The following is a 45597-nucleotide window of genomic DNA, read 5'->3' as shown; positions in this document are numbered from 1 at the left end:
GGTGGGAAGCTGCCTGGGAGAGTAGGACGTAGCCGCGTAATCTTTTTTATTTTACGGAAATTGTAGTGTGGTTGATACTTAGTTTGCGCTTGGGTCATAAAGCTGAGAAGATGCTTTAAATGACCACTTCGCTACAAACTAAATATCAACCACTTTTTATTGTGTAAAATAAAGAAGAATTACGCTTGTACGGTATTAGATAAAGGATAAGAAAAGAGGCTTTAAATGAACACTGCGTTGCAAACTAAATATCAACCACTTTTTGTTGTGTAAAATAAAAAAGAAGTGCTTTTGCACTTCTTTTTTTATACTTCTCTTCTTGGAATTTCCATTTCGATAGCTTCCTCTATTTCTTTTAGTGTATTGTGATCTTTAGGATCAACGAACATACAAGTGTAACCTTCTTCGCCAGCTCTTCCTGTTCTTCCTATTCTATGGATATATGTTTCAGCATTTTCGGGAATGTCATAATTGTATACATGAGATACGCCACTTATGTCCAGTCCCCTTGATGCAACATCTGTTGCTATTAGATATTGAATATCTGCATTTCTAAATGATTTCATTATTCGTTCTCTATGAGATTGTTTTATATCACTATGAAGTTTAGCACAGTTGTACTTTCTTCTGTGTAAGACCTCTTCAAGTTTATCAACTCTAGCTTTAGTTCTACAGAAAATTATTCCCATAAATGGATTATCAGAATCAAGTACAGAACATAGAGCATCTTGCTTTCCTCTATCTGTAGTTTCAACTACATTTTGCTTTATATTAGTAAGAGTTATCTCTTCCTTTTGAACACTAACTACAGAAGGATTATTCATATATTTATATGCTAATTTCTTAACAGCAGAATCCATTGTTGCAGAGAAACAAAGCATTTGACGATTTTTAGGAGTTTGTCTAAGTATTGTTTCAACTTCAATCCTAAATCCCATAAATAGCATTTGATCTGCTTCATCTAAAACTATTACTTTTAATTTACTAAGGTTAATAGTTTCTCTCTCTATATGGTCTAACAATCTACCAGGAGTAGCTATAACTAAGTGAATATTCTTTTTTAATTTTTTTAATTGCGCGCCTATATCTTTTCCACCATACATTGCTAATAAATTTATATCAGTATCTTCACAAAGTTTTTCTGCTTCTTTTGTTATTTGTATAGCAAGTTCTCTAGTAGGAGAAACGATTAAAGCTTGCACATGTTCAAGTTCAGGCGAAATATTTTCTAATATAGGTAGTAAAAATGCTAAAGTTTTACCAGTACCTGTTTGAGCTTCAGCGATTATGTCATTACCAGATTTTATAAGTCCAATACTTTCCTCTTGAATAGGAGTAGGGTTAGTTATTCCCATTATTTTTAATTTTTCTATCGTATTATCATTAATTCCTAATTCTTTAAAATTCATATTATTTACCTCTCAAAATATTGCTAATTTAATTTAAGACAACCTATTAATAATATCATAATAAGGTCATTAATTCTAACTATATTATAAATTATGGTCATAATTTTATGAATATATATGTAAAAGTGCAAATAAAAAAGTCCTAAAATTAAGAACTTTTTTAATAAAATGTTTTTTATTTGAAAACTTTTTTCTAAACACTTAAAAAATATTTAAAAAAACTAAAAAAAATATTAATATTACTTTAATACAAAATTAATCAATGTTACTTATGATGCATTCAAATAACAATAAAACTTCAGAGAAGAATGTATTAGGTGGATTTTTTAAATTTGGAAATTTTTCAAAGCCTTTTAAAATTATAGGAAAATCAGAAAGTTTAGCAAGCGTAGAATTTTCATTACCAACAAAACTAATTATTTTAATATCATTATTTTTAGCTGTTTGAACTACATCTAATATACTAGAGCTTTCACCTGAATTTGATATAGCTATTAGTAAAACATCTTTAGAGTTAGATTTATCTAAAAGTTGTAGATGAGTATTGGCTATACATTTAAATCCATTTATAACAAAACGCTCGCTCATATAATTTGCAATCATTTGAGAATATCCGACTCCTAGTAACATTATTAATTTATTTTTAGATTCTTTTAGTGTTTTAGATAAAGGAACTAAATTTAAGTTTAGTTGGTTATATGCATTTGAAAATATATCTACATTAGTATCTGTATCATTAGACTTGCTAGAGTAAGATATATTATAAATCATATCTGAGTAACCTTCAAAACCTAGTTTTTTACAAAGTTTATATATAATAGTTGTTGAAGTAAAGTTGTCCTGAGCAACTTTTCGTATACCTATTTTTTTCAAGTTATCAATATTATCATATAGATATTTTAAAATATTTTGTTCTATTTTAGATAGTTGGTACTTATCACGAAGATATTCAAAATTCATATTTAACCACCTCAAAGGCTATTATATATGAATTTAAAAAAAATATAAATAAAAATATATGGAGGTAGACATCATGGCTGAAAAATTTATAAAAGACCCGTGGGCAAGAATAAAAACTCGTAATGGGCTAAATGGAGATGAGGTAATATCATCACTTCAAAAATCAATAAGAAGAGGGTTAGAGGAGCAAGCTTGTGAGTTTGCATATGAAATGTACATAACATCACCTCAAATGGAAGAGAAACTTTGGAGAAGGTTATTAACTATAACTGTAGAGGATATAGGTATGGGAGATCCTATGGCTTGTACTATAGTCAATAATTTATATGAAATGAGAAAGCAGTTTTCTTATGCAGATGGGGATAGACCAATATACTTTATACATGCAATAAGATATTTATGTAAATGTCAAAAAGATCGTTCGAGTGATCTATTAAAAAACATAGTTATAAAGGGATTTGCAATGGGGAAAATACCTGAAATTCCAGATTATGCACTTGATAAGCATACTGTAAGAGGGGCAGAAATGGGAAGAGATTCATTCCATTTTTTAAATGAGGCTAGCAAAGTTATACCTCAAATGGAAGTAGATAATGATTATAAAGAGAGATATGGAAAGATATTAGAGATATATAAACCAGAAGATGCAGTAGAAAGTGCATTCCAATATAATCCTTGGCAAGAATAAAATCTAGAATTTATAAAAAGGGAGATTGTTTAAATGGGACAAAGTAAGCTTTTAGATAAATTAGATAAAATATTATCTCCTATTGGAGCTAAAATTGGGAGTCAAAGGCATTTAAATGCTATTTCAACAGGTATGATGATGACATTACCACTAATAGTAGTTGGATCGTTATTTTTAATAATAGCAAATCCTCCTATAAACCCTGAGTTGGTTGATCCTAATAACAGTAATGTATTCATACAGTTCTTATTATCATGGAAAGAATTTGCAGTTGAAAATTATTCGACTATAACGGCTCCATTTGATATGACGATGGGTCTTCTTGGATTAATGTCTGCATTTGCAATAGCGTATACGTTAGCTAGTAATTACAAGATGAATGCAGCTATGTCTGGTCTTATATCAACATCACTATTTTTTATGATTTGTGCACCTAGCAATGATGGAAATATACCAATGTCATTTTTAGGGGCAGATGGACTGTTTGTAGCTATTATAATAGGAATTGCGTCGGTTGAAATAAGTAGGGTAGTAGATAAAATGAATTGGAAGTTTAACTTGCCTAGTTCAGTTCCTTCTGCTGTTTCATCTTTTATAAACACATTAATACCTCTTTTATTAAACATAGTTGTATTATATGGTTTAAATGTAATTATAATAGCAAATACAGGAATGAGCTTACCTCAATCTATAATGAGCATACTTACTCCAGCTCTTAGTGTAGCTGATAATATATGGGGATATTTAATGCTTATTACCTTTGGTAATCTTTTATGGCTATTTGGAGTAAATGGGACATCTATAATATTTCCAATAGCATTTGCATTAGGCCTTAGTAATACAGGTCTAAATTCAGATTTAGTAGCAGCAGGACAAGATCCTAATGTTTTAATGAACTTACAAATGTTTAGAATAGCAATTTTAGGTGGAGCAGGAAATACATTGGGATTAGCTATTTTAATGGCTAAAAGTAAATCTACACACTTAAAATCATTAGGTAGACTATCTATTGTACCTGGTATATGTGGAATAAACGAACCTATAATATTTGGAGGACCTATAGTATTTAATCCTATACTTGCTATACCATTTATAATAACTCCGATTATATCAGTATCACTTACTTATTTTGCACAAAAGATAGGCTTTATAACTTGTGGGTATATAGTAGATCCATCATTTACACCATTCTTTGCACAAGCATACTTATCATCTATGGATATTAGAAATGTTATATTTGTATGTGCATTAGTATTAATAAGTATAGTTACATATTATCCGTTCTTTAAAGTATATGAAGGAAATATGATAAAGAAAGAATTAGAAGAAACTAATGAAGATGAAGATTTTAGTTTTGATGAAATAGATTTTGCATAAAAATAAAAAGAGAAGCACTATGCTTCTCTTTTTATATAAAACGAATGAATGCTAAAACAATAAGCATTAATCCAGAAAGCCAAGAAAGATTTAAATCTACTTTCTCTATAAATTTTTTACCTATACGAACGCCTATAAAAAGGCAGCAAGTTCCTATAACGAAAGATAGTATAACAACTTGTAAATGATTTATTGATACCAAACTACTACCGAATCCAACAGCTAAACTATCTAATGAAAGCGCGACAGCTAAATATACAGCTTCTTTAAGTGTAAGAGTTTTGGACTTGTCATAATCAGCCTTAGTTTCATTAGCATAAATCTCTAAAACAAATTTAAAGTCAAATACTTTAAAAGTCAAAGGTGCGCCTGCACTAGAAAATTTTCTAACATAGGTTTTAAAAAAAGATTCAAATAGTCTAAAAAAACCAAGTGATAGTAATAATGCAAAACTTAAAACACTTGCCGTATTTGGAGATAAAAAATCTTTTAAAAATCCACCAAGAGCTAAAGCTATCCCAAGAAACAAGGAACAAACTAAATTTATTACTAAATTAGAATAAAAAGGGATTTTTATTCTATCGGTCCCATAAGCTATACTAGCTACAAAAGTATCTATACATAAAGAAGAAACTAAAATTAACGACTCTATCAACTGAATTCACCCCTAATATATAAAATGATTAATAATATATTATTAAATTAGGGACAAATTAGTGCACAAATATTAAAGGCACCTATGACAGGTGCCTTTAATTAATATTCATAATTACTATTAAAATATCTTTTTATAAATGTTTCACAAGTATTATTTAAAGAGTTGATCTGAACATCTGAAGACTTACAAGCACCATTAAAGTTGTATGTACAATTAGAAGCACTACAAATTATATTTTTAGAAGAAGTTTCACTGTCACATACGGAACTTGTCATTTTAGAAAAATTATCTGCTTCAACAAATGTTTTACAGTAAGTCTCAGGTGTAACGTCAGCATCAAACCCTTCTATATGAATTACAGACGCAGAGCATACTCCGCTATTATTAAAAGTGCAGTTTGTAGATAAACACTTAATCAAAAAAACACCTCCCACTACAATATAAATATATTATTGAGTCAAGCTGGAAAAAATATACTGAAAATTTAAATAGAAATTAAAAAAACATATTGCAAATAGTTCTTAAATGATTTAGAATAGTAAGTCCTAAGATAAATAGATTAAACATTTAGTAGATATTTTGATTAAACTAACTCATTTGGAGTTAGTTTTTTTTTATTGATTTTAGAAAATACACTAGAAAAATATAAAAATTTATGATATTATTTTACTTTAAATTGGGTTATAGTTATATATGATATGAAATGGATACGTGAAAATTTAAGACTATAATCTATTTATATTATTTTTTTATTTATTTAATTTAATTTTAATTTATTTTTTGAAAAATATCTACTAAATTTACAATTTATCTAGGAGGAAGAACAATGAAAATAGGATTTGATCACAAAAAGTATTTAGAAGAGCAGTCTAAATATATCTTAGAGAGAGTTAATAACTATGATAAGTTATACTTAGAATTCGGTGGGAAGTTAATGTTTGATCTTCACGCTAAAAGAGTTTTACCAGGATTTGATGAAAATGCAAAAATAAAAGTATTACAAAACTTAAAAGATAAACTAGAAGTTGTGATATGTGTTTATGCAGGTGACATAGAAAGAAATAAAATAAGAGGAGACTTTGGTATCACTTATGATATGGAAGTTTTAAGATTAATAGATGATTTAAGAGCATATGAACTAGATGTTAACAGTGTTGTTATAACAAGATTTGAAGGACAACCTGCAACAACAGTTTTTATAAATAAATTAGAGCGTAGAGGTATAAAGGTATATAAACATGCTCCAACAAAAGGATACCCAAGTGATGTAGATACTATAGTTAGTGATGAAGGATATGGAGCTAACCCATATATAGAAACAACTAAACCTATAGTAGTAGTAACAGCACCGGGTCCAAATAGCGGAAAGTTAGGAACTTGTTTAAGTCAGTTATACCATGAAAACAAAAGAGGAAATGAAGTTGGATATTCTAAATTTGAAACATTCCCAGTTTGGAATGTGCCATTAAAACATCCTTTAAATATAGCATATGAAGCTGCAACAGTAGATTTAAAAGATGTTAACATGATAGATTCATTCCACCTTGAAAAATATGGACAAATGTCAGTTAACTATAATAGAGATTTAGAATTATTCCCTGTTTTAAAGAAAATAATAGAAAAAATAACAGGAAAAGAATCTGTTTACCAATCTCCAACAGATATGGGTGTTAACAGAGTAGGATATGGAATAGTTGATGATGAAGTAGTTCAAGAAGCTTCAAGACAAGAGATAATAAGAAGATACTTCAAAACAGCTTGTGAATATAAAAAAGGACAAGTTGATAAAGGTGCTTACGATAGAATTAAACTTATAATGGAAGAATTAAATTTAAAGCCAGAAGATAGAAAAGTTGTAATCCCAGCTAGAGAATATAGTGCTAAATTAAAGGAAGTTTCAAATACTCCTAACGATATATGTCCAGTAGTTGCATTAGAACTTAATGATGGAACTATACTTACAGGAAAAGCTTCAGAAACTATGAATGCAACAGCTGCAGCAGTTTTAAATGCTATAAAACATTTTGCAAATATAAATGATGATATGCACTTAATATCACCTGTAGTTTTAGAACCAATTATAAACTTAAAAGCGAATACTTTAGGTAATAGAAATGTTGCTTTAAGTTGTGAAGAAATTTTAACAGCATTAAGTATATGTGCAGTTACAAATCCAACAGCTCAAGCAGCTATGGAAAAATTAAGTATGTTAAAAGGTGCTCAAGCACATTCAACTACTATGTTAAGTTTAAATGATGAACAAACATTTAGAAAATTAGGAGTAGATACAACTTCTGATCCAGAATATCCATCAGCTAACTTATATCAAAATTAATTACAGATATATAACCGTATTGTAAAATTACAATGCGGTTTTTTTATGAATATTTCGGTAAGGAGGTGTTTTAGTGGATAGTGAAAGAAAAATAATTCATATAGATATGGATGCATTTTATGCATCTGTAGAGCAAAGAGATAATCCTAGGTTAAAGGGAAGACCTGTTATAGTAGGAGGAAGTCCGGAAGGAAGAGGAGTAGTTGCTACATGCTCATATGAGGCGAGAATATTTGGGATACACTCAGCTATGCCATCTAGTGTAGCTTATGTACGTTGTCCTCATGCAGTTTTTGTACCTCCAAGATTTGAAGTATATCAAAAAATATCGTATCAAATAAGAGAAATATTTAAAAGATATACAGATATAATAGAGCCTTTATCTTTAGATGAGGCATACTTAGATGTAAGTATAAATAAAAAAGAAATAAAATATGCTACTACAATTGCAAAACAAATAAAAGAAGATATAAAAAATGAAATAGGAATAACAGCTTCTGCAGGAGTATCTTATAATAAATTTTTAGCTAAAATTGCATCAGATTATAAAAAACCTAATGGACTTACAGTTATAACCCCAGATAAAGCTCAGGAATTTATAGATGATTTACCTATTAATAAATTTTTTGGAATTGGGAAGGTAACTTCTAAAACTTTAAAAATGATGGGTATAAAAAAAGGATATGATTTAAGGAATATGAGCTTACTTCAATTAGAACAGGTATTTAAGAAAAAAGGCTATGATATGTATAACTTTGCTAGAGGAATAGATAATAGGCCGGTTCAAATTAGTAGAGAGAGAAAATCTGTAGGAGCAGAAAGTACTTTTATTTCAAATGTATACTTTGACTCAGATGAATTAAATGAACATATAAAAGATGTTGTAAAAGATGTATGTAAGAGATTAAATTATATTAATAAATGTGGAAAGACTATAACTATTAAAATAAAATATGCAGATTTTAAACAGGTTACAAAAAGAAGAACATTAGAATCTCCAATATATACATATGACGATATATTCAAAAATACAAATATTTTAATTGAGAAAGTTAAAAATAAAGAAAAGCAAATTAGATTAATTGGTGTAACTATGTCTAATTTATTAGACTGTGAAAAAGAAAAATATCATAATATATCATTGTTTGATAAACTATAAAATAGGTATATATATACTTGGAAAATATTAACGTATAGTAAATATGTTAACAAACTTAAATATTTTAAAGTTAAATATTTAAGTTTGTTAATGAATATGATATTATATAAAATAATAAATTTAAAAATGGAGGTCGATTATGGGGAAACAAGCGACAGATTTAGGTAAAGGTAGTGTTGGAAAATTATTATTCCAATTAGCTTTACCTGCTATAATAGCTCAGCTAGTTAATGTTTTATACAATATAGTTGATAGAATTTTCATAGGTAGAATGCCTAATGGCGAGCTTGCAATGGCTGGTGTTGGAGTAGCATTTCCAATAATAATGATTGTATCAGCATTTAGTGCATTAGTAGGTATGGGGGGAGCTCCATTAGCTGCCATAAAAATGGGGGAAAAAGATAATGATGGTGCAGAAAAAATAATGACTAATAGTTTTTCTACACTAGTAATAATAGCAATTATATTAACGATATCTCTTTTAATTTTTAAAGAAAACATACTTTGGGCTTTTGGAGCTAGTAAAGATACAATAGGATATGCAAATGATTATATTGGTATATATCTTATAGGAACTTTATTTGTGCAAATTGGTTTAGGTCTGAATCCTTTTATAAATACACAAGGTTTTGCAAAAACAGGTATGATAACAGTATTAATCGGAGCAATAATAAATATAGTACTAGACCCGATTTTAATATTTGGATTTAACATGGGTGTTAAAGGGGCGGCATTAGCAACAATAAGTGCACAGTTTGTTTCTGCAGTATGGGTTTTATTATTCTTAGTTGGAAAGAAAAGTGTCCTTAAGATAAGAAAGAAATATATAGTTCCAAATTTAAAAGTTATTGGTCCTATTTTACTTTTAGGAATATCACCATTTATAATGCAAGCAACTGAAAGTTTAGTAATTATATCTATGAATAACAATCTTGCTAAATATGGTGGAGATTTAGCTATAGGAGCAATGACTATAATGAGTAGTGTTATGCAAATAATATTACTACCTATGATGGGATTAACGCAAGGTGCACAACCTATAATAAGTTTTAACTATGGAGCTGATAAATTAGATAGAGTTAGAAAAACATTTAAACTATTATTAGTAAGTTGTTTAGTTTACACAACTTTAATGTGGGGAGCTATAATGATATTCCCACAAGTATTTGTATCTATATTTAATAGTAATCCTCAACTTGTAGAAATAACTGTATGGAGTATGAGAATTTACTTTGCGGGAATACTACTATTTGGAGCACAAATCGCTTGTCAGCAGACATTCCTTGCTTTAGGTCAAGCAAAAATATCTATGATATTAGCTTTACTTAGAAAGATAATATTATTGATACCATTAATATTTATATTACCAATATTCTTTGAAAATAAATTACAAGGTGTATTAACAGCAGAGCCAGTTGCAGATATAACTGCAGCAATTGTAACAATAATATGCTTTAGTGTATTTTACAAAAAAACTTTATCTATAGATCATTCAATGCAACCAACAGTAGAAATTGCGAAAACTAAAGATGAGTAATTTAAAAAGCTATGGTAAATAAAATTTACCATAGCTTTAAATTTATATAAATTTATTATATACATATAACTAAAGGGTATATAATAATAAGAGATAGTTAAAACATAGGAGGATTAAATATGAATGCAATTATAGATTTACACTGCCATACTATTGCAAGCGGACATGCATATAGCACACTTAAAGAGAATATAGATGAAGCCAAATTAAAAGGGCTAAAGTATGTAGGTGTATCAGACCATGCTCCTAATATGCCTGGAAGTACACATCCTTTTTATTTTGGAAATTTAGGCGTTATAAAAGAAGAAATAAATGGAGTTAAAGTGTTAAAAGGAATAGAAGCTAATATAATGGATTTTGATGGTAATATAGATATTCCAAGTGATGTAGTTGGAAAATTAGATTATGTTATTGCTAGCTTCCATCCACCGTGCATAAATCCTGGAAACATACATGAAAATACAAAAGCAGTATTAAATGTAATGGAAAATAAAGAGGTAAAAATAATAGGACATTTAGACGATAGTAGATATCCTGTTGATTATGAAAAAGTTGTAGTAAAAGCTAAGGAAACTAATACTTTACTAGAGATAAACAACTCTTCATTAAGAACTAATAGCTTTAGGGTTGGAGCAATAGAAAATGCTAAAGTTTTATTAAATCTTTGCAAAAAACATGATGTTAAGGTTATTTTAGGTAGTGATGCACATATATACTATCAGGTTGGTAATTTTGAAAATTGTACAAAAATATTAGAAGAAGTAAATTTCCCGGGAAATTTAGTGGTGAATTTTAACGAAGAATATATAAAAGAATATTTTTTTGGAAAGTAAAAACAATTAATAATATCAAATAATATATCGTTAGTGATATAATAGTATATGATTAAATACAAAAATTATATAAACGTTTACATAGGAAGGGATGAAGTTTAATGGAGAACAATCAAACTATGCAAGAACTTTTAGAGCAACAAGAAAAAGAAATGAGTAGTATAAAAATAGGTCAAACAGTAAGCGGAAAAATAACTAAAGTATTATATGATGAATTACATTTAGAATTAAATTATGGATTTGAAGGAATTATATCTATATCTGAACTTATATTAGCTAAAGATGAAACAATAGAAGATAAGTATAGTGTTGGACAAGAAATAAGTGGAGAAATAACTAAGATAAATCGTAAAGATGGAACAATGTATTTATCAGCTAAAAAAGCTGTTATTGAAGCTACTAGAAAAGAGCTAAAAGAAGCTTTAGATAACCATACTATATTAACTGTTCATGTAGAAAGAAGCATTGAAAAAGGACTATTTGCAAGTTATAAAACAGAAACTGTATTTATACCGTTATCTCAAATAGATGTTACATTTGTAAACAATACAGCTGCATATGTAGGTCGTGATTTAGAAGTTTATATGATAGAAATGGATTTAAGAAGAAATAGAATAGTTGCATCTCATAGAGAAGTTGCTCATGAAAGAGTAGAAGTTGAAAAGGCAGCTAAAAGAGCAAAAATGAAGGCTGAGAGAGAAGCTGAAAGAGCAAGATTTAAGCAAGCTAAAGAGGATTTATTTAACTCTCTTGAAATAGGCCAAAAAAGAAGTGGTAAAGTAAGTAAAATAATGAACTATGGAGCATTCATAGATTTAGGTGGAATAGAAGGATTAGCACATATAAATGAATTAGCTTGGCATAGAGTAGAATCAGTTGAAGATGTAGTAAAAGAAGGACAAGAAGTAGATGTATATGTTATAAAAATAGACAAAGAAAATAAAAAAGTAGGACTAGCTATAAAAGATATAAACAATGATCCATGGAATTCTGTAAAAGAAGAAATGCAAGTTGGAGATATTGTTAATGTTAAAGTTTTAAAACTTATAGAAAGAGGAGCTTTTGTAGAAGTTAAGCTTGGAGTAGAAGCATTCTTACCAATATCTGAATTAAGTGAAGAAAGAGTTATGAAAGTATCTAATGTTGTTAATGTTGGAGACATAATAGATGTTATGATAATAGATATAAAAAATAAAGATAAGAGAATGGTTGTATCATTAAAAGAAGCTACAAAAGAGCCTGAAGAAGATTACTCTGAATTTTTAGAGGTAGAAGAGTCATTAGGATCATTAGGAGATTTATTTAAAGATAAGTTTAAAGATTTAAAATAAAATAGACGAGAAAAAATAGTATCTAGTATTAACTAGATACTATTTTTATTGTCATATTATAAAAGTATGCATAAAAATATAAGTATTAACTTTTTATTGAATATAAAAAAATACTATGATATACTCAACTTGTAAAAATGAATAAAAGGCTAGGGGAGCTATGATTGGATAGTTGAGAAGTAAAGCCGTAACTTTCAGACCCTAAAAACCTGATCAAGGTAATTCTTGCGTAGGGAAGCTTAATATAGTAAGTAAGCATTATTTTTGATGCATATGAAAGCGTTCTCTAAAAAGAGGACGTTTTTTTGCGCTTAAGGAGGAATATATGAAGGTAAATGGGAAAGAGATTTGTTTAAAACCTGGGACTACGATTTTAAACTTACTAGAGGAATTAAAACTTAAAGTTGATAATGTTGTTGTAGAAGTTAATCTAGATATCATTGAAAATCATCAATATAGCTCATATATATTAAAGTCAGATGATATCGTAGAAGTTATAAGGTTTGTGGGAGGGGGTTAAAGTGAAACTGTTTATAAATGAAACTTTAGAAATTTTGAATGAGAATGAAGTAAGCATTAATTTTATAAAAGACAGATTTAAAAAGAATGCAGATGTAGTTATATTAAATGGATATCCTATTTCAGAAAATAAACTTTTAAAAGATGGAGATAGAGTTACATTAATAAAAAAAGGAGAAATTCCTACATTTGAGGAGCTAGAAAGTTTAATGGTATCAAGGCATACTCCAAATATCCATGCTAGTTTGAAAAAAGGTAAAGTCGTTGTTTTAGGACTTGGAGGTCTTGGTTCTAATATCGCTATATCACTTGCAAGAATAGGAGTAGGACATCTAATATTAGCAGACTTTGATGTAGTTGAACCATCTAACTTAAATAGGCAACAATACTTTATAAGTGATATAGGTAAGTACAAAACCGATGCAATTAAAAATCATATAAAAAATATAAATCCATTTATAAAAATAGATACTGTAAATAAAATTATAGATTCATCAAATATAAATGAATTTGAGGATGTAGATATTATAATGGAGGCATTTGATAGTCCTAAATACAAAGCTGAAATTGCAAGTTTTGTATTAAAGAATATGAAAAATAAATACCTTATTTCATCATCTGGAATGGCAGGTTTTTATGATTCTAACATAATAAAAACAAGAAAGATAAAAGATAAATTTTTTATATGTGGAGATGAAGTAAGTGAAGCAAAAGAAGGGGATGGACTTATGGCACCTAGAGTATCTATTTGTGCAAACCATATGGCCAATCTAGCTACAAAGGTATTGATAGAATACATAAAATAGAGGGGGATAAAAATGGATAAATTAGTATTAGGGGGACATGAATTTAACAGCAGACTATTAATAGGAACGGGTAAATATGGCTCAAATGAGATTTTGCCAAAAGTTATAGAATCAAGTGAAAGTGAGATTATAACTGTAGCATTAAGAAGAGTTGATTTAGATAATAAAGATGAAAATATTATAAGTCATATTCCAAAAAAAATGACTATACTACCAAATACTTCAGGTGCAACAAATCATGTTGAAGCAGTTAGAATTGCTAGGATAGCTAGAAAAATGGGATGTGGAAATTTCATAAAAATAGAAGTGATAAGTGATTCTAAGTATTTATTACCAGACAACGAAGAAACTATAAAAGCTACTAAAATTTTGGCAGATGAAGGATTTATAGTATTACCGTATATGACACCAGATTTATATGCAGGAAAAAAACTTGTAGAAGCTGGAGCAGCAGCAGTTATGCCATTAGGAGCACCAATTGGATCTAATAGAGGACTTAAGATGAAAGAAATGATAAAAATTATGATTGATGAAATAGATATACCTATAATCGTTGATGCAGGAATAGGGAAGCCTTCACAAGCTATGGAAGCTATGGAAATGGGAGCAGCTGCGGTACTAGTGAATACTGCAATATCTAGTGCTCAAGATTCAATAAAAATGGCAAATGCATTTAAATTAGCTGTTGAAGGTGGAAGAGAAGCATATCTAGCTAAGGCTGGTAGAGTTACAAATTATGCAAATGCATCATCACCTTTAACAGGATTTTTAAGCGAGGTAGGTGTTTAGGATTGAGTTTTTATAAATTTATAGATTCATATAAAGATTTTAAAATAGAGTCTTATTTGAAAAATGTAAGCGATGAAGATGTTTTAAGAAGTCTACAAAAGGATAGTTTAGATGAATATGACTTATTAAATTTGCTATCAAAAACAGCAACTAAGTATCTTGAACTAATGGCCCAAAAGGCAAATGAAATAACCAATAGATACTTTGGAAAAACTATACTTTTATATACACCTATGTATATTTCAAATTTTTGTGTAAACAAATGCGTATACTGTGGTTACAATATAGATTCTGATATAAAGAGAAAAAAATTAAATGCAGATGAGATATACAATGAAGGACTAGCTATATCTAAAGATGGATTTAAACATTTATTACTCTTAACAGGAGAAAGTAAAATCCATTCAGATGTAAAATATATAGGAGATGCTGTTTCTGTTTTAAATGATATATTCCCATCTATAACAATAGAGGTTTATCCAATGGATGAGGATGAATATAGATACCTGTATGAAAAAGGGGTTGAAGGTATCACTGTATATCAAGAAACATACAATGAAAAAATATATAAAAATGTTCACTTAAAAGGACCTAAATCTAATTATAAATATAGATTAGATGCACCAGAGAGAGCTGCAAAATCTGGAATGAGAAGTATATCTATAGGAGCTTTATTAGGACTTAATGATTTTAGAGAAGAAACTTTTTTTACTTTGATGCATGGAAGATATATAAGAAATAAATATCCTCAAGTTGATGTGTCATACTCAATACCTAGGATAAGACCTTTTAAAGGTTGTTATGAAAATCTTATAGAAGTTAGTGATAAGGATTTAGTACAAGTTATGATAGTTATGAGATTATTTGATAATCAAGGAGGAATAAATTTATCTACTAGAGAAAGTTTAAGTCTAAGAAAAAATTTAATTCCTCTTGGGGTTACAAAACTAAGTGCGGGAGTATCTACTAATGTTGGCGGACATTCATCAGATGGAGAGGGAACAGAACAATTTGAAATAAGTGATGAAAGCAGCGTATTACAAATAAAAAAAATGCTTAATGATATAGGGTATCAACAAATATTTAAAGACTGGGAAAGATTTCAATGTACCTTATAACTAATAGACATTTATGTAATGAGAAAAGATATTTAGAAGTACTAGAAGAAGCATCTTTTAATGGTGTTGAAAATATTATATTAAGAGAAAAAGATTTGAAAAATGATGAGTTAGAAAACCTGTATTTTAAAACTAGAGAACGTGTAAATAAAAAAACTAAAATTATAATAAATGGTAATTATGAAATTTTCAATTCAGTAGATGCTGATGGTATACACATGTCGTTTGATATGTTTAATAAATTTAAAAATAAACTCGAATATAAAGAAAAGACTATTGGAGTATCTACACATAGTATAGAAGAGATTATTGAGGTGAAAAAATATTCAGTTTCTTATTTAATATTTTCACATATATATGAAACTAAGTGTAAAATTGATTTAAAGCCAAAAGGAATAAGTTTACTAAAGCAAGCTCAAAGTGAATTAAATGGATATGATATAAAGTTAATAGCACTAGGAGGAATTTTACCAAATAATGTGAAAGAAACTTTGAATTACTGTGATGATATCGCAGTTATGTCTAGTATTATGGAATCAGATAATGTAAAAGATACAATTAAAAGTTTTTTATAAATAGGCTATCCTAAAACCATTGAATAAATGGGTATAGGATAGTCTTTTTACGCTTAAAATTTACATGTAATAGATAGAATGAAAGCACATTATGAACTAATTTTGAATACTATTAATGAAGAGTTAATATAAATATTTTTAAATTTGTTTTTTAGGGGGAAAATAAATGTATAGAAAAGAAGTCAATTATAGACCTATGTTTGATGGAGTAGATTTAACCATAAAACTAGGAGATGGAGCATATGCAACACCTATATGCTTTGACAATGGAGCGACAACACCTCCTTTTAAATGTGTAGACAGAGAAATTTTTAAACATATGCAAATGTATGGATCTATAGGTAGAGGTAAGGGGCCAAAATCAGAGTATTCAAACAGAGTTTATGAAAAATGCAGAGATTATGTTAAGGAATATTTTAACTTAAAAGATGATGATCGATATACTGTAATATTTACTAAAAATACAACCGAAGGGATAAACTTGTTAGCAAATGCGTTGATAAATAGCAAATATGATAAAGTTATTACTACAAGAATGGAACATCATGCGAATGACCTACCATGGAGGTATAATGCAAATGTTATTTATATAGATGTAGATAATGAAGGAAAATTAAAAGTAGATGATATAGAAGAACAATTAATTAAAAATAGAGGTGAAGTTAAGTTTGTAAGTGTAACTGGAGCATCTAATGTAACAGGATACGTAAATCCAATACATCATATAGCTAAGGTAGCGCATAAGTATGGTGCAAAAATTATTGTTGATGCAGCTCAATTAGCTCCTCATAGAGAAATTAATATGAAAGGAACTGGAAATGATGATGCTATAGATTTTTTAGCATTATCTGCTCATAAAATGTATGCACCATATGGAACTGGAGTAGTTGTTGGACTTAAAGAAGATTTAGAAGATAAAGAACCATTTTTAAAAGGTGGAGGAGCTGTAGACTTAGTATTTGACTATGATATTTATTGGAGTGAATTACCATCAAAATTTGAAGCTGGAACTCCTAACTATTTAGGCGTTGTAGCTATGTATACAGCTATGAATAAACTAAAAGAAATCGGATTTGATAAAATTCAAGAACATGAAGAATTACTGAAAAATAGACTTATAAAAGGCCTTGAAGATATTGATAGGGTAGTACTTTATGGAGACTCAAATGACAAAGATAGATTAGGAGTTATTACTTTTAATGTAGACGGTATAAATTTTGATTCAGTAGCTGATAGATTATCATATATTAGAGGAATTGCTGTAAGACAAGGAGCGTTTTGTGCACACACTTATGTAAGAAGATTACTTGGAATAGATGACGCAGAAGCTCAAAAATTATTAAATAGAGATTGTAAAGCAGCTGGTATGGTTAGAGCTAGTTTAGGACTTTACAACACAACTGAAGAAGTTGATGAATTTTTAAATACTATGGAATTTATGATAAATAGATGTAGACACTTTGAAAATAATATATTTTAATTTATGTGAATAATATAAATCTTTGGTAGAAAACTAAGGATGAGGTGATAATTATGGATAAACATGATGAACTTATAAAAGAGCTAAATAAGTTTTTAAGAGGCGTTCATATGGGAGCAGATACATTTAGAGTTTATCAAGATAAAGCTGAAAATAAAGAATTAAAAAGTGAACTTACAAAAAGTATGGTAATATTTAGAGAGCAGGACGAAAAGGTAAGTTCATATATAAAGCAACTTGGCGGAGAGCCTACGACTTCATTAGGTGTAGCTGGAGAAATGGCAAGTATGTTTGAAAAATTAAAGGATATGTTTATAGATAATGACAAAGAATTAATTAAACATACTATAAATGCTATTGACATGGGAATAGAAGGTGGAAATAATTTGTTGCATTCATATAAAGATGAACACCTAGATAAAAGTATATTCCAACACTTAAATGAAATGGTAAGTCAATATAAGGTTATGAAAAATAAATTTGAAATAATGTACAAATCACTTTAATAAAAAGCTTGATTATATTTTATATAATCAAGCTTTTGTAATTTAAAAGAAAAAATAATATAGCAAAAAAATAAATTAATAGATATTATTATTATGTATAACTAAATGTCAGAAAATTCTTTAAGAAAAGAGGTGTATGGATGAAAGAAAGGATAGATTTAACAGAAGGTAAAATTACAGAAAAGCTAATAAAGTTAGCACTTCCTATAATGGGTACTTCTTTTATACAAATGGCGTACAATATGATAGATATGATTTGGGTAGGCAAGGCTGGAAGCAGTGCTGTTGCAGCAATAGGTACAGCAGGATTTTTTCCATGGTTAGGAATGGCACTTATAGCTATATCTAGAGTTGGAGGAGAAGTTCAAGTAGCTCAAAGTATGGGGAAAAATGATATTGAAAGCACTAAGTCGTATATAAAAGCAGCGATAGAAGTTAATATAATATTGGCTATTTTATATACTTTAATATTGCTTGTATTTAAGGATGGACTAATAGGATTTTTTAACCTTGGAGATGCAGACGTTATAAGGATGTCTAAAGAGTATCTTGTTATAGTAGCTATAGGAATGATATTTTATTTTATAAACCCAATATTTACAGCTATATTCAATGGAATGGGTAATAGTAAAACTCCATTTAGAATAAATACCATAGGACTTATAACTAATATTATATTAGATCCATTACTTATAATAGGTTTTGGACCAATACCTAAATTAGGGGTAGCAGGAGCTGCTATAGCTACAGTTTTCTCTCAAGTTGTAGTTACAATGTGTTTTATAGTAATGATTATAAAGCGAAACGACCAGTATTTTAAAATTATGTTTTTTAAGAATATTAACTTTGAATATTATAAGGCATTAGTTAAATTGGGTATGCCAGTAGCGATACAAAGTGGTATGTTTACTATATTTTCAATGCTACTTGGAGTAATTGTAGCATCGTGGGGACCAGTAGCTATTGCAGCTCAAAAGGTTGGTGCTCAGATAGAAGCTATTTCTTGGATGACTGCAGATGGGATAGCTGTGGCGTTTAGTAGCTTTTCGGGACAAAACTATGGAGCAAACAAATACGACCGAATAAATAAAGGGTTCAAGATAACTCTCATAATTGCTAGTTTACTAGGGATATTAAATACATTAATTTTAATATTTGGAGGAAAATCCATATTTACTATATTTATAAATGAAACTGAAACTATAGTTGAAGGAACAAAATATTTAAAAATATTAGGTTATTCTCAGTTATTTATGTGTGTAGAGATAATAACATCAGGAGCATTTAAGGGTATAGGAAGAACGTATATACCATCTATTGTAGTAACTGTATTAACTGGGGCAAGGGTCCCTATAGCATATTTTTTATCAAGTCCAGAAATTTTAGGTTTAAGTGGAGTTTGGTGGAGCATAACCATAACTAGCATAATAAAAGGAATACTTATGATAAGCGTATACTTATATTTATTGAAATCTAATAAACTGTACAGAGATAATAAACATGATATAAAAACTAAAACAATATTAAGATGATAAAGTTAAAAGTGCTAGTTAATATAATTAGCACTTTTTGTAAATTATATTAACTGGTAGAAAACCAATTTAACATAATTTTTGATGGAAATAAAAAATCATACAAATACTAGCTAAGTTAATGGTATAATAGAAACTTAGGAAGAAAATTTGATTCGAGTTAATAAAAGTAGTTAATAATAAATATAAATGACATATAAGTAGGTGATTAAATGACAAATAAATTTTTACCAATATGCAAACAAGATATGGTAGATAGAGGATGGGAACAGGTAGACTTCGTATTAGTAACAGGAGATGCTTACGTAGACCATCATAGTTTTGGTACAGCTATAATATCTAGAGTTTTAGAAAACGCAGGATTTAAAGTTGGAATAATAGCACAACCAGATTGGAAAACAACAGAAGACTTTATGAAATTAGGAGAGCCTAGACTAGGATTTTTAGTTAACTCTGGAAATATGGACTCTATGGTAAATCATTACTCAGTAAGTAAAAAACATAGAGATAAAGATATGTATTCTCCAGGAGCTAAAATGGGGCTTAGACCGGATAGAGCTGTTATAGTTTACTGTAATAAAATAAGAGAAGCATATAAAGATGCGAAAATAATAATAGGTGGAATTGAAGCTAGTTTAAGAAGATTTGCGCATTATGATTATTGGAGTGATAGAGTAAGAAAATCTATGCTTATAGATAGTCAAGCTGATTTGTTAGTTTACGGTATGAGTGAAAAACAAATCGTAGAAGTTGCAAATGCATTAAATGATGGTTTTGAACCAAAGTATATAAGACATGTAAATGGGACTTGTTATATAGCAGATAGCAAAGATGAAATATATGATGATTATGTAGAGATACCATCATTTAAAGATGTTTCTTCAAGTAAAGAAGAATATGCTAAAGCATTTAAAATTCAGTATGATGAACAAGACCCATATAGAGGTAAAGTTATAATACAAAGACATGGAGATAAGTATTTAGTTCAAAACAAACCTGAAAAACCATTAAATAGAGAAGAGCTAGATGCAGTTTATGCACTTCCTTATGCCAAGGATTATCATCCTATTTATAAAGCTATGGGTGGAATACCAGCGATAGAAGAAGTTAAATTTGGAATCGTAAGTTCTAGAGGATGCTTTGGGAGTTGTTCTTTCTGTGCTATAACATTCCATCAAGGAAGAGCCGTACAAAGTAGAAGCCATGAATCTATATTAGATGAAGCTAAATATATAACTGAACTAGATGATTTTAAAGGATATATACACGATGTTGGTGGACCAACAGCAAACTTTAGAGATGCAGCTTGTAAAAAGCAAATAACTAAAGGTGCTTGTAAAAATAAACAATGTCTACACCCAGAACCATGCAAAAACTTAAAGGTTGATCACACAGATTTCTTAGAACTTTTAAGAAAAGTAAGAAGTTTACCTAAAGTTAAAAAGGTGTTTGTACGTTCAGGAATAAGATATGACTATGTAATGGCAGATAAAAATGATAAGTTCTTTAAAGAACTTGTTGAACATCATGTAAGTGGACAATTAAAAGTTGCACCAGAGCATATAGCTGAAGAAGTTTTAGATCATATGCAAAAGCCAGCAGGTAACACTTATGATAAATTTAGAGATAAATTCTTTAGGTTAAGTGAAAAAGTTGGGAAAAAACAATATATTATACCGTATTTAATGTCTTCGCATCCAGGTTCTACTTTGAACTCAGCAATAGAATTAGCTGAATATTTAAGAGACACTAAATATCAACCAGAACAAGTTCAAGATTTTTATCCAACACCAGGAACTTTATCAACTACAATGTTCTATACAGGTATAGACCCGTTAACTATGAAACCTGTATATGTTCCAAAGTCTAAGCATGAAAAAGCTATGCAAAGAGCATTGCTTCAATATAGAGCTCCAAGAAACTATGAATTAGTTCATGCAGCATTAGTTGAAGCTGGAAGAGAAGATTTAATAGGATTTGGGCCAAGATGTTTAATAAAACCTAGAGGTGAACATCCTAGAAATTATAACAATAACAATAAAAGCAAAAATAAAAACTCTTCATCTAAATCTTCAGGAAGAGGAAATAAAAAAGACGATAGTCGAGGAAAACGCGGAAATAAAGACTCTAGAGAAAATAACTCTAGAAATAATAGAAATGAAAAAAACGAAAGAAACAGTAAAACTAATAAGATAAAAAGAAAGAAAAGATAAACATAAAAAAGCCCATTTTTTAAATGGGCTTTTTATTATAATTTAAATTGATGCAAATTGACATTTTTCGATAAAATATTTATAATAAAAGTTATGACAAAATTTAAAATATAAGGATTTAGCAAGTCTTGTGCTTATTAAAATTTAGAACAATACTTGCTTTAAATATTTATAAATTATCCAAAATAAAATAGAAAAGGAGGAGATATGTATGGGAAATAAGCTTACTATAAAAACTATAGTTGCTATAGGGATAGGGTCTGCAGTATTTATGATATTAGGACGTTTTGGATCTATACCAACAGGAATTCCAAATACTAATATAGAGACGGCATATGCATTTTTAGCATTAATGGCTCTTATGTATGGTCCACTTGCAGGATTTTTAATAGGTTTTATAGGGCACTGTTTAAAGGATTCTATATTTTATGGTTCACCGTGGTTTAGTTGGGTTATAGCATCAGCTGTAGTTGGTTTAGTAATTGGTCTTATATCTAAAAAAATTAATATAAGTGGCGGAGAGTTTAATAAAAAAGAAATAATAATTTTTAATATCACTCAGATAATAGCAAATGCCCTTGCATGGTTTGTAGTGGCTCCAACTCTAGATATATTTATTTATGCAGAACCTGCATCTAAAGTATATTTACAAGGTGTTTTAGGAGGAATAGGCAATATAATTACAGTAGCTGTTTTAGGAACTGCCATAATAAAAAGTTATGCTAAGACTAAGATACCAACGGGAAGTTTAGATAAAGAACTATAAAAGGAGATTCGTATGAAAAAGAAAATAATAGAATTTAAAGATTTTACTTTTAAATATAGAGTTCAAGCTAAACCTACTTTAAAAAATATCAATCTTACAATTTATGAAGGAGAGAAGGTATTAGTAGTAGGTCCGTCTGGTTCTGGAAAAAGTACTTTGGCTCATTGTATAAATGGTCTTACACCTTTTTATTATCAAGGAAATAGTACGGGTAGCTTGAAAATAATGGGGAAAGAAACTAAGGATATGGGGATATTTGAAATATCTAAAACAGTAGGAACTGTACTTCAAGATCCTGACAGCCAATTTATAGGATTAACAGTTGCAGAGGATATAGCATTTAAGTTAGAAAATGACTGTACTTCTCAAAGTAAAATGAAATCTATGGTTCAAAAAGTTTCAAAGTTAGTAGGAATAGACAAGCAACTTGATTCAGCTCCTTATAGCTTATCAGGAGGACAAAAACAGAGAGTTACATTAGCTGGAGTTACAGTAGATGATGTAGATATATTATTATTTGATGAACCTTTAGCTAGTTTAGACCCAGCTACAGGTAAAAGTGCAATAGAACTTATAGATAGAATAAAAAGTGAAACAAATAAAACAATTCTTATAATAGAGCACAGATTAGAAGATGTTCTTCATTGTGATGTTGATAGAATTATAGTTATGAGTGAAGGTGAAATAGTTGCAGATATGAATGCTGATGAGCTGATATCTTCAAATATTTTAATTGAAAACGGAATAAGAGAACCATTATATGTTACAGCTCTTAAATATGCAGGGGTAGATATAAATCCTGATATGAAACCTGGACATATAAATACTATAGATATAAACAAATGTAGCGATTGTTTAAAGAAATGGGATAGCAATAGTAATATACATGAAGAACAAATCAATGATGATGTATTACTTGAATTAAAAAATGTATCATTTAAATATGAAAAAAATAAGCCTATATTAAAAGATATATCATTTAAAATAAATAAAGGTGAAATGGTTAGTATAGTAGGAAAAAATGGGGCAGGAAAATCTACTATATCTAAATTAGTATGTGGCTTTTATAAACCAACAAGTGGACAAATACTTTTAAATAATAGAGATATAATAGATGATTCTATAAAAGAGCGTGCGGAAAAAATAGGAATTGTAATGCAAAATCCTAATCAAATGATTTCTAAGACTATGATCTTTGATGAAGTTGCATTAGGGCTTAGATTTAGAGGTATTGATGAAGAAATAATAAAGGAAAAAGTATATGAAACATTAAAAATTTGTGGATTATATGAGTATAGAAATTGGCCTATATCAGCACTTAGTTATGGACAGAAAAAACGTGTAACTATAGCTTCTATATTAGTTTTAAATCCAGAAATAATAATTTTAGATGAGCCTACAGCAGGACAAGATTTTAAACATTATAATGAGATAATGGAATTTTTAGCAGATTTAAATAGAAAAGGTGTAACTATAATAATGATAACTCATGATATGCATTTAATGCTTGAATATACAAATAGAGCGATAGTTATAGCAGATGGTATTAAACTAGATGACGATACAGCAGCTAATGTTTTAACTAATAGTGAAGTTATAAATCATGCAAACCTAAAAGAAACATCTGTTTATGAGTTAGCTGTAAAATGTGGGGTAAGTGACCCAAGAAAATTTGTTAATAAATTTATTGATTATGATAGGAGGATTAGAAGAGTATGAAAACAACAATGCTATCATATATAAAAGAAGATTCGCCTATCCATAATTTAACAGGTGCTACAAAATTAATATTTTTCATGGCTTGGTCAATAGCTTCTATGATAACTTATGATACTAGAGTTCTTGTAGGAATGTTAGTATTAAGTTTAATAATATTTAAAATATCAAAAGTTAAATTTAAAGATGTAGCTTTTGTTATATATTTTATTTTATTCTTTATGGTGTTAAATAATATTGCTATATTTATATTAGGACCGTATCAAGGTGTTGAAATATATGGAACAAGAACGGACTTAATTAAATTAATAGGACCATATACAGTAACAGCTGAGCAGTTATTTTATCAATTAAATTTTAATTTAAAAATATTTGCAACTATACCTATGGCATTACTATTTATAGTTACGACTGACCCAAGTGAATTTGCAGCATCATTAAATAAGCTTGGTATAAATTATAAAATTGCATATTCTGTTGCTATAGCTTTAAGATATATACCAGATATACAAAGAGATTATCATGATATATCATATGCACAACAAGCTAGAGGAATAGATATGTCTAAAAAAGAAAAGCTAGGGAAGCGTATAAAAAATATTTCATCTATACTTATGCCATTAATATTTTCAAGTTTAGAGAGGATAGAAGTTATAAGTTGTGCTATGGAACTTAGAGGATTTGGAAATAAAAGAAAACGTACTTGGTATAATGCAAGAAAGTTTAGAACTAGTGATTACGTAGCGATATTATTAGCTATAGTAATATTATTTGGATCTTTATATATTACATTTAAAAATGGAAATAGATTCTATAATCCATTTGTATAGTAAAATAAGTTAATAAGATTACAATAAAATTTAAATACCCATAATAATTCTATATAGAATTATTATGGGTATTTTTAATAGAATAACAATATATGCTTATAAAGCTAAATTATATATAGCTAGAACATCTTCCCAGTTAAGTTTTTTTAGTCCACCAATAAGAATTTCTTTCCCATCTTTAAAGTTAGTAGATTTTTTTGCCATTAACTCTAAATTAGACTCGTTGATATTAAGTTCTTTTAAAGTAGTAGGTAATTCAAGTTTTTTATAGAATGATTTTAATTTTTCAATTCCCTCATTTATGATCTCTTCTTGAGATTTAGATGTACTTTCAACACCCATAACATTTATAGCAAATTGCTCAAACATAGGTGGGTTTTCTTTATATACATACTTCATCCAGGCAGGGGTTATGACAGAAAGTCCTGCTCCATGTGCAACATCATATATAGCGCTAAGCTCATGTTCTATTTTATGAGAAGCCCAATCTTGTTCTCTTCCTAAACCAAGTAACCCGTTATGAGCAATATTTCCAGATAAAGCTATTTCAGCCCAAGCATCATAGTTTTTATTATCGTTTATAATAATTGATCCATTTTTCATTATAGTTTTTAATGTGCTTTCGCATAATCCATCAATTAAATCTGTATTAGGTGTATTAGTAAAATAACGTTCCATTATATGACTCATCATATCACTAATTCCATTAGCAATTTGATTTCTTGGCAATGTGAAATATAGTTCTGGATTAATAATGCTTAATAAAGGTCTAAGCAATTCGCAGCCACAAGATAATTTTAGTTGTTTTTCTTCATTAGTAATAACTGTTCCAGTACTAGATTCACTTCCGGCTGCTGGTATAGTTAGAATAGTTGCAACTGGAATAGCTTCTTTAATTTCTATATCTTTGCAGTAGAAATCCCAAACATCTCCGTTGTAAGGTATCCCGATTGCTATAGCTTTAGCAGAATCTATTACACTTCCTCCACCTACAGCTAAGATAAAGTCTACTTTTTCTTTTCTGCATAGTTCAATTCCCTCGTTAACAAGAGATAAACGAGGATTTGGTTTTACTCCTCCGAGTTCAACAAAGTCTATTTGGTTTTCTAAAAGTGAATTTATTACATCTTCATATACTCCGCTTTTTTTTATGCTTTGACCTCCAAAGTGGAATAAAACTTTGTTGGCATAAGGTTTTATTAACTTTCCTATATTTCTATGTTCATTTTTTCCAAAAATTATTCTAGTTCTGTTTTGATAATCAAAGTTTAACAAACTCAATTCCTCCTAAATTTTTATACTTAATTTAAATCGTGTAGTTATTTAATAGAATTTTCTTAAGCTAATATTAATACTTAGAGTTAACTCTAAGTCAATAGCTTTTGTTTTAAATATTGACAATTATTTTTATAAGAAGTAATGTATAGCTAAATAAATTATAGGAGGATGAAGAATGAATTATACAATTTCAGAGGTAGCTAAAAAATTTAATTTAACTCAGCATACAATTCGCTACTATGAAAAAGAAAATATAATTTTACCTCATAGAAATAAAAATGGTATACGTTATTTTACAGATGAAGATTTAGACCAAATTGAAATGGTGTGTTGCCTTAAAGCTACAGGAATGTCCATAAAAGATATAAAATCTTATTTTAAACTTTGTTCACAAGGAGATGAAACATTAGAAGAGAGGTTGGACATTTTTAACTCGCATAGGGAACACATATTAAAAGAGTTTGAGCTATTACAAAAACATCTAGATAAAATTGATGATAAAATCAGTTGGTATAAAGGTTTTATGAAATCTAAGAGGTGTGACTGATAAGAAATATATGTTAAATTTAATATATAAGTTATTTTAGGGAGTGTGATTTTTTATGGCTAAAACAAAAGTAAAAACTAACGCAATGAGAATTTTAGATTCTAAAAAAGTAAAATATAATATGCTTTCATATGATGTTTCAGATGATCATGTGGATGGAATATCTGTAGCAAATAAGATTGGAAGAGATGTAAGTGAAGTATATAAAACTTTGGTTACACAAGGAACTAGTAAAGAGTTATATGTATATGTGATACCTGTTAATGAAAATTTAGATTTAAAAAAGGCTGCAAAAGTAGCAGGAGAAAAAAAGGTAGAGATGATACATGTAAGTGATATAAACAAACTTACTGGATATATAAGAGGTGGATGTTCTCCTGTAGGAATGAAAAAACTATATAAAACTTTTATAAATGAAACAGGAAAAGATTTAGAAAATATTATAGTGAGTGCTGGTAAAATAGGATATCAAATAGAACTAAATCCATTTGACTTACAAAAAGTTATAAATAGTAAATTTGAAGATATAATATAAGTAAGTTAAAAAAAGAAAGTTGGGATTAAATGAATGTAGATTTTTTCAGGCAAGATGCAATTGCTTTATCGAAACAATTACTTGGAAAGTATTTAGTGAGAAAATATGATGATAAAGAAATTATAGTTAAAATAGTTGAAACTGAAGCTTATATGGGAATAACGGATAAGGCTGCTCATGTATATGGGGATAGAAGGACAGATAGAACAGCTCCGTTATATGAAGACGGAGGAACCATATATGTTTATTTAATATACGGAATGTATTACTGTTTAAATATTTCTGCAAATATCAAAGATACACCTCAGTGCGTACTTATAAGAGCGGTAGAGCCTATCGAAGGAATTGATGATATTTCAATAAATAGATATGATAAAGTATATGAAGAATTAACTACATATCAAAAGAAAAACATTACCAATGGACCAGGAAAATTATGCAAAGCTCTTAAAATTGAAAAAGATTTAAATTTTAAAAGCGTATTAGGTAATGAGATTTCTGTAAAAGATTCTATCAATAATGGTAAGGAAGAAAATTTTGAAATTGTTGAAAGTAAACGTGTAAATATCGATTATGCTCAAGAAGCTAAAGATTATTTATGGAGATATTATATAAAAGATAATAAATATATATCTAAAAAATAGTTGTCTAAAATAATAGACAACTATTTTTGTGCTTAATAACTTAAGTGACTAAATTTTTTAACTAAGTAAAACTATGCTTATAATAGGAATTGTAACTATAGATATTAACGTAGTTAAAAATACAGCTTGAGATGCAAGTTGATCATTTGCATCATAGCTTTTTGCCATGATTGCTGTATTTGACGCTGCTGGCATTGCAGATATAACTACAGGCACACCTAATAATAACGGGTTTTTAATATAGAAGCTTAATAGAAAATAAACAACAGATGGAACAACTAAAAGTCTTATAAAGGATACTATATATAATTTTTTATTTATAAAAGTTTCTTTAATAGGAGAATTAGCTAGTAAGCTTCCTATAACAATCATTGATAAAGGTGTTGTTATACTTCCAAGCATATTTAAAGTATTAAATATTGGAAGTGGAAGTTTAATTCTTAAAAGGAATAATGAAAGTCCAGTTAAGACCCCTATAATTGGAGGACTTATAATAGATTTAATTGAAAATTTATATTCACTATTATGTTTATTTAACAAATAAGTTCCAACTGTAAATACGAAAAAATTAAAAGGAAGGTTAAAAATTGCTGTAAAAAATATAGCTTCTTTTCCTAAAACAGCTTCGATAACTGGATACCCCATGAACCCAACGTTAGAGAAAACAATTATATATTGATAAAGACCGCAATCTTTATCGCCTTTTATAAAAAATTTAAATAAAAAAGCTATCAATATAGTTGTAGAGTACATTAATATTGAAATTATTATTAAAGATATAATATCGCCTAATAAACTAGGGTTAAATTCCATTTGCATAGCGCTAATTATCATAGACGGTAAAAACAACCCCATTATTAGTTTCGTAAGTCCAGATGTGGTATGTTTATCTATTAACCCCTTAAAGCTAGATATGTATCCAACTAAAATAAGCAAAAATAAAACGGTTATTTGAATAAATATATTATTAAAGTTCAATATATCACCCCCTATAATTATTATATAGAGGATAATGCGAGAATGAATAAAGTTATTAAAAATAAATTGAAAATATTTAAATAAAATGTATATAATTCAAAAAATGGTAAATAATTAAAATATAAGAGATAATTAATCTCCCCCAAAACTTTAAGATATCTCTTACAACCATAAAACTCATATATCCCCCATTAAAGCATATACTTTCGGACAGTATGTGCTTTTGTTTTTTTTTGAATAAAATATAATGTAAAGAAAGGATTAAACGAATTTTGTTATTGTTAAAATAATTAAAAAATGATAAAGTTTTATATATAGTCGAATATTAAACTTGAAAATGGGGGATAAGTTCGTGAGAATTATAAAGTCATCACAAATTACAGAGATTGTAAGAGATATGTGTATAAAAGCAAATATATACCTAGGAGAAGATGTTGTAGAATCTTTAAAAGAAAACAAAGAAAAAGAAAATAGCGAACTAGGAAAAAATATATTAAATATATTAATAAAAAATTGTGAAATTGCAAAAGAAAAACAAATGCCTATATGTCAAGATACTGGAATGGCTGTATTTTTTGTAAGTATCGGTCAAGATGTACACGTAGAAGGTAAAAATATAAGCGATGCAATAAATGAAGGTGTAAAGCAAGGTTATGAAGATGGCTTTTTAAGAAAATCAGTTGTAACTCCAATAGATAGAAAAAATACACAAGATAATACACCTGCAATAATTCATTACGATATAGTTGAGGGTGATAAAATAACTATAGAGTTTGCACCAAAGGGATTTGGTAGTGAAAATATGAGCAAGATGAAAATGTTAAAGCCATCTGATGGTATAAAAGGAATACAAAACTTTATTATAGATACAGTTAAAGAAGCTGGTCCAAATCCATGTCCACCTATAGTTGTTGGTGTTGGAATTGGAGGAACTATTGAAAAATGTGCACAGATAGCAAAAAAATCTTTATTAAGGGATATAGGAGAACATAATAAAGATGAAAATATAAAAAATTTAGAAGTACAAATATTAAAAGAAATAAATAACTTAGGAATAGGGCCTCAAGGATTAGGTGGAAATACAACTGCGCTTGCAGTTAACATAGAGACATTTCCAACTCATATAGCTGGGCTTCCTGTAGTAGTAAATATAAACTGTCATGCGGCAAGACATAAAAAGGCTATAATATAAAGGGGGATAAATATGAAAAAAATAACTCTTCCCATAGATAATGAAACAATAAAAGAGCTAAAGTGTGGAGAAATGGTAAGTATAAATGGTGTAATTTATACAGCTAGAGACGCAGCTCATCAAAGAATGGTTAATTCTATAAAAGACGGTGAAAAATTGCCTTTTAACGTAGAAGGGCAAGCTATATATTATGTAGGACCAACACCCCATAAAGATGGAGAAGTAATAGGTGCTGCTGGACCTACGACAAGTTATAGAATGGATGACTTAACAGCTCCTTTATTAGATAGAGGATTAAAGTTAATGATAGGTAAAGGAAAGAGAAACGATGTAGTTATCGATTCGATGAAAAAAAATGTATGTGCATATTTAGCTGCTATAGGTGGCGCAGGTGCATATATATCAAACTCTATTAAAAAGGCTGAAGTTATAGCTTATGATGATTTAGGAGCAGAAGCTGTAAGAAGATTAGAGGTTGAGGACTTATTTGCAGTAGTTGCAATCGATTGTTATGGCAATAACATTTATGAAATGAATAAATAACTATAAATCAAAATATGAAAGAGGTTAGGTTATGACTAAAAATTACTCAGAGTTAGCATTAGAAATGCATGAAAAGAATAAAGGAAAAATAACTGTTTGTAGTAAGGTTAAAGTTGAAGATAAAGATGATTTATCTATTGCATATACTCCAGGAGTTGCAGCTCCGTGTGTGGAAATATCTAAAGATGAAGATTTAGCATATAAATATACATCAAAAGGAAATATGGTTGGTGTAGTTAGTGATGGAAGTGCTGTATTAGGTTTAGGTAATATAGGAGCTAGTGCATCAATACCAGTAATGGAAGGAAAAGCAATACTATTTAAGGAATTCGCAAATGTAGATGCATTTCCAATATGTTTAAAGACGAACGATGTAGAGGAAATAGTAAATACTGTAAAATTAATGGAACCTGTATTTGGAGGAATTAACTTAGAAGATATAAGTGCTCCAAGATGTTTTGAAATAGAAGAAAAATTAAAAAAAGAGTTAAACATACCAGTTTTTCATGATGATCAACATGGAACAGCTATAGTTTTATCTGCGGCTATAATAAACTCATTAAAATTAATAAATAAAAAAATAGAAGATCTAGAAATTGTTATAAATGGACCTGGAGCAGCTGGATTAGCAATAGCTAAAATGTTAATCAGCATGGGAGTCAAAAATATTGTGTTATGTGGATTAAATGGAGCTTTAGAAGAAGGTATGGATGATTTAAACTGGGCTCAAGAAGAAATGTTAAAGGTTACTAATATCCATAACGAAAAAGGATTATTAGCTGATGTAATAAAAAATAAAGATGTATTTATAGGAGTTTCAGGACCTAACTGTGTAACAAAAGAAATGGTAGCCACTATGAATGAGAAATCTATAATATTAGCAATGGCAAATCCAACTCCAGAGATAATGCCGGACCAAGCAAAAGCGGGTGGAGCTTACATAGTTGGAACAGGAAGAAGTGATTTTCCAAATCAAGTAAATAATGTACTTGCATTCCCAGGTATATTTAGAGGTGCATTAGATGTAAGGGCTACTGAAATAAATGAAGAAATGAAAATAGCAGCAGCTAATGCAATTGCAAATTCTATAAAAATAGAAGACTTAAACCCTGATAATATATTACCTAAATCTTTTGATAGAGATGTAGCTAAAAATGTAGCAGAAGCTATAAAAGAAGCGGCTATAAAAACTGGTGTAGCTAGAATATAAAATTATTATATCAAAATAGATGAGACAAAAGGATGGATGTATAAGTGAAAGCTTATGTATTCATCCTTTTATAATTAAATATATGTAGAGATGGAAAAAAAATTTAATATAGTCTATAATTAAATGTATAAATATTAAAAGTAAATATATATACAATTTAACTACAAAAGGGGAAATAAATATGAATGAACCTATTTATAAACAAATAGAAAGTCACATTAAAAATTTAATACAGTCAAAGACTTTAAAGCAAGGAGAATTAATACCTTCTGAAAAACAATTAAGTGAAGAATTTAATGTAACTAGAATGACTGTAAGATCAGCATTAAATAATTTAGTTAAAGATGGATATATAACTAGGCAAAGAGGCGTAGGGAGTATTGTTTTAGCAAATAAAGTATATGATAATATATCTGCGGTAAGCGGTTTCACAGAAGAGATGGAAAATAAGGGGTACAAAGTTTCCAATATATTGGAGGAGCTTAATGTTATTGAAGCTGATGAAGAGCTTATGAATAAATTAAATCTTACTGAAAAAGAAAATGTATGGGAAATTAAAAGAATACGTTTAGCTAATGATAAGAAAATATCATATATGGAGACGTATATGCCTGTAAAATTATTTCCAAATTTAAAAAAATCTCATTGTGAAGGGTCTTTATATAACTATGTTGAAGAAGTTTGTGGATATAAGATAGCTATATCTGAACGAGAAGTAAGTTCAGTTTTAGCAAATGATGAGTTAGCTAATTTACTAGACTTAACAAAACCAGAAGCTTTACTATATATAAGTCAGGTTTGTAAATTACACAATAGTGATGTTTTTGAATACTCACATACGTATCATTATGGGTATACACTAACTTTAAGCGCTGTATCTGAATAGTCAGATGCAGTTTTTTTTGATTGAGGGAATTTTAATAAAGTGAAAAAATTAAAAAGGGAAAATGTTTTTTACAAAAGACTTGAAATGTATATACATTTAAAATATAATATATATAACAATAAAAAGAATATATAAACTTTATGAATCATAAGTTTATATAAACTATGTATTTATAAACATTTTTATTTAGCTAATAAGGATTAATGTGAGTTTTAAGAAAACGATTTCTAAAAATTAAAGGGAGGATTATTATGGGAGCGATAATGAAGTTTATGGATAAGTATATTATCCCAGTAGCTGGAAAGCTAGGAGCACAAAGGCATTTAGTAGCTGTAAGAGATGGATTCGTAGCAATGATACCAATAACTATGATAGGAGCATTAGCAACGCTAGTAAATAATTTACCTATACCAGCTTATCAAAATTTTATGAAAAATACTTTTGGAGAGACTTGGACTACATTAGGTGGAGATTTATGGTGGGGATCAATTGCAACTATGGCTTTATTCTTAGTTGTAGGAGTAGCTTATAATCTTGCAAAATCATATGATGAAGATGGTTTACAAGCAGGACTTATAGCTCTTAGTATATTCTTTGTAATGTCACCTCAAGTAGCTAACATAGTTACTGAAGCAGGAGATAAAGTTAGCGGATGGGGATTTGTCCCAAGTGGATATATTTCAAACTCTGCATTATTTACAGCGATAGTAATAGGATTACTAGCAACTGAAATATTTGTTAAGTTATCTAGGATTAAGAAAATAAATATAAAAATGCCAGATGGAGTACCACCGGCAGTAGCAAGATCTTTTGCTAAGTTAATACCAGGCATGTTAACTATAGCTATATTTGGAGCAATTGGATTATTAATTAAATCATTATCAGGCGGATTATTCTTAAATGATTTATTAAATACTTATCTAGCAGCACCGTTAAAAGGAGCAGCAGACTCATTAGGTTCAACTATGTTAATTACTTTCTTTATACATGCATTATGGACTATAGGTCTTCATGGGGCAAATATAGCGATGCCTATAACAGAAACATTATTGATGGATTTAGGAGCAGAAAATGCAGCATTAGCTCAAGCAGGAGCTACTGAAGGATTCCATACTTTAGCAGGAGCATTCCTTGATGCATTTGTATACTTAGGTGGATCAGGTATGATTCTTGGATTAATAATAGCTTTAATAATAGCTGGAAGAAGACGTAAGGACATGATAGCTTTAGGATTAGCGCCGTCGGTATTCAATATAAGTGAACCTGTAATATTTGGATTACCAATAGTATTAAATCCAATATATATGATACCTTTCGTTTTAGCTCCTGTTGTATGCTCAGCAGTTGCATATTTGGCAATAGATATGGGATTGGTAATGCCTGTAATTGCAGCTAAAATACCTTGGGTAACACCACCTATATTAGGAGGATTTTTAGCAACTGGTCACTGGACTGGAGCAGCGTTAGCAGCAGTTAATCTATTGATATCAATAGTTATATATATACCATTTGTAATAGCAGCAGAGAAAATAGACAAAAGAAAAGCTACTTTAGCTACAGATCAAGGAAATGATGACGATTTCAGTTTTGACGATTTAGAATTTTAGAAATAACGATAGGAGATATGACTATGAAAAAAGGACTAAAGATAGTAACTATAGGTGGAGGATCAAGTTATACTCCGGAACTTGTAGAAGGGTTTATAAAAAGATGCAAAGAGTTGCCAGTAAAAGAATTGTGGCTGGTTGATATAGAAGAGGGGAAGCATAAGTTAGAAATAGTTGGAAATCTAGCTAAAAGAATGGTTAAAAAAGCTGGAATAGATATGGAAATACACCTAACTTTAGATAGAAGAGAAGCATTAAAGGGTGCAGATTTTGTTACTACACAATTAAGGGTAGGATTATTAGAGGCTAGAATAAAAGATGAAAGTATACCTTTATCACATGGAGTAATAGGTCAAGAGACTAATGGGGCAGGAGGACTTTTTAAAGCATTAAGAACTGTACCTGTTGTTCTTGATATAATAAAAGATGTTGAAGAATTATGTCCTAACGCATGGATAATAAACTTTACAAATCCTACAGGTGTAATAACAGAAGCTGTATTTAGATATACTGACTTTAAAAACTATATAGGATTATGTAATGTTCCTATAGGAATGAGAAATGGAATAGCTAAGCTATTTGAAGTTGAAAATGAAAGAATTCAAATGGATTTTGCTGGACTTAACCATATGGTTTATGGGCTTAATGTATCTTTAGATGGAGAGGATGTTACAGATGAAGCTATAGATAAATTTGTACACTCAAAATTAACAATGCAAAATATAAAAGCTATAGAGTTTAATGCAGATTTCGTTAAAAACTTAGGATTAGTTCCTTGCCCATACCATAGATACTATTACAAAACTAAAGAAATGCTAGAAGAAGAATTAAGTGAATTCGCCAAAGGGAAAGCTAGAGGGCAGGTTGTTAAAGAGCTAGAAGATCAATTATTTGAATTATATAAAGATGAAAATCTAGATATAAAACCACCTCAATTAGAAAAAAGAGGAGGAGCTTATTATAGTGATGCAGCGTGTAATTTAATAAGTTCTATATATAATGATAAAAGAGATATTCAAGTAGTTAATACAATTAATAATGGGGCTATAAGAAACTTTAAAGACAATCAAGCTGTTGAGGTAAGTAGTGTTATAACAAAAAATGGGCCTAAACCATTATCTATAGGATATTTACCAGATGCTGTAGATGGATTAGTAAGCCAAATAAAATCATTTGAAATGTTGGCAGCAAAAGCTGCTGTATATGGAGATTACAATGCAGCATATCTAGCACTATGTATAAATCCATTAATACCTTCTGATGATTTAGCTAAAATTATATTAGATGAAATGATAGAAGCTCACAAAGATTATTTACCACAATTTAATAAGTAGAACTGTTTCGGGGGGATAGGATAAAAAGGGTACTAAATAGTGCCCTTTTTTTATATTTAAAATATATGGTATACTATATTTTAATAAAAAGTTAAATTATATAAAAATATAGTATGGAGAATTTATATGAGTAAAAAAAATATTATAATAGGAATAATCAGCATATTAATAGTTGGTGTGCTAGTTTCAGTTGTTTTTAAAAATAGAAAAAATCCTTTAAATTCAAAGGAAGGTCAAATTGAAGTATCTGAAAATAAAGATAAAAATAAGATAGAACCAATCTCAAAAGAAAATGCACTAAAGGTATTGAAGGCTACATATGGAGATGGGGTGTCTAATACGGAAGAAGATATAAAGCAAGTGGGTAATAACTATGAAGTTAAAGTTAACGTATCTATAGAAGAAAAAGACGATGAAGGAGAGGTTCATTATCACGAACAAGATATGGGAACTCACAAAATCGATATATATACTGGTGAGATTAAAGATACAAAGGAAAAATAAAAAAAGAGTATGGGTATCCATACTCTTTTTTTATATTAGACGAGTTCCTTCTTCATCTTGAGATATTAACCCTTTTTTCATAAGAACTCCAAGTGTACGTTTGAAGTTTTTCTTACTACAACCAAATACTGATGCGATATCAGCTGGATCAGATTTATCATTTAAAGACATGAACCCTCTAGAAGCATTATTTAGATGGTTTATGATTTTACTTTCTAACTCATTTAATTCTTGCTCTCTACCTTGTCTTGGAGTAAGACCTAGCTTACCGTCCTCGTATACTTTTATAACATTTAAATTTAATTTGTCTCCGATGTTAAGTTTTGTAAAGTATTCGTTATGAAGTATAACTCCTTCAAATTTATTGTCAACACAAACCATCGCACTATCGTTAGTTTGGAATCCATAAACAACACCTGTAACATTATCTCCTACTTTATACTCAGAGTCAGGAGATAAGTAACCTTCTATTCTAGTAGTAGCAGCTATTCTTTCAGTTTTATCTAAGTATATATAAAATAAATATTTATCACCTTTTTTTAGATCATAATGCTTTGAACTAAAAGGAACTAAAATATCTTTTTCAAGTCCAATATTAATAAAGTAACCTATTTTAGTAGCATCTACAACTTCAAAGTAACCTATTTCCCCAACTTTAGCTAATGGTGGGTTTAAAGTAGCAGCTAATTTATCTTTAGAATCTCTATATACGAATACATTTACTTCATCACCAGGAATTAAAGCCTCATAATTTGTAAATTTTCTATGCATGAAAATATCATCTGAAGTATTTCCTGTTTGCGCGTCTAGGAAAAAACCGAAATCAGCTTTTCTAGCTATTTTTAATTTGTTAAAATCACCTATTTTTATCAAGTACGTTCACCTCTTTAATTTTATATTAAAAATTACATATTCTATTATAATACCATATTTATGGGTATCTTATAAATAAAATATAAAATAACTAAATTAAAAAAAGAAAATGTATATTCTATTGAAGTTCCACAATAAAAATAGTATAATTGGTATATACCAAAATTGGTATATACCATATAAAAAGAGTGGTGGTTTATATGAAGTTAGTGAATAAGAATATTGATATCCCTTTACATATACAACTTATGAAAATAATAAGGGAAATGATTGATTTAGGTGATCTTAAACCAGGGGATTCTATAATTCCAGAAAGAGAACTTTGTAATATTCAAAATGTAAGTAGAATGACAGTAAACAAAGCTATAGTTAATTTGGTAAATGAAGGATTTTTATATAGAGTTCAAGGAAAAGGAACTTTCGTTTCTGCCCAAAAAGAAAAAAATAGATTTTCTAGTATGCAAGGATTTACCGAGGTTATGAAGAATAAGGGTATGGATATAAAAACTGATATTTTATCATTTGAGGAAAATGAAAAGGATGAGTATATAAGACAAGTTTTAAAGATAAATAATGAAGATGAAAAGGTATATAGAGTTGAAAGGTTAAGGTATATTGAAAACGAACCTTTTGGAATTGAAATAAGTTATATACCAAAAAGTATTTGCAACAACCTGGAAAACGATTTAAAAGAAAGAAACTCTTTATACAATATAATAAATGAAGTTTATGGATATAAGATGAAAAAAGCTGAACAGATAATAGAGCCAATGATTTTATCTGAAGAAGAATCAAAACTTTTAAAACAAAGCAAAAACACTTTAGCGCTTAAACTTAAAAGAACTTCGTACGCAGAGGGAGATTTACCTGTAGAGTACACTATATCCATATTTAGAAGTGATAAGTACCAATATGAAATAACATTAAATGCATAGGAGGTATAATTATGAAAGCTATAATAAATGGAAAGATTTTATTAAGAAATGAAGTGTTAGAAAATAAGGTTTTAGTATTTGATAAAAAGATTATAGATATAACAGATGAAGTTCCTAGTGAATGTGAAGTTATAGATGTTAAAGGTAAGTTAGTATCTCCAGGATTAATAGATATACATATACATGGGAATATGGGAAAAGATACGATGGAAGGTACAGATGAAGCTATAGATATTATATCTAAATCAGTAGCAAGACATGGTGTTACGTCATATTTACCTACTACTATGACAATGGACGAAGAATCAATTTTAAAAGCATTAGAATCTATAAGACGAGGTATGAATAGAAGTACTGAGGGAGCTAGGGTTATAGGAGCTCATTTAGAAGGGCCGTTTATAAATAAAATATACAAAGGCGCACAAAATGGAAACTATATAACTAATCCTAATTATGAATTAGTGAAAAAATATGAAGATGTAATAAAAGTTATAACTTATGCACCAGAAGAAGATGTAGATTTTACATTTACAAAATCTATAAAAAGTAATACTAATATAGTTTTATCTATAGGTCATAGTGCAGCTACATTTATAGAGGCTAGAGAAGCTATACGATTAGGTGCTAGCAACATAACTCATACATTCAATGGGATGACAGGTTTAAATCATAGGGATCCAGGGGTTGTTGGAGCTGCATTGACAACAGATGCATATTGTGAATTTATATGTGACACTATACACATAACTAAAGATCTATTCCAATTTATATTAGATAGTAAAGGTAAAGAAAGAGTGGTATTAATAACTGACTCTATGGAAGCAGGAGGGTTAGAAAACGGAACATATAGTTTAGGTGGCCAGGCTGTAATAGTTAAGGATGGAGCAGCTAGATTAGAAAATGGATCTCTTGCAGGAAGTGTTTCAAGCTTAAATAACATGGTTAAGAATTTTTATAAAAATACAAATTTAAATATAAATGAAGCGATACATTTGGCTTCTTTAAATCCAGCTAGTTCACTAGGAATAAGTAATGATAAGGGAAGCTTAGATATAGGAAAAGATGCAGATATAGCTATATTTGATAATGAATTAGATTGTTACATGACTATTGTAGATGGAAATATAGTGTTTAAAAGAAATTAATTATAGGTGGAGGGTTAATATGAGAATACTAGTTTGTAAAAATTATGATGAAATGAGCAAAAAAGCTGCTCAAATAATAGCAAGTCAGGTTACTTTAAAATCAGATTCTATACTAGGGCTAGCAACAGGTAGTACGCCTATAGGAATGTATAAGAATTTAGTGGAAATGTATAATGAAGGTACATTAGACTTTTCTGAGGTAAAATCATTCAATTTAGATGAATATTATCAGTTACCTAGAGAGAATAATCAAAGTTACTATCATTTTATGCATGAAAACTTATTCAATCATATAAATATAAAGGAAGAAAATGTAAATATACCAAATGGTATGACTAAGGATATAAAACTTGAATGTAAACAATATGATGATTCTATCAAAAATATTGGAGGAATAGATATACAGGTTTTAGGTATAGGACTTAACGCACACATAGGATTCAATGAACCATCGAATGTATTTGTAAAAGGAACAAACTTAGTTGACTTAAAAGAATCTACTATAGAGGCAAATGCAAGATTCTTTGAATCTATAGATGAAGTTCCTAAAAAAGCAGTAACTATGGGAATTGGCTCTATATTTAAATCTAAAAAGATAATTTTGTTGGCATCAGGAGAAGGTAAAGCTGAGGCTATACACAATACTGTATATGGAGACATAACTCCTCAAGTTCCATCATCTATACTTCAGCTTCATAGAGATACAATATTAATTTTAGATGAAGGTGCGGCAAGTAAGTTAAAAGAGGAAGACTATAAATTAATATAAATTGTATAAATAGCCTGCTAAACAGCAGGTTATTTGTATTTTATAAACTAAAATTAGGAATAAAATAGCAAAATATAATAAAAAAAATATAATTAGGCATACTAAACTTTATGAATATTAATATAAACTAAAATAAATGCTAAATCTACAAATCCTTAAAAACACTGGGGTTTAAAGTGAAAATTAATATAAAAAAATATTCGAAAAAGTATTGAAATTTGTAGCTTAATTTTATATAATATGTCTTGTTGTTTAGAAATTTTAAACAAAAGGTTTAGTAAAAATGATTTAAAATAGGAGGTGGACCATGGATATAGGTGAAAAAATTAAACGATTAAGAATAGAAAAACAGTTAACACAAGAAGAGTTAGCAAATAGATGTGAACTTTCTAAGGGATTTATATCTCAATTAGAAAACAATTTAACATCACCATCCATAGCTACACTTATAGATATATTAGAAATTTTGGGAACGAACTTAAAAGAATTTTTTAATGAAATGGATAATGAAAAAATTTGTTTTTCAAAAGAAGATATGTTTGAAACTGAGGATGAAGAATTAAAATATACATTTAAGTGGTTGGTTCCAAACTCTCAGAAAAATGAAATGGAGCCAATATTAATATCTTTATCTCCAGGAGGTCAATATAAAGAAGAAAAGCCTCATGAAGGAGAAGAATTTGGTTATGTATTAGCCGGTTCAATTTACTTACACATAGGAGATAAGAAGAATAAAGTTAGAAAAGGCGAGAGTTTTTACTTTAAGCCTAGAGCAAATCATTATATATCAAATGCTGGGAAAACAGAAGCTAAGGTTATATGGGTGAGTACACCACCATCATTTTAAGAGAAAGAGGTGATATATTTGTTAGAAAACATAATAGAATTAAAAAATCTATCTAAAAGATATGATGACAATCAAGTTTTAGATAACTTGAGTTTAGACATTAAGAAAAATGAATTTTTAACATTATTAGGACCAAGTGGATGTGGAAAAACTACAACGCTTAAGATAATAGCTGGATTTGAGTACGCTGATGAAGGTAAGGTATTATTTGAAGAACGTGATATCACAGATATACCACCTCACGAAAGACAAATAAATACAGTATTCCAAAAATACGCTTTATTTCCTCACATGAATATATATGAAAATATAGCTTTTGGTCTTAAAATAAAAAAACTACCTAAAGACGAAATAGATAAAAAAGTAAAAGAAATGCTTAAATTAGTTGCACTTGATGGTTTTGAAAGAAGACAAGTAGAATCGCTAAGTGGAGGACAACAGCAAAGGGTAGCTATAGCTAGAGCATTAGTAAATGAGCCTAAAGTTTTATTACTAGATGAACCTTTAGGAGCATTAGATTTAAAATTAAGAAAAGAAATGCAAATGGAATTAAAAAAAATACAAAAAAAATTAGGAATAACATTTATTTTTGTAACTCATGACCAAGAAGAGGCTTTAACTATGTCGGATAAAATAATTGTTATGAATAAAGGTAAAATTCAACAAATGGGAACTCCTCAAGATATATACAATGAGCCAGAAAATTCATTTGTTGCTAGATTTATAGGTGAAAGTAATATATTTGATGGAATTATGTTAGAAGACTATTTAGTAGAATTCTGTGGAAAGAAATTCAAGTGTGTAGATAAAGACTTTGAAAAAAATGAAAATATTGAAGTTGTGATAAGACCGGAAGATGTAAAAATGGTTGAACCAGAAAAAGGAATGTTAAAAGGAAAAGTTACATCAGTATTATTTAAAGGTGTTCACTATGAAATTGAAGTTAATGAAAACGGAAGAATGTGGATACTACATAATACACAAAGTGCACAAGTTGGAAGTGAATTAGGGTTAGATATATATCCAGAAGATATCCATATAATGAGAAAAGTGAGCGAATAGATTATGAAGAAAAATAAATCAATTCTTGCTTACCCTTATATAATATGGAGTGCACTATTTATAGTAGTTCCTTTAATTCTTGTGCTGGTTTTCAGTTTTACAGTTGAAAATGGAGATAAGCTAATATTTTCTTTAGAAAATTATAAAAGATTAATTAACCCTATATACTTAAAAGTATTTTTAAGATCTATAGTTTTAGCTGGATCATCAACAATAATATGTTTATTAGTTGGATATCCAGTTGCATATATAATTTCTAAGGCACATATAAGCAAAAGAAATACTTTAATATTATTATTCATACTTCCAATGTGGATGAACTTCCTTTTAAGAACATATGCATGGGTTGCTATTTTAGGTAAAAATGGAATATTAAATTCATTCTTAGGATTATTTGGAATAGAGCCTGTTACATTACTTTATACTAACTTTGCAATATTACTTGGAATGGTATATAACTTTTTACCATTTATGGTACTACCAATATACACATCATTATCAAAAATGGATAATGATTTAATTAATGCAGCTAGAGACTTAGGAGCTAATAGCTTCCAAGTTTTCACTAAAGTTATATTCCCACTTAGTGTACCTGGAGTTATTTCAGGAATAACTATGGTATTTATGCCAGCTGTAACTACATTTGCTATCTCAAGATTATTAGGTGGAGGTAAATTTATGTTACTAGGAGACTTAATAGAGCAACAATTTACAGTAGTTGGAGATTGGAACTTTGGATCTGCGATATCGATATTTATGATGATTGTAATATTAATATCTATGGCAGTTATGTCAAGATTTGAAGATGACAGTGATAAGGAAGGCGGTGGGTTATTATTTTAAAGAAATTAGCATCGAATATTTACTTAACATTAGTGTTTTTATTTCTATATGCACCAATAATGGCGCTAGCAGTATTTTCATTTAATGATTCTAAATCTATGGCCCACTGGAATGGATTTACATTTAAGTGGTATAAGCAACTTATTCATAATGAGAGTATAATGAATGCGTTATATTATACTTTGTTAGTAGCTATAATTTCATCTATAATAGCTACAATAGTAGGAACTATAAGTGCTATAGGAATACATAAAATGAGAGGTAAAAGAAGAAAGTTAATACTTAATATAAACTATCTTCCAGTATTAAATCCAGATATAGTTACAGCAGTAGCATTGATGAGTTTATATGTATTTTTAAAATTAGAATTTGGATTTACGACTATGTTACTATCTCACATAATGTTTAGTATTCCTTATGTAATACTATCAGTGCTTCCTAAAATAAAGCAACTTCCTCAAAATATAGAAGAGGCTGCTATGGATTTAGGAGCAACACCTATGTATGCTTTAAGAAAAGTTGTTTTACCTCAGATAAAACCAGGTATAATATCTGGATTTTTAATTGCGTTTACAATGTCTATAGATGACTTTATAATAAGTTTCTTTAATACTGGAAATGGAGTTAGTAACTTATCTATAGAAATATATGGTATGGCAAGAAGAGGAATAAAACCTGAAATTAATGCACTATCTACAATAATGTTTACAGTTGTATTAATTTTACTTTTAATATCTAATAAGAAACAATCTATAGTAAGGAGTGATAAATAATTATGAAATTAAGAAAAATATCAATTTTAATTACTATAGGTTTAATGGTTTCAACTATGCTTACTGGATGTGGTGCTACAGATTCCAAAAAAGTTTTGAATGTATATAATGTCGGAGATTATATAGATGAAAATATAATAACTTTGTTTGAAGAAAAAACAGGAATTGATGTACAGTATGAAACTTATGATACTAATGAAATGATGTATCAAAAAGTTAAAAGTGGAAGTACTAATTATGATTTAATATTCCCATCTGACTATATGGTGGAAAAAATGAAAAGTGAAGGACTTCTTCAAAAAATAGATTTTAAAAATATACCAAATATGAAGTATATAGACAAAAGCTTTTTAAATCCTATATATGATGAAACTAATGAATATAGTGTTCCATATATGTGGGGAACTTTTGGTATATTATATAATAAAAAAATGGTTAAAGAACCGGTTGATAGTTGGGATATACTTTGGAACCCTAAATATAAAGGGAATATAATGATGTTCGACTCAGTTAGAGATACTATGGGAATATCATTAAAAAGATTAGGCTACAGCATGAATACAACTAATCCTAAAGAAATAAATGAAGCAATGAAAGAGTTAATGAAACAAAAAGGCTTAGTATTAGCATATGTAAATGATGAAGGTAAAGATAGACTTCTAGGCGAAGAAGTAGCTATGGGGATTGCTTACTCAGGAGATGCAGTGACTTTAATGGAAGAAAATCCTAATTTAGCTTACGCAATACCTAAAGAAGGTACAAATAAATGGGTAGATGCAATGGCAATACCTAAAAGTGCACAAAATAAAAAGGAAGCTGAAATGTTTATAAACTTTTTATTAGATCCTGAAATTGCGAAGATGAATGCTGAATATATAGGATATTCAACTCCTAATGAAGGAGCTTTAAAGTTATTAGATAAAGATGTAACTTCGAATCCTGTTGCATATCCGCCTAAATCTGTTATGGATAAGACTGAAACATTTATTGATTTAGGGAACAAATTAAGATTATACGACGAAGCTTGGATAAAGCTGAAGTCTAAATAAAAAAAGCTCATTTGAATGAGCTTTTTTATTTTTTTGCGTAAATTAGCATATAAAAGTTTACAAGATGATATTATAATATAAATTAGAAAGTGGAGGGTAGTATGGGGATAAGAAAAAAGAGAAACTTTAGAAGAAAATTTAAGATTAATAATAAAAAAAATAAAGAGTTGCTTCAAAGTCTTAGTTTGATTTTAGTTTTATCATTTGTTGTTGGAGGAATATACACTGTATATGAAAATAAAAATTACGAAAAAAAAATAGCTAAAATAGAGTCATTGAAGATCGAAGAGGAAAAAATAAAGTTTATTAAAGATATTGAAAAAGAAGCTGAAAGCAGTTATAAGGAATATGGCGTATTGCCATCTATAACTATATCTCAGGCTATACTTGAATCTGGTTGGGGGCAATCAGAATTAACAAAAATCAGTAATAATTTATTTGGAATAAAAGCGGATGAAAGATGGAAAGGTGAGAATGTAGAAGTAGCAACATCAGAAAATTATAGTGATGAAGTAATGGCTAAATTCAGAAAATACAACTCATTAAATGATTCGATAAGAGATCATGCAAAGTTTTTAAAAGAAAATCCAAGATATGCAGAACATGGTTTGTTTAAAGGAAAAGATTATAAATCACAAGCTCAAGCGTTAGAAGATGCAGGTTATAGCACTAAAAAAAATGAACAAGGGGAAGCTATATATGCAGATATGCTAATAGATTTAATAGAAAGATATAACTTAAATTTAATAGATTAATAAAAAAATATAAAAAAGTGTTGACTTCAAAAAAAAAGGATGATATTATTATACATGTGCTCAAGAGAGCATGGATTAAGAACTTTGAAAATTAAACAGTAGGTTAATTATAAAAATTCTTTTTTAAAGAATTAAACACAAACAACCAAGC

44 protein-coding genes, 1 pseudogene and 1 riboswitch are annotated in these 45597 nt (G+C 28.8%); of the genes and pseudogenes, 38 read left to right on the top strand and 7 right to left on the bottom strand.

Annotation, left to right across the window (positions count from 1 at the left end; translation table 11 throughout):
- Window positions 1–305 precede the first annotated feature (305 nt).
- Window positions 306–1409: a DEAD/DEAH box helicase gene (locus GFJ41_RS16185; RefSeq protein ID WP_170075868.1), complete on the bottom strand. Its 1104-nt coding sequence runs from the start codon at window positions 1407–1409 to the stop codon at window positions 306–308.
- A 255-nt stretch (window positions 1410–1664) separates the two neighbouring features.
- Entirely contained in the window at window positions 1665–2369 is a 705-nt protein-coding gene (locus tag GFJ41_RS16180) for a MurR/RpiR family transcriptional regulator (RefSeq protein WP_024620021.1), read from the bottom strand.
- 73 nt (window positions 2370–2442) lie between these two features.
- On the opposite strand from GFJ41_RS16180, the gene GFJ41_RS16175 reads away from it, so the two are divergent.
- Both GFJ41_RS16175 and GFJ41_RS16170 read left to right on the top strand, forming a co-directional pair.
- Window positions 2443–3057: an AAA family ATPase gene (locus tag GFJ41_RS16175; protein ID WP_024620020.1), complete on the top strand. Its 615-nt coding sequence runs from the start codon at window positions 2443–2445 to the stop codon at window positions 3055–3057.
- Between the two features lie 33 nt (window positions 3058–3090).
- Window positions 3091–4434 (top strand): PTS sugar transporter subunit IIC, encoded by a 1344-nt coding sequence (locus GFJ41_RS16170; RefSeq protein WP_170075867.1) that lies wholly within the window; start codon window positions 3091–3093, stop codon window positions 4432–4434.
- Between the two features lie 31 nt (window positions 4435–4465).
- On the opposite strand, the gene ytaF is transcribed toward GFJ41_RS16170, so the two are convergent.
- On the bottom strand, window positions 4466–5089 hold the full coding sequence (gene ytaF, locus GFJ41_RS16165) for a sporulation membrane protein YtaF (protein WP_053833158.1): 624 nt from the start codon (window positions 5087–5089) through the stop codon (window positions 4466–4468).
- Between the two features lie 101 nt (window positions 5090–5190).
- Window positions 5191–5511, bottom strand: a complete 321-nt coding sequence (locus GFJ41_RS16160) for a DUF1540 domain-containing protein (protein WP_052169320.1) — start codon at window positions 5509–5511, stop codon at window positions 5191–5193.
- 407 nt (window positions 5512–5918) lie between these two features.
- Here GFJ41_RS16160 and GFJ41_RS16155 point away from each other — a divergent pair, with 407 nt between their 5' ends.
- The 17 genes and pseudogenes from GFJ41_RS16155 to GFJ41_RS16075 all read left to right on the top strand — a co-directional run bounded on the left by GFJ41_RS16155 (window position 5919) and on the right by GFJ41_RS16075 (window position 25137).
- A complete protein-coding gene (locus GFJ41_RS16155; RefSeq protein WP_021428561.1) occupies window positions 5919–7427 on the top strand; it encodes a DUF1846 domain-containing protein in 1509 nt (502 codons plus the stop codon).
- Between the two features lie 73 nt (window positions 7428–7500).
- Entirely contained in the window at window positions 7501–8586 is a 1086-nt protein-coding gene (gene dinB, locus GFJ41_RS16150) for a DNA polymerase IV (protein WP_035118703.1), read from the top strand.
- 139 nt (window positions 8587–8725) lie between these two features.
- Window positions 8726–10123 (top strand): MATE family efflux transporter, encoded by a 1398-nt coding sequence (locus tag GFJ41_RS16145; RefSeq protein ID WP_035118705.1) that lies wholly within the window; start codon window positions 8726–8728, stop codon window positions 10121–10123.
- A gap of 119 nt (window positions 10124–10242) precedes the next feature.
- A complete protein-coding gene (locus tag GFJ41_RS16140; RefSeq protein WP_085283688.1) occupies window positions 10243–10956 on the top strand; it encodes a phosphatase in 714 nt (237 codons plus the stop codon).
- Window positions 10957–11057: 101 nt separating this feature from the next.
- The gene (locus GFJ41_RS16135) at window positions 11058–12287 is read left to right on the top strand and encodes a 30S ribosomal protein S1 (protein ID WP_053833154.1); all 1230 of its coding nucleotides are present in this window, start codon (window positions 11058–11060) and stop codon (window positions 12285–12287) included.
- A gap of 141 nt (window positions 12288–12428) precedes the next feature.
- A riboswitch (TPP riboswitch) is annotated at window positions 12429–12540 on the top strand.
- 72 nt (window positions 12541–12612) lie between these two features.
- The gene (thiS, locus tag GFJ41_RS16130; RefSeq protein ID WP_170075866.1) at window positions 12613–12807 is read left to right on the top strand and encodes a sulfur carrier protein ThiS; all 195 of its coding nucleotides are present in this window, start codon (window positions 12613–12615) and stop codon (window positions 12805–12807) included.
- A gap of 1 nt (window position 12808) precedes the next feature.
- Window positions 12809–13612: a sulfur carrier protein ThiS adenylyltransferase ThiF gene (gene thiF, locus GFJ41_RS16125; RefSeq protein WP_170075865.1), complete on the top strand. Its 804-nt coding sequence runs from the start codon at window positions 12809–12811 to the stop codon at window positions 13610–13612.
- Window positions 13613–13624: 12 nt separating this feature from the next.
- Window positions 13625–14401 (top strand): thiazole synthase, encoded by a 777-nt coding sequence (locus GFJ41_RS16120; RefSeq protein WP_021428542.1) that lies wholly within the window; start codon window positions 13625–13627, stop codon window positions 14399–14401.
- 2 nt (window positions 14402–14403) lie between these two features.
- The gene (gene thiH / locus GFJ41_RS16115) at window positions 14404–15519 is read left to right on the top strand and encodes a 2-iminoacetate synthase ThiH (protein WP_035118715.1); all 1116 of its coding nucleotides are present in this window, start codon (window positions 14404–14406) and stop codon (window positions 15517–15519) included.
- The gene (locus GFJ41_RS16110) at window positions 15507–16094 is read left to right on the top strand and encodes a thiamine phosphate synthase (RefSeq protein ID WP_035118717.1); all 588 of its coding nucleotides are present in this window, start codon (window positions 15507–15509) and stop codon (window positions 16092–16094) included. Before thiH ends, GFJ41_RS16110 begins: the two co-directional genes overlap by 13 nt.
- 166 nt (window positions 16095–16260) lie before the next feature.
- Window positions 16261–17574 (top strand): aminotransferase class V-fold PLP-dependent enzyme, encoded by a 1314-nt coding sequence (locus tag GFJ41_RS16105; RefSeq protein ID WP_035118719.1) that lies wholly within the window; start codon window positions 16261–16263, stop codon window positions 17572–17574.
- A 53-nt stretch (window positions 17575–17627) separates the two neighbouring features.
- On the top strand, window positions 17628–18080 hold the full coding sequence (locus tag GFJ41_RS16100; RefSeq protein WP_150841766.1) for a DUF2383 domain-containing protein: 453 nt from the start codon (window positions 17628–17630) through the stop codon (window positions 18078–18080).
- Between the two features lie 131 nt (window positions 18081–18211).
- Window positions 18212–19612, top strand: a pseudogene (locus GFJ41_RS16095) (MATE family efflux transporter); the annotation flags it as partial.
- 212 nt (window positions 19613–19824) lie between these two features.
- Window positions 19825–21825, top strand: coding sequence for a YgiQ family radical SAM protein (locus GFJ41_RS16090; RefSeq protein ID WP_170075863.1), 2001 nt, complete (start codon window positions 19825–19827; stop codon window positions 21823–21825).
- A gap of 211 nt (window positions 21826–22036) precedes the next feature.
- Window positions 22037–22591, top strand: coding sequence for an ECF-type riboflavin transporter substrate-binding protein (locus GFJ41_RS16085; protein WP_021428534.1), 555 nt, complete (start codon window positions 22037–22039; stop codon window positions 22589–22591).
- Between the two features lie 12 nt (window positions 22592–22603).
- Entirely contained in the window at window positions 22604–24310 is a 1707-nt protein-coding gene (locus tag GFJ41_RS16080; RefSeq protein WP_170075862.1) for an ABC transporter ATP-binding protein, read from the top strand.
- Window positions 24307–25137: an energy-coupling factor transporter transmembrane component T family protein gene (locus tag GFJ41_RS16075; protein WP_024620006.1), complete on the top strand. Its 831-nt coding sequence runs from the start codon at window positions 24307–24309 to the stop codon at window positions 25135–25137. Before GFJ41_RS16080 ends, GFJ41_RS16075 begins: the two co-directional genes overlap by 4 nt.
- 96 nt (window positions 25138–25233) lie before the next feature.
- On the opposite strand, the gene GFJ41_RS16070 is transcribed toward GFJ41_RS16075, so the two are convergent.
- A complete protein-coding gene (locus GFJ41_RS16070; RefSeq protein WP_170075861.1) occupies window positions 25234–26412 on the bottom strand; it encodes an iron-containing alcohol dehydrogenase in 1179 nt (392 codons plus the stop codon).
- 178 nt (window positions 26413–26590) lie between these two features.
- Here GFJ41_RS16070 and GFJ41_RS16065 point away from each other — a divergent pair, with 178 nt between their 5' ends.
- Genes GFJ41_RS16065 through GFJ41_RS16055 form a run of 3 tightly spaced genes read left to right on the top strand, consistent with a single transcriptional unit; the run spans window position 26591 to window position 28141 of the window.
- Window positions 26591–26962: a MerR family transcriptional regulator gene (locus GFJ41_RS16065; RefSeq protein ID WP_170075860.1), complete on the top strand. Its 372-nt coding sequence runs from the start codon at window positions 26591–26593 to the stop codon at window positions 26960–26962.
- Window positions 26963–27017: 55 nt separating this feature from the next.
- The gene (gene ybaK / locus GFJ41_RS16060; RefSeq protein ID WP_021428545.1) at window positions 27018–27497 is read left to right on the top strand and encodes a Cys-tRNA(Pro) deacylase; all 480 of its coding nucleotides are present in this window, start codon (window positions 27018–27020) and stop codon (window positions 27495–27497) included.
- Between the two features lie 29 nt (window positions 27498–27526).
- Window positions 27527–28141 (top strand): DNA-3-methyladenine glycosylase, encoded by a 615-nt coding sequence (locus GFJ41_RS16055; RefSeq protein WP_170075859.1) that lies wholly within the window; start codon window positions 27527–27529, stop codon window positions 28139–28141.
- A 57-nt stretch (window positions 28142–28198) separates the two neighbouring features.
- On the opposite strand, the gene GFJ41_RS16050 is transcribed toward GFJ41_RS16055, so the two are convergent.
- Entirely contained in the window at window positions 28199–29119 is a 921-nt protein-coding gene (locus GFJ41_RS16050) for an AEC family transporter (protein ID WP_024620003.1), read from the bottom strand.
- A 352-nt stretch (window positions 29120–29471) separates the two neighbouring features.
- On the opposite strand from GFJ41_RS16050, the gene GFJ41_RS16045 reads away from it, so the two are divergent.
- The 7 genes from GFJ41_RS16045 to GFJ41_RS16015 all read left to right on the top strand — a co-directional run bounded on the left by GFJ41_RS16045 (window position 29472) and on the right by GFJ41_RS16015 (window position 36395).
- Window positions 29472–30311, top strand: a complete 840-nt coding sequence (locus GFJ41_RS16045; RefSeq protein WP_021428562.1) for a fumarate hydratase — start codon at window positions 29472–29474, stop codon at window positions 30309–30311.
- Window positions 30312–30323: 12 nt separating this feature from the next.
- A complete protein-coding gene (locus GFJ41_RS16040; protein ID WP_150841770.1) occupies window positions 30324–30854 on the top strand; it encodes a Fe-S-containing hydro-lyase in 531 nt (176 codons plus the stop codon).
- Between the two features lie 31 nt (window positions 30855–30885).
- Window positions 30886–32064 carry an NAD(P)-dependent malic enzyme gene (locus tag GFJ41_RS16035; RefSeq protein ID WP_168932713.1) on the top strand — a complete coding sequence of 393 codons (1179 nt, stop codon included), beginning with the start codon at window positions 30886–30888 and terminating at the stop codon, window positions 32062–32064.
- Window positions 32065–32245: 181 nt separating this feature from the next.
- On the top strand, window positions 32246–32950 hold the full coding sequence (locus GFJ41_RS16030; protein WP_021428577.1) for a GntR family transcriptional regulator: 705 nt from the start codon (window positions 32246–32248) through the stop codon (window positions 32948–32950).
- 251 nt (window positions 32951–33201) lie between these two features.
- Window positions 33202–34557 carry a PTS sugar transporter subunit IIC gene (locus tag GFJ41_RS16025; RefSeq protein ID WP_021428558.1) on the top strand — a complete coding sequence of 452 codons (1356 nt, stop codon included), beginning with the start codon at window positions 33202–33204 and terminating at the stop codon, window positions 34555–34557.
- Window positions 34558–34580: 23 nt separating this feature from the next.
- Entirely contained in the window at window positions 34581–35891 is a 1311-nt protein-coding gene (locus GFJ41_RS16020) for a 6-phospho-beta-glucosidase (protein WP_170075858.1), read from the top strand.
- Window positions 35892–36017: 126 nt separating this feature from the next.
- On the top strand, window positions 36018–36395 hold the full coding sequence (locus tag GFJ41_RS16015; RefSeq protein ID WP_170075857.1) for a hypothetical protein: 378 nt from the start codon (window positions 36018–36020) through the stop codon (window positions 36393–36395).
- Window positions 36396–36425: 30 nt separating this feature from the next.
- Here GFJ41_RS16015 and GFJ41_RS16010 read toward each other — a convergent pair whose 3' ends face one another.
- On the bottom strand, window positions 36426–37268 hold the full coding sequence (locus GFJ41_RS16010) for a CvfB family protein (protein ID WP_170075856.1): 843 nt from the start codon (window positions 37266–37268) through the stop codon (window positions 36426–36428).
- A 248-nt stretch (window positions 37269–37516) separates the two neighbouring features.
- Between GFJ41_RS16010 and GFJ41_RS16005 the strand changes: the two genes are divergently transcribed.
- The 9 genes from GFJ41_RS16005 to GFJ41_RS15965 all read left to right on the top strand — a co-directional run bounded on the left by GFJ41_RS16005 (window position 37517) and on the right by GFJ41_RS15965 (window position 45446).
- On the top strand, window positions 37517–38203 hold the full coding sequence (locus GFJ41_RS16005; protein ID WP_226890277.1) for a GntR family transcriptional regulator: 687 nt from the start codon (window positions 37517–37519) through the stop codon (window positions 38201–38203).
- Between the two features lie 11 nt (window positions 38204–38214).
- Window positions 38215–39348 (top strand): N-acetylglucosamine-6-phosphate deacetylase, encoded by a 1134-nt coding sequence (nagA, locus tag GFJ41_RS16000; RefSeq protein ID WP_035118741.1) that lies wholly within the window; start codon window positions 38215–38217, stop codon window positions 39346–39348.
- A gap of 19 nt (window positions 39349–39367) precedes the next feature.
- On the top strand, window positions 39368–40117 hold the full coding sequence (nagB, locus tag GFJ41_RS15995; RefSeq protein WP_150841771.1) for a glucosamine-6-phosphate deaminase: 750 nt from the start codon (window positions 39368–39370) through the stop codon (window positions 40115–40117).
- Between the two features lie 307 nt (window positions 40118–40424).
- On the top strand, window positions 40425–40964 hold the full coding sequence (locus GFJ41_RS15990; RefSeq protein ID WP_021428548.1) for a helix-turn-helix domain-containing protein: 540 nt from the start codon (window positions 40425–40427) through the stop codon (window positions 40962–40964).
- Window positions 40965–40982: 18 nt separating this feature from the next.
- A complete protein-coding gene (gene potA / locus GFJ41_RS15985; protein WP_035118743.1) occupies window positions 40983–42026 on the top strand; it encodes a spermidine/putrescine ABC transporter ATP-binding protein in 1044 nt (347 codons plus the stop codon).
- A 3-nt stretch (window positions 42027–42029) separates the two neighbouring features.
- Window positions 42030–42869: an ABC transporter permease gene (locus tag GFJ41_RS15980; RefSeq protein WP_021431830.1), complete on the top strand. Its 840-nt coding sequence runs from the start codon at window positions 42030–42032 to the stop codon at window positions 42867–42869.
- Window positions 42870–42967: 98 nt separating this feature from the next.
- Window positions 42968–43642 (top strand): ABC transporter permease, encoded by a 675-nt coding sequence (locus tag GFJ41_RS15975; RefSeq protein ID WP_024619998.1) that lies wholly within the window; start codon window positions 42968–42970, stop codon window positions 43640–43642.
- Between the two features lie 2 nt (window positions 43643–43644).
- Window positions 43645–44691 carry an ABC transporter substrate-binding protein gene (locus GFJ41_RS15970; RefSeq protein WP_035118749.1) on the top strand — a complete coding sequence of 349 codons (1047 nt, stop codon included), beginning with the start codon at window positions 43645–43647 and terminating at the stop codon, window positions 44689–44691.
- 101 nt (window positions 44692–44792) lie between these two features.
- On the top strand, window positions 44793–45446 hold the full coding sequence (locus GFJ41_RS15965) for a glycoside hydrolase family 73 protein (RefSeq protein ID WP_021428566.1): 654 nt from the start codon (window positions 44793–44795) through the stop codon (window positions 45444–45446).
- The last annotated feature ends 151 nt before the right edge of the window (window positions 45447–45597 follow it).

Origin of the sequence: Paraclostridium dentum (assembly GCF_012922555.1) — a bacterium.
GTDB lineage: Bacteria > Bacillota > Clostridia > Peptostreptococcales > Peptostreptococcaceae > Paraclostridium > Paraclostridium dentum.
Note: the sequence above shows the minus strand (reverse complement) of the source record. Positions and strands in the feature narration are given on the sequence as shown.

Bases quoted from the DNA above. Each gene is read 5' to 3' on its own strand.
- GFJ41_RS16185 (WP_170075868.1), bottom strand. From the start codon at position 1,409: ATGAATTTTAAAGAATTAGGAATTAATGATAATACGATAGAAAAATTA.
- GFJ41_RS16180 (WP_024620021.1), bottom strand. From the start codon at position 2,369: ATGAATTTTGAATATCTTCGTGATAAGTACCAACTATCTAAAATAGAA.
- GFJ41_RS16175 (WP_024620020.1), top strand. From the start codon at position 2,443: ATGGCTGAAAAATTTATAAAAGACCCGTGGGCAAGAATAAAAACTCGT.
- GFJ41_RS16170 (WP_170075867.1), top strand. From the start codon at position 3,091: ATGGGACAAAGTAAGCTTTTAGATAAATTAGATAAAATATTATCTCCT.
- GFJ41_RS16155 (WP_021428561.1), top strand. From the start codon at position 5,919: ATGAAAATAGGATTTGATCACAAAAAGTATTTAGAAGAGCAGTCTAAA.
- GFJ41_RS16145 (WP_035118705.1), top strand. From the start codon at position 8,726: ATGGGGAAACAAGCGACAGATTTAGGTAAAGGTAGTGTTGGAAAATTA.
- GFJ41_RS16140 (WP_085283688.1), top strand. From the start codon at position 10,243: ATGAATGCAATTATAGATTTACACTGCCATACTATTGCAAGCGGACAT.
- GFJ41_RS16135 (WP_053833154.1), top strand. From the start codon at position 11,058: ATGGAGAACAATCAAACTATGCAAGAACTTTTAGAGCAACAAGAAAAA.
- thiS (WP_170075866.1), top strand. From the start codon at position 12,613: ATGAAGGTAAATGGGAAAGAGATTTGTTTAAAACCTGGGACTACGATT.
- GFJ41_RS16120 (WP_021428542.1), top strand. From the start codon at position 13,625: ATGGATAAATTAGTATTAGGGGGACATGAATTTAACAGCAGACTATTA.
- GFJ41_RS16110 (WP_035118717.1), top strand. From the start codon at position 15,507: ATGTACCTTATAACTAATAGACATTTATGTAATGAGAAAAGATATTTA.
- GFJ41_RS16105 (WP_035118719.1), top strand. From the start codon at position 16,261: ATGTATAGAAAAGAAGTCAATTATAGACCTATGTTTGATGGAGTAGAT.
- GFJ41_RS16100 (WP_150841766.1), top strand. From the start codon at position 17,628: ATGGATAAACATGATGAACTTATAAAAGAGCTAAATAAGTTTTTAAGA.
- GFJ41_RS16090 (WP_170075863.1), top strand. From the start codon at position 19,825: ATGACAAATAAATTTTTACCAATATGCAAACAAGATATGGTAGATAGA.
- GFJ41_RS16085 (WP_021428534.1), top strand. From the start codon at position 22,037: ATGGGAAATAAGCTTACTATAAAAACTATAGTTGCTATAGGGATAGGG.
- GFJ41_RS16080 (WP_170075862.1), top strand. From the start codon at position 22,604: ATGAAAAAGAAAATAATAGAATTTAAAGATTTTACTTTTAAATATAGA.
- GFJ41_RS16075 (WP_024620006.1), top strand. From the start codon at position 24,307: ATGAAAACAACAATGCTATCATATATAAAAGAAGATTCGCCTATCCAT.
- GFJ41_RS16065 (WP_170075860.1), top strand. From the start codon at position 26,591: ATGAATTATACAATTTCAGAGGTAGCTAAAAAATTTAATTTAACTCAG.
- ybaK (WP_021428545.1), top strand. From the start codon at position 27,018: ATGGCTAAAACAAAAGTAAAAACTAACGCAATGAGAATTTTAGATTCT.
- GFJ41_RS16055 (WP_170075859.1), top strand. From the start codon at position 27,527: ATGAATGTAGATTTTTTCAGGCAAGATGCAATTGCTTTATCGAAACAA.
- GFJ41_RS16040 (WP_150841770.1), top strand. From the start codon at position 30,324: ATGAAAAAAATAACTCTTCCCATAGATAATGAAACAATAAAAGAGCTA.
- GFJ41_RS16035 (WP_168932713.1), top strand. From the start codon at position 30,886: ATGACTAAAAATTACTCAGAGTTAGCATTAGAAATGCATGAAAAGAAT.
- GFJ41_RS16030 (WP_021428577.1), top strand. From the start codon at position 32,246: ATGAATGAACCTATTTATAAACAAATAGAAAGTCACATTAAAAATTTA.
- GFJ41_RS16025 (WP_021428558.1), top strand. From the start codon at position 33,202: ATGGGAGCGATAATGAAGTTTATGGATAAGTATATTATCCCAGTAGCT.
- GFJ41_RS16020 (WP_170075858.1), top strand. From the start codon at position 34,581: ATGAAAAAAGGACTAAAGATAGTAACTATAGGTGGAGGATCAAGTTAT.
- GFJ41_RS16015 (WP_170075857.1), top strand. From the start codon at position 36,018: ATGAGTAAAAAAAATATTATAATAGGAATAATCAGCATATTAATAGTT.
- GFJ41_RS16005 (WP_226890277.1), top strand. From the start codon at position 37,517: ATGAAAATAATAAGGGAAATGATTGATTTAGGTGATCTTAAACCAGGG.
- nagA (WP_035118741.1), top strand. From the start codon at position 38,215: ATGAAAGCTATAATAAATGGAAAGATTTTATTAAGAAATGAAGTGTTA.
- nagB (WP_150841771.1), top strand. From the start codon at position 39,368: ATGAGAATACTAGTTTGTAAAAATTATGATGAAATGAGCAAAAAAGCT.
- GFJ41_RS15990 (WP_021428548.1), top strand. From the start codon at position 40,425: ATGGATATAGGTGAAAAAATTAAACGATTAAGAATAGAAAAACAGTTA.
- GFJ41_RS15980 (WP_021431830.1), top strand. From the start codon at position 42,030: ATGAAGAAAAATAAATCAATTCTTGCTTACCCTTATATAATATGGAGT.
- GFJ41_RS15975 (WP_024619998.1), top strand. From the start codon at position 42,968: ATGGCCCACTGGAATGGATTTACATTTAAGTGGTATAAGCAACTTATT.
- GFJ41_RS15970 (WP_035118749.1), top strand. From the start codon at position 43,645: ATGAAATTAAGAAAAATATCAATTTTAATTACTATAGGTTTAATGGTT.
- GFJ41_RS15965 (WP_021428566.1), top strand. From the start codon at position 44,793: ATGGGGATAAGAAAAAAGAGAAACTTTAGAAGAAAATTTAAGATTAAT.